Source organism: Zhengella mangrovi (genome assembly GCF_002727065.1).
Classification (GTDB): Bacteria; Pseudomonadota; Alphaproteobacteria; order Rhizobiales; family Rhizobiaceae; genus Zhengella; species Zhengella mangrovi.
Genome location: NZ_PDVP01000006.1, coordinates 56,789 through 114,459 on the forward strand (window position 1 = coordinate 56,789; position 57,671 = coordinate 114,459).

At 63.0% G+C, this 57,671-nt stretch carries 53 protein-coding genes and 1 pseudogene (1 of these 54 cut by a window edge); 25 read left to right on the plus strand and 29 right to left on the minus strand.

Going from position 1 to position 57,671, the window contains the following annotated elements; all coding sequences use genetic code 11:
* From CSC94_RS11785 to CSC94_RS11800, 4 genes are all read left to right on the plus strand, one after another.
* On the plus strand, positions 1-592 hold the 3' portion of the coding sequence (locus CSC94_RS11785; RefSeq protein WP_099306545.1) for an FAD-dependent oxidoreductase. 1,115 nt of this gene lie to the left of the window's left edge; only the last 592 of its 1,707 coding nucleotides appear in the window; its start codon lies off the left edge, out of view; it ends in the stop codon at positions 590-592.
* Between the two features lie 22 nt (positions 593-614).
* Positions 615-1,256, plus strand: a complete 642-nt coding sequence (gene maiA / locus CSC94_RS11790; protein ID WP_099306546.1) for a maleylacetoacetate isomerase — start codon at positions 615-617, stop codon at positions 1,254-1,256.
* A gap of 15 nt (positions 1,257-1,271) precedes the next feature.
* Entirely contained in the window at positions 1,272-1,916 is a 645-nt protein-coding gene (locus tag CSC94_RS11795) for an EthD domain-containing protein (protein ID WP_099306547.1), read from the plus strand.
* A gap of 200 nt (positions 1,917-2,116) precedes the next feature.
* Positions 2,117-3,163 (plus strand): NADH:flavin oxidoreductase/NADH oxidase, encoded by a 1,047-nt coding sequence (locus CSC94_RS11800; protein ID WP_099306548.1) that lies wholly within the window; start codon positions 2,117-2,119, stop codon positions 3,161-3,163.
* 132 nt (positions 3,164-3,295) lie between these two features.
* On the opposite strand, the gene CSC94_RS11805 is transcribed toward CSC94_RS11800, so the two are convergent.
* The 6 genes from CSC94_RS11805 to CSC94_RS11830 all read right to left on the minus strand — a co-directional run bounded on the left by CSC94_RS11805 (position 3,296) and on the right by CSC94_RS11830 (position 8,714).
* Positions 3,296-4,069, minus strand: coding sequence for an SDR family NAD(P)-dependent oxidoreductase (locus tag CSC94_RS11805; RefSeq protein WP_099306549.1), 774 nt, complete (start codon positions 4,067-4,069; stop codon positions 3,296-3,298).
* Between the two features lie 197 nt (positions 4,070-4,266).
* Positions 4,267-5,379 (minus strand): C4-dicarboxylate TRAP transporter substrate-binding protein, encoded by a 1,113-nt coding sequence (locus CSC94_RS11810; RefSeq protein ID WP_165784410.1) that lies wholly within the window; start codon positions 5,377-5,379, stop codon positions 4,267-4,269.
* Between the two features lie 42 nt (positions 5,380-5,421).
* Positions 5,422-6,732: a TRAP transporter large permease gene (locus CSC94_RS11815; RefSeq protein WP_099306551.1), complete on the minus strand. Its 1,311-nt coding sequence runs from the start codon at positions 6,730-6,732 to the stop codon at positions 5,422-5,424.
* 2 nt (positions 6,733-6,734) lie between these two features.
* The gene (locus CSC94_RS11820; RefSeq protein ID WP_165784411.1) at positions 6,735-7,256 is read right to left on the minus strand and encodes a TRAP transporter small permease subunit; all 522 of its coding nucleotides are present in this window, start codon (positions 7,254-7,256) and stop codon (positions 6,735-6,737) included.
* A gap of 223 nt (positions 7,257-7,479) precedes the next feature.
* The gene (locus CSC94_RS11825) at positions 7,480-8,349 is read right to left on the minus strand and encodes an arginase family protein (protein WP_099306553.1); all 870 of its coding nucleotides are present in this window, start codon (positions 8,347-8,349) and stop codon (positions 7,480-7,482) included.
* Between the two features lie 23 nt (positions 8,350-8,372).
* Positions 8,373-8,714: an EthD domain-containing protein gene (locus CSC94_RS11830; RefSeq protein ID WP_099306554.1), complete on the minus strand. Its 342-nt coding sequence runs from the start codon at positions 8,712-8,714 to the stop codon at positions 8,373-8,375.
* A gap of 338 nt (positions 8,715-9,052) precedes the next feature.
* Here CSC94_RS11830 and CSC94_RS11835 point away from each other — a divergent pair, with 338 nt between their 5' ends.
* Entirely contained in the window at positions 9,053-9,982 is a 930-nt protein-coding gene (locus CSC94_RS11835) for an AraC-like ligand-binding domain-containing protein (RefSeq protein ID WP_099306555.1), read from the plus strand.
* A 60-nt stretch (positions 9,983-10,042) separates the two neighbouring features.
* On the opposite strand, the gene CSC94_RS11840 is transcribed toward CSC94_RS11835, so the two are convergent.
* The 8 genes from CSC94_RS11840 to CSC94_RS11875 all read right to left on the minus strand — a co-directional run bounded on the left by CSC94_RS11840 (position 10,043) and on the right by CSC94_RS11875 (position 19,208).
* Positions 10,043-10,810, minus strand: coding sequence for an SDR family NAD(P)-dependent oxidoreductase (locus CSC94_RS11840; protein WP_099306556.1), 768 nt, complete (start codon positions 10,808-10,810; stop codon positions 10,043-10,045).
* Positions 10,811-10,838: 28 nt separating this feature from the next.
* Positions 10,839-11,264 carry a nuclear transport factor 2 family protein gene (locus tag CSC94_RS11845; protein WP_099306557.1) on the minus strand — a complete coding sequence of 142 codons (426 nt, stop codon included), beginning with the start codon at positions 11,262-11,264 and terminating at the stop codon, positions 10,839-10,841.
* 36 nt (positions 11,265-11,300) lie between these two features.
* A complete protein-coding gene (locus tag CSC94_RS11850; RefSeq protein ID WP_099306558.1) occupies positions 11,301-12,410 on the minus strand; it encodes an alkene reductase in 1,110 nt (369 codons plus the stop codon).
* 27 nt (positions 12,411-12,437) lie between these two features.
* The gene (locus CSC94_RS11855) at positions 12,438-13,424 is read right to left on the minus strand and encodes an ABC transporter permease (protein ID WP_245408335.1); all 987 of its coding nucleotides are present in this window, start codon (positions 13,422-13,424) and stop codon (positions 12,438-12,440) included.
* 15 nt (positions 13,425-13,439) lie between these two features.
* Positions 13,440-15,950: an ATP-binding cassette domain-containing protein gene (locus CSC94_RS11860; RefSeq protein ID WP_205853298.1), complete on the minus strand. Its 2,511-nt coding sequence runs from the start codon at positions 15,948-15,950 to the stop codon at positions 13,440-13,442.
* Between the two features lie 13 nt (positions 15,951-15,963).
* The gene (locus CSC94_RS11865) at positions 15,964-17,136 is read right to left on the minus strand and encodes a substrate-binding domain-containing protein (RefSeq protein ID WP_165784412.1); all 1,173 of its coding nucleotides are present in this window, start codon (positions 17,134-17,136) and stop codon (positions 15,964-15,966) included.
* 244 nt (positions 17,137-17,380) lie between these two features.
* The gene (locus CSC94_RS11870; protein WP_099306561.1) at positions 17,381-17,572 is read right to left on the minus strand and encodes a DUF2783 domain-containing protein; all 192 of its coding nucleotides are present in this window, start codon (positions 17,570-17,572) and stop codon (positions 17,381-17,383) included.
* A gap of 13 nt (positions 17,573-17,585) precedes the next feature.
* Complete coding sequence (locus tag CSC94_RS11875; RefSeq protein WP_099306562.1) at positions 17,586-19,208, minus strand: FAD-dependent oxidoreductase; 1,623 nt, start codon at positions 19,206-19,208, stop codon at positions 17,586-17,588.
* A 212-nt stretch (positions 19,209-19,420) separates the two neighbouring features.
* Here CSC94_RS11875 and CSC94_RS11880 point away from each other — a divergent pair, with 212 nt between their 5' ends.
* From CSC94_RS11880 to acmB, 6 genes are all read left to right on the plus strand, one after another.
* Positions 19,421-19,894: a MarR family winged helix-turn-helix transcriptional regulator gene (locus CSC94_RS11880; RefSeq protein WP_099306563.1), complete on the plus strand. Its 474-nt coding sequence runs from the start codon at positions 19,421-19,423 to the stop codon at positions 19,892-19,894.
* Positions 19,895-20,553: 659 nt separating this feature from the next.
* On the plus strand, positions 20,554-21,690 hold the full coding sequence (locus CSC94_RS11885; RefSeq protein ID WP_133122879.1) for a hypothetical protein: 1,137 nt from the start codon (positions 20,554-20,556) through the stop codon (positions 21,688-21,690).
* A gap of 527 nt (positions 21,691-22,217) precedes the next feature.
* On the plus strand, positions 22,218-23,141 hold the full coding sequence (locus CSC94_RS11890) for a hypothetical protein (protein WP_245408336.1): 924 nt from the start codon (positions 22,218-22,220) through the stop codon (positions 23,139-23,141).
* Between the two features lie 97 nt (positions 23,142-23,238).
* Positions 23,239-23,826: a transcriptional regulator gene (locus CSC94_RS11895; protein WP_099306565.1), complete on the plus strand. Its 588-nt coding sequence runs from the start codon at positions 23,239-23,241 to the stop codon at positions 23,824-23,826.
* 614 nt (positions 23,827-24,440) lie between these two features.
* On the plus strand, positions 24,441-25,451 hold the full coding sequence (locus CSC94_RS11900; RefSeq protein WP_099306566.1) for an AraC family transcriptional regulator: 1,011 nt from the start codon (positions 24,441-24,443) through the stop codon (positions 25,449-25,451).
* Positions 25,452-25,551: 100 nt separating this feature from the next.
* Complete coding sequence (acmB, locus tag CSC94_RS11905; protein ID WP_099306567.1) at positions 25,552-26,748, plus strand: methyl acetate hydrolase AcmB; 1,197 nt, start codon at positions 25,552-25,554, stop codon at positions 26,746-26,748.
* Positions 26,749-26,957: 209 nt separating this feature from the next.
* On the opposite strand, the gene CSC94_RS11910 is transcribed toward acmB, so the two are convergent.
* From CSC94_RS11910 to CSC94_RS11935, 5 genes are all read right to left on the minus strand, one after another.
* Complete coding sequence (locus CSC94_RS11910) at positions 26,958-27,323, minus strand: cupin domain-containing protein (RefSeq protein WP_205853299.1); 366 nt, start codon at positions 27,321-27,323, stop codon at positions 26,958-26,960.
* A gap of 852 nt (positions 27,324-28,175) precedes the next feature.
* Complete coding sequence (locus tag CSC94_RS11920; RefSeq protein WP_099306569.1) at positions 28,176-29,402, minus strand: cytochrome P450; 1,227 nt, start codon at positions 29,400-29,402, stop codon at positions 28,176-28,178.
* Between the two features lie 22 nt (positions 29,403-29,424).
* Entirely contained in the window at positions 29,425-29,754 is a 330-nt protein-coding gene (locus CSC94_RS11925; protein WP_099306570.1) for a 2Fe-2S iron-sulfur cluster-binding protein, read from the minus strand.
* On the minus strand, positions 29,754-31,118 hold the full coding sequence (locus CSC94_RS11930; RefSeq protein ID WP_099306571.1) for a metal-dependent hydrolase family protein: 1,365 nt from the start codon (positions 31,116-31,118) through the stop codon (positions 29,754-29,756). The genes CSC94_RS11925 and CSC94_RS11930 overlap by 1 nt, the downstream gene beginning before the upstream one ends.
* A gap of 9 nt (positions 31,119-31,127) precedes the next feature.
* Positions 31,128-32,126, minus strand: coding sequence for an amidohydrolase family protein (locus tag CSC94_RS11935; RefSeq protein ID WP_205853300.1), 999 nt, complete (start codon positions 32,124-32,126; stop codon positions 31,128-31,130).
* Between the two features lie 136 nt (positions 32,127-32,262).
* Between CSC94_RS11935 and CSC94_RS11940 the strand changes: the two genes are divergently transcribed.
* The 12 genes from CSC94_RS11940 to CSC94_RS11995 all read left to right on the plus strand — a co-directional run bounded on the left by CSC94_RS11940 (position 32,263) and on the right by CSC94_RS11995 (position 42,062).
* Positions 32,263-32,742, plus strand: a complete 480-nt coding sequence (locus CSC94_RS11940) for a MarR family winged helix-turn-helix transcriptional regulator (protein ID WP_099306572.1) — start codon at positions 32,263-32,265, stop codon at positions 32,740-32,742.
* 227 nt (positions 32,743-32,969) lie between these two features.
* The gene (locus CSC94_RS11945; RefSeq protein WP_099306573.1) at positions 32,970-34,193 is read left to right on the plus strand and encodes a cytochrome P450; all 1,224 of its coding nucleotides are present in this window, start codon (positions 32,970-32,972) and stop codon (positions 34,191-34,193) included.
* Complete coding sequence (locus tag CSC94_RS11950) at positions 34,190-34,939, plus strand: SDR family NAD(P)-dependent oxidoreductase (protein ID WP_099306698.1); 750 nt, start codon at positions 34,190-34,192, stop codon at positions 34,937-34,939. The genes CSC94_RS11945 and CSC94_RS11950 overlap by 4 nt, the downstream gene beginning before the upstream one ends.
* Entirely contained in the window at positions 34,936-35,589 is a 654-nt protein-coding gene (locus CSC94_RS11955; RefSeq protein ID WP_099306574.1) for a ThuA domain-containing protein, read from the plus strand. The genes CSC94_RS11950 and CSC94_RS11955 overlap by 4 nt, the downstream gene beginning before the upstream one ends.
* A 1-nt stretch (position 35,590) precedes the next feature.
* Positions 35,591-36,355: an SDR family NAD(P)-dependent oxidoreductase gene (locus CSC94_RS11960; RefSeq protein ID WP_099306575.1), complete on the plus strand. Its 765-nt coding sequence runs from the start codon at positions 35,591-35,593 to the stop codon at positions 36,353-36,355.
* A 13-nt stretch (positions 36,356-36,368) separates the two neighbouring features.
* Positions 36,369-36,695, plus strand: a complete 327-nt coding sequence (locus tag CSC94_RS11965) for an NIPSNAP family protein (RefSeq protein WP_099306576.1) — start codon at positions 36,369-36,371, stop codon at positions 36,693-36,695.
* Between the two features lie 157 nt (positions 36,696-36,852).
* Complete coding sequence (locus CSC94_RS11970; RefSeq protein ID WP_099306577.1) at positions 36,853-37,743, plus strand: branched-chain amino acid ABC transporter permease; 891 nt, start codon at positions 36,853-36,855, stop codon at positions 37,741-37,743.
* Positions 37,740-38,603, plus strand: a complete 864-nt coding sequence (locus CSC94_RS11975) for a branched-chain amino acid ABC transporter permease (RefSeq protein WP_099306578.1) — start codon at positions 37,740-37,742, stop codon at positions 38,601-38,603. The genes CSC94_RS11970 and CSC94_RS11975 overlap by 4 nt, the downstream gene beginning before the upstream one ends.
* Positions 38,600-39,355, plus strand: coding sequence for an ABC transporter ATP-binding protein (locus CSC94_RS11980; protein ID WP_099306579.1), 756 nt, complete (start codon positions 38,600-38,602; stop codon positions 39,353-39,355). The genes CSC94_RS11975 and CSC94_RS11980 overlap by 4 nt, the downstream gene beginning before the upstream one ends.
* A 5-nt stretch (positions 39,356-39,360) precedes the next feature.
* Positions 39,361-40,065, plus strand: coding sequence for an ABC transporter ATP-binding protein (locus CSC94_RS11985; RefSeq protein WP_099306580.1), 705 nt, complete (start codon positions 39,361-39,363; stop codon positions 40,063-40,065).
* A 35-nt stretch (positions 40,066-40,100) separates the two neighbouring features.
* Positions 40,101-41,213 carry an ABC transporter substrate-binding protein gene (locus CSC94_RS11990; protein ID WP_165784414.1) on the plus strand — a complete coding sequence of 371 codons (1,113 nt, stop codon included), beginning with the start codon at positions 40,101-40,103 and terminating at the stop codon, positions 41,211-41,213.
* Positions 41,214-41,282: 69 nt separating this feature from the next.
* The gene (locus tag CSC94_RS11995; RefSeq protein ID WP_099306582.1) at positions 41,283-42,062 is read left to right on the plus strand and encodes an SDR family oxidoreductase; all 780 of its coding nucleotides are present in this window, start codon (positions 41,283-41,285) and stop codon (positions 42,060-42,062) included.
* A gap of 33 nt (positions 42,063-42,095) precedes the next feature.
* Here CSC94_RS11995 and CSC94_RS12000 read toward each other — a convergent pair whose 3' ends face one another.
* A complete protein-coding gene (locus tag CSC94_RS12000; RefSeq protein WP_099306583.1) occupies positions 42,096-42,803 on the minus strand; it encodes a helix-turn-helix transcriptional regulator in 708 nt (235 codons plus the stop codon).
* Between the two features lie 79 nt (positions 42,804-42,882).
* Between CSC94_RS12000 and CSC94_RS12005 the strand changes: the two genes are divergently transcribed.
* Together CSC94_RS12005 and CSC94_RS12010 are read left to right on the plus strand one after the other, a co-directional pair.
* Positions 42,883-44,487: an FAD-dependent monooxygenase gene (locus CSC94_RS12005; RefSeq protein WP_099306584.1), complete on the plus strand. Its 1,605-nt coding sequence runs from the start codon at positions 42,883-42,885 to the stop codon at positions 44,485-44,487.
* Complete coding sequence (locus tag CSC94_RS12010; protein ID WP_099306585.1) at positions 44,484-44,663, plus strand: DUF2783 domain-containing protein; 180 nt, start codon at positions 44,484-44,486, stop codon at positions 44,661-44,663. The genes CSC94_RS12005 and CSC94_RS12010 overlap by 4 nt, the downstream gene beginning before the upstream one ends.
* A 111-nt stretch (positions 44,664-44,774) precedes the next feature.
* On the opposite strand, the pseudogene cobA reads toward CSC94_RS12010, so the two are convergent.
* The 9 genes and pseudogenes from cobA to CSC94_RS12055 form a co-directional block, all read right to left on the minus strand.
* A pseudogene (cobA, locus tag CSC94_RS12015) lies at positions 44,775-45,560 on the minus strand (uroporphyrinogen-III C-methyltransferase); the annotation flags it as partial.
* The gene (locus CSC94_RS12020) at positions 45,556-48,213 is read right to left on the minus strand and encodes a nitrate reductase (RefSeq protein WP_099306587.1); all 2,658 of its coding nucleotides are present in this window, start codon (positions 48,211-48,213) and stop codon (positions 45,556-45,558) included. The pseudogene cobA and the gene CSC94_RS12020, both read right to left, overlap by 5 nt.
* 1 nt (position 48,214) lies before the next feature.
* Positions 48,215-48,538, minus strand: a complete 324-nt coding sequence (gene nirD, locus CSC94_RS12025; RefSeq protein WP_165784419.1) for a nitrite reductase small subunit NirD — start codon at positions 48,536-48,538, stop codon at positions 48,215-48,217.
* Positions 48,539-48,543: 5 nt separating this feature from the next.
* Positions 48,544-50,994 (minus strand): nitrite reductase large subunit NirB, encoded by a 2,451-nt coding sequence (nirB, locus tag CSC94_RS12030; RefSeq protein WP_099306589.1) that lies wholly within the window; start codon positions 50,992-50,994, stop codon positions 48,544-48,546.
* A gap of 4 nt (positions 50,995-50,998) precedes the next feature.
* Positions 50,999-52,759, minus strand: coding sequence for an ABC transporter ATP-binding protein (locus tag CSC94_RS12035; RefSeq protein ID WP_099306590.1), 1,761 nt, complete (start codon positions 52,757-52,759; stop codon positions 50,999-51,001).
* A 15-nt stretch (positions 52,760-52,774) separates the two neighbouring features.
* The gene (locus CSC94_RS12040; RefSeq protein WP_099306591.1) at positions 52,775-53,848 is read right to left on the minus strand and encodes an ABC transporter permease; all 1,074 of its coding nucleotides are present in this window, start codon (positions 53,846-53,848) and stop codon (positions 52,775-52,777) included.
* A gap of 72 nt (positions 53,849-53,920) precedes the next feature.
* Positions 53,921-55,288 (minus strand): CmpA/NrtA family ABC transporter substrate-binding protein, encoded by a 1,368-nt coding sequence (locus CSC94_RS12045; protein WP_099306592.1) that lies wholly within the window; start codon positions 55,286-55,288, stop codon positions 53,921-53,923.
* Between the two features lie 371 nt (positions 55,289-55,659).
* Positions 55,660-56,844: a CmpA/NrtA family ABC transporter substrate-binding protein gene (locus tag CSC94_RS12050; RefSeq protein ID WP_099306593.1), complete on the minus strand. Its 1,185-nt coding sequence runs from the start codon at positions 56,842-56,844 to the stop codon at positions 55,660-55,662.
* Positions 56,841-57,446: an ANTAR domain-containing response regulator gene (locus tag CSC94_RS12055; RefSeq protein ID WP_099306594.1), complete on the minus strand. Its 606-nt coding sequence runs from the start codon at positions 57,444-57,446 to the stop codon at positions 56,841-56,843. Before CSC94_RS12055 ends, CSC94_RS12050 begins: the two co-directional genes overlap by 4 nt.
* Positions 57,447-57,671 lie beyond the last annotated feature (225 nt).

Genomic DNA, 57,671 nt, shown 5'->3' on the forward strand with positions numbered 1-57,671 from the left:
CGGAGAAGCGTTGATCAACGCCCACTCCGGCGATGGGCCTGCGGAATCCTGGCTGATCGTCGATCACGCTACGCTCCGTCGCTACGGCCTCGGGCACGTCAAGCCCTACCCGATTCCGCTCACGCCGGCCTTGCGGTCCGGTTACCTCATCCGAGGCCGAACCATCAGAGAATTGGCCACGAATGCCGGCATAGACCCGGACGGCCTGGACAAGACGGTGGCTGATTTCAACCGCCATGCTCGCGACACCGGGGACGATCCGGAGTTCGGCCGTGGATCGACGCCATACGATCGCTACATGGGCGATCCCGACAATAAGCCGAACCCCTGTGTAAAACCAATCGAAACGGGTCCGTTCTACGCGATCCGCGTCGTGTTGGGCGACCTTGGCAGCTTTGCCGGACTGAAAACCGATGCAATGGCGCGGGTTCTCGATAGCAATAACGAGCCCATTGCAGGGCTCTACGCGGTCGGGAACGATGCCGCCAGCATTTTCGGCGGAGCCTATTCGGGCGCGGGCATCACCCTCGGGCCAGCGATGACATTCGGGTTCATCGCCGGCCGACACTTGGCCGAAAACACGAAACCATAACCAAAATCGAGGAGATACCCGATTGATTCTTCATGATTTCTTTCGCTCTTCCGCAGCCTACCGAGTTCGTCTGGCGGTCAACATCAAGGGCATTTCTGTGAGACAGCAGCCTCTGGACATGTATCGTGACGGCGGCGAGCACAAGATGCCAGGGTACACGGCGAAGAACCCGCTCAAGCTCGTACCGACGCTGGAACTGGACGACGGCCGTGCCTTGCCGGAATCCCTTGCAATCATCGAATACCTGGACGCGACACAAGGCGGGGCACGATTGATCCCGGACGATCCGTGGGAAGCCGCCCGCGTTCGTGCGGCAAGCTATGCAATCGCCTGCGACATTCACCCCCTCAACAATCTGCGCGTGCTCCAATACCTGGAACACGAGCTCGGCCAAGGCAAAGCGGCCATTCAATCCTGGTACGAGCACTGGGTTCGCGAAGGCGGGCTACTCGGTTTTCAGGACATGATTGGCAAGGATGGTCCCTATTGTTTTGGCGACCAGCTCAGCATGGCCGATTGTTGCCTGATCCCGCAGCTCTTCAACGCAAGGCGGCTCAATGTGCCCCTTGACGGGCTCGACCGCCTGGTCGCGATCGAAACGGCGTGTAACGACTTGCCAGCCTTCAAGGATGCACAACCGTCTGTTCAGCCCGGCGCCTTCTGAGGAAAGCAAGAAGCCGTGATCAAGCGAATTACCCTGCTCCGCCGCAAGGAAGACATTAGCGATGCGGCTTTCCGAAAGCACTGGGCGGAACCGCATGCCGAAATCGCCAAGGGCTTCGAAGGCATGGAGGGGTACAATCAGAACCGCGTGGATGCAATTTTCTGGCAAACGGGCGAGATCCCCTTCCATGTCGACGGAATTGTCGAACTGTGGTTCGCGTCGCAGGAAACAGTTGACCGGAATGCCGTTTCGGAAACCACAAAGGCGCTGATTGCAGACGAACCGCGGTTTCTTGCCGGATTGACCGGTCTGACGGTTGGCGAAGCCGAAATGAACCGTCCGATGGATCCCACCGGCAAGCTCATGGTCCTTGCCTGCACCAGGGACGTCGAGGGGTTGCGCAATGCGATCGAGGCCGCGTTGTCGGGCGCCGATCACGGCCTGCACCGGCACTGTGTGATCGAGCCGCTGGCGCCGGGGTTTACCAGGGAATTGCTCTGGTCCGAACCCACGCCGCCCAACATGGCGGTCACGGTCCGGATAGCAGCCGATGGCGCCAACGACATTGCCGTCAGCCGCGGATCGGGTCTTCACGACGCCTTTGCAAGCCATTCCGATGCCGCAACCGCATACGTGATCGATGAGCTTCGTATTGTGTGACCATAGGCGGATCAGGCCCGATTCCTGCGGGGTTCGAGACAAGAGACGGGGCTATGCCCCATCCATGTATGACTCGCGCCGCCAAACTTTGGTCTGCGCTCGCCAAACCAGCCTGACGCGCTTGTCGGGGCCGGGAAAAGACAGAAAACTGTCGGAAACAATGCAGGCGATCCTGCAACAAACCATATCAGGAGGTTCAGATGGCAAGCACGGTGTTCTCACCATTTTCCCTGCGAGGAATGACCGTGAAGAACCGCATTGTCATGTCGCCAATGCTCATGTACCGCGGTCAGGACGATGGCAAGATCAACGAGTACATCTATGCGCACTATGCCGCCCGGGCTCTCGGCGGCGCGGGTATGATCGGTACCGAAGTCATTGCGGTCGAGCCGCGGGGTCGCATTAGCCGGAACGATCTCGGCCTCTGGAGCGACGAGCAGGTCGACGGGCTGAAACGCATCACCGACTTTGCCCATAGCTGCAACGCCAGAGCTTTTGCCCAGTTGGCACATGCCGGTCGCAAGTCGCACATCACCGAAACCGCCATCGGTGCATCGGCCATTGCCTATGACAACACTCTCGGCACGCCGGCGGAGGCGACTGCCGAGGATATTGCGAGCGTAATCGAAAACTACAAGAGCGCCGCGCAGCGCGCTGTCGCAGCCGGCTTCGACGCCATCGAAATCCATGCGGCGAATGGCTATCTGCTGCACAATTTCCTGGCCCCGGTCTCGAATACGCGCTCGGATCAATATGGTGGACCGCTTCAAAACCGGATGCGCCTGCCGCTTGAAGTGGTTGACGCTGTGCGGTCGGTCATCCCCCAGGACATGCCCCTACTCTATCGCATCGTTGCACAGGATTTCGGAACGAATGGCGTGACCCTTGAGGACGCGGTTGCCCTCGCACGGGAATTGAAGGACCACGGCGTTGACCTGATCGACACCCAGACCGGTAATATCCTGCCGGGTTACGAAGGTCCGATATATCCGGGCTACCAGGCGGTTTATGGAACCAGGATCAAGGAAGCGTCGGGATTGCCGGTCGGCGCAACAGGATCGATTGCCTCGGTCGATCTGGCGGAGTTCCTGATTTCCAGTGGTCAGGCAGATCTCATCATGATGGGCCGCGCCCTGTTGCGCGACCCGTTCTGGCCGATCCGGGCTGCCAAGGACGCCGGCGTGGAAGTGGAATTCCCGATCCCCACCTATGCCCGTGCAACGGGACCATTCGAACGCGGGTTCTGATAGACGCGAAACGGCCCGGGTTTTCCGGGCCGTTTTGGTTCGGCTGCCTTGCTCGTACCGGCGAAGCGAACGACCGTTCCGGCGGGACGACGACGCTTGCAGGAGCAATCCGACCGCTACACTCGTCTTCGATCAAACGGCGCTGAAGCCGCCATCGACCGGCAGCATGACCCCGGTGACATAGGTCGACTGCGAAGAGACCAGAAACAGGACTGGCCCGACCAGTTCCTCCGGCTCGCCAAACCGCCTGAACGGGATGTGGTCGAAGTATTTCTCGACGGACTCCGGATTAGCCCTTGTCGGCTTGGTCATCGGCGTCTTGATGACACCGGGCGCGATCCCGTTGACCCGGATGCCGACCGGCGCCAGTTCGGCCGCCAGCGTCTTCGTCAGGAGCAGCGCAGCGCCCTTGGACATGCCATAGCCAACGCCGCCCGTGGTGGCGACGAAACTGGCGATCGAGCCGATATTCACCACCCGGCCACGCGTTCTGGTCAATTGCGGAAGAAAGGCCTTGACCATATTGGCGGAACCGAGCGCATTGACGGCCAGTTGCCTTTCAATCGAGGATATGAATCCTTCTTCCTGCGCAGGAACACGTTTGACGATCCCGGCATTGTTGATGAGGATCGAAACATCCCCAAAAGCCTCCGCCGCGGCACCGGCCAGTGCCTCGCAATCAGCCAGGCTGGAGACATCAGCCCTGACTCCGGTGACCTCCGCGCCGTCCTTGCGCATGGTATCCACCGTCTGCTGCAAGACTTCCGGGTTAAGATCGGCAAGAACGACTTTCGCCCCGCTTGCCGCAAGGCCGCCCGCGATCGCCGCGCCATTTCCCATCGCCGCACCCGTGACCACGGCAATATCGCCGGTCAGCAGACCGTGAAATCTTTTCGGATCGAACATGGCAGACCCGGATTGATCTTCTTGCTCCATTTCCCGCCCCTTCCCGCTGCTTGAATGGAAAACGGTCCCTCATGCTTGCAGACGTTGTCGCAAACCGGGAACGTCGATCGGAACAGTCATGCGATTATTCCCGGCAGCTACAGATCGCTGCCAAGGAAGAAGAGCGCGCTAAACAATGCCAGCGCGCTCTCCGTGGATCATTTCATGCCATAGGTGGCAGGATCGATCTTGCCCAGAAGTTCCTTGGAGACAACTGCAATCACGGCTTCGTTGTCAGAACGATCGACACCGTTCAGAAGGCCGGTCCATTTCGCCTGGAGGTTGTTGTACTCATCCAGGAGCGCCTGGGCATCTGCCACGCCATCGCTGCTGCCCACGACATTTGCAATGAACTCCTTCTTGTAGTCGGCAAGGAGGTTAGCCAGATCCTCGTCCGGCTCCGTCACCGCAATTCCGCGTTCCTTGGCATCGGCGAAAGACGCCGTCACCTGCTTGGTCCATTCGTCATGGGTTGCGACGAGCGCACGCACCATTTCGTCCAGCATCAGCTTGCGGTTCTCTTCGCTGATCTTCGCCCAGCTATCCTTCCGGAACACCCACAGCGCGCCAGTCGAGCCCCCCATCTTGACGGTCGTGATATTCTTTACGACCTCGTTGAACGACGCGGAAACAAGGTTTGTCGGATCAGCCATGACGCAATCGATGTTGCCACGCTGCATGCCGCTGTAGACATCACCGATGGGGACGGACACCGCGGTGCCGCCGAGTTTCTCGGCCAGACCGGTGAAGGATGCACCGGCCGTCCGGAACCGCTTGCCTTTCGCCTCCTCGAGGTTCTTCACCTCGGTATTGCACATGAAGAGGTAAAGCGGGGTTACATAGGCACCGCCGAAGACGACGTTGTAGTTGTCGTATTCGGCAATCATGGTCGGGTTGGTGTAGCCGAGTTCGGTATAGGCGAGCGCAGCGGCGAGCGAATCCGTCGACGTGAAGTTCGCGCTGTTGATGAAGGTCTCAACAGGCAGTTCGGCCGGAGTATAGGCCGGATAGAGGAAGCCGATATCGGCAACGCCATCGCGAACGCCGGTCATCGTCGTCTTCGCAGGCAAAAGAGATCCGCTGTAGTACACCTCGACATTCACCTCGCCGTTGGTCTTCTCCCGAACACGGTCGAAGAAGTTCTTATAGGCGTGGATCGACTGGGCATACGTTGGCGGAAGCCACTGGCTGGCCGTGAAGTCCGTAGCATGGGCCACTCCGGACGCCGCCACGGCAAAGATGGTCGATGCAAGCAGTGCTTTCAGGTTCATGTTCGAGGTCTCCTCCTTGTTGAACATATTGGCGTGCGGTCTCTAATGGCTGGCTCCCGGCAGCCAGAGAGACAGAAATGGAAAGGCGATGATCAGGGCGAGCGTTACGAAATCGGCCAAGAGAAAGCCGAAAGTTCCGCGGAAGATCTGGCCAAGCGAAACCTCATCCCCCATCGCGCTTTTCACGACGAAGATGTTCAGGCCCATCGGCGGCGTCACCATTCCCATCTCGAGCAGCTTGACCGTGATGACGGCAAACCAGACCAGGTCGACGCCATAGCTTTTCAGGATCGGGGTGAGCACCGGCAGCGTGAGAAGCATGATTGACACCGGCTCCAGGAAGCATCCCATGATCAGGTAGAGCACCGTGATCGCCAGCATCAGGCCGAGCTCGGTATGAATGTAGGTGCCAACGAGTTCGGAGAAGACATTGGCCATGCCGGTCAGCCCGAGAAGCCGCTGAAAGAGCGCCGCGCCCACGACGATGATGAATATGGAAGCCGTACCTTTCGCCGTGCGCTGCAGGGCCTCGTCGAAGGCGGCCATCGTGAACGATCTGCGGATGATCGCCAGAATAATGGTGAGGGCGGCTCCAATGGCGCCGGCTTCCGTCGGGGTGAAGAGCCCGGCAAAGATGCCGCCGATGACGCAGACTATGATGAGCGGCAGGGGCCAAACGTCCCGAAACGCCTCCCGGCGCTCTTCCCGCGATATTGTTTCAACGACGCGCGGGGCCATCTCGGGGCTGATTTTCACCCGGATCGTGATGTAGATGATGAAGACGACCGCTGACAGGATCCCGGGAACGACACCGGCGAGGAACAGGCTGTTGATCGACTCCGACATCGTGATCCCGTAGACGATCATCAGGACCGACGGTGGAATGAGCGCGCCAAGCGTGCCGGCCGCGGCCACCGAGCCCGTAGCCAGTCCAGGATGATACTTCGCCTTCAGCATTTCCGGTACGGCAGTGCGCGAGAAGGCAGCAGCAGTCGCCACGCTCGAACCGCTGGCCGATGCGAATAGCGCGGCGGAGATCACCGTCGCGGACGCCAGGCCACCGGGCAACCATCCAAGCGTGATGCGCGCTGACCGGAAAAGATTTTTCGTCAGTTCCGACGATGCCGCCACGTAGCCCATCAGCAGGAACATCGGGATGGCAGAGAGATTCCAGTCTCCCACCATTTCAAATGGAACGGCCTTCAGCACACCGATGCCGGCATTCACACTGATGGCTGCCGATATCCCGCCAAAGGCCACGATGCCCATGGCAATGCCGACCGGGACGCGGATGGCCACCAGCAACAGAACAACGCCAATGCTCGCCGCGCCAATGAATTCACGGTCGCTCATGGTCAGACAGCTCCGGTCGAGTCATGGGGAGAAGGTGTCGTCCCGGAGAGCATCACGCGGAACGCTTCAACAAGCTTGGCGGCGGCGGCAACAGAGCCAAGGAAAAGGCCTAGTGGCATGAAGACGCGAGCCGGCCAGACCGGCACATCCCAGGTCCCGGTCACGAACTCTTTGATCTCGAAGGCTTCGACGGCGACCTTGAAATAGATCCAGCCAAGCAGCGCATAGAAACCGATAGCCAAGAGGTTCGCTGTAATATCGAACAGATCTTTTACGAGGTTCGGAACATTGTCGCGCAGAACATCTACGGCAATGTTCTCCTCCAGGAGCTGAAGCAGGGCCAGGGGCAGAAAGATGATCGCCACCATCAGGTAGGACGCGACGATCGTGTCGATGCCCGGAATGGCGACATTCGCGACAGCCCGCGACAGAACGTCGGCAACGACAAGCAAGAGCATCAGAATGATGCCAATCGTCGAAAGACGCACCATTGCCTTGCTCATCAGATCAATGGCTCTGAACATCCAAGATACCTCCATCGGACACAGGCCTGGCGGATTGTCCGGTTCGATATCGTTCAGCCGGCCTGTTCGCTTGACGCGAATTCCGGGGTCTTTGCCCCGCATTCTTCTGTTCACGCACTACCAAGATGAAGCAGAATGCAGCGCGGTTCTGTCCTCTCGCCAAATGACAAACGGCCCTGCCCCGGCCGCCTGTCGGCCCAGTCAGAGGCCGCCGTCGGCACGGTCAATCGCCCAGGATTGGCATTTCGCGCATGGCATCGCGCAGGCGGAGCATGTCCCAAGGGAGATGTTCGGCGATTGCCAGCCCCACGACATCGCAGGCACCAGCGACGTCCTGGAGCAGGCGCATAACCTGCTCGAGAGCCATCCTGCCTTGGGGAATGCCGTTCCAGGTGCCCGCAGGCACGGCCGGGTTGTTGAAAAGCAATGGCGTAAACCGTGCAGGATCCAGAACATCGAGATCAAAGTGAATGGCGAGATGCTTGATACCCTGAGCTTCGATCCAGTCGAGGATCGGCCGGCTGGATTGCGCCAGTTCGCTCGCAGGGACATTGCGCAGGCCTAAACGAGCGATGATTTCGCCTTCCGGCTCGGACCACTCCTGAAGACCTGCGTAGATCACTTTCCTCGGATCGAGCTTCAGCGGCACCTGCGCATCGAGATCCGGATCACCGACGCCCAGCAGCGCACCAAGGACGTGGGCATGTGAATGGGCAAAATGGCGAGGTCCGATGACGTCAGGATGGCAGTCGATCCAGAGGACGCCAAGATCTCCCCCGTAGCGCTCGTTCAGATAGGCGATCGGTACGAGATCGATCAGGCAGTCGCCTCCAAGCGCCGCAATCCGGTCAGGCGCGTGCTTGTCAATCAACGCCCTCGCGGCCTTTGCTTGCCGCACAACGGCGGAGCGCCCGACGATGCCATTCTCGTTCTCCAGAATGGCGCCATCCGCCGGATTGTCGACCGGCACGGTTTCTTCCGGGCCGGTGGCTCTCGGCGCCAGAAAGGACAGTAGCTCGGAGCCGAAGAAATAGGCCGGCTCATTGCCGCCCTGCCATTGCGGCATGTTTAATCGAAGGGTCTTTCTTTGCATCTGCGGCACTCCCGGCATTCGGATCAGGGAAAGACCTTGCGATGGGTAAGCGGCAGCATCACCATCGTGTCGAAGTCGATGAAATTCATGGAATCGACCTTCAAGGCCTCAATCGGCCATGCATCCGCCGCCTGCTGGGCCGTCTCGAAGGTGTAGATGGAGATCGCGTCGTATGCGGGTCCACTGTCTGGGACATACTCGTCACCAAGGCCCGGTTCGCGGATCGGGTAGTGATCGTAGGCGACGAGGCCCTTCTCCTTGAGAATATCGACCATCAAGGGACCATGCACGTCGCGGTAATAGGCGCGAAACTCATCAATGGACATTCCCGGGACACGCCGGAAGACATAGGCAACGGTATGCATGACAATCCTCCTGTTTTCCAAAGGCTAGTCCGGGCAAGACTTGACAGCTTGATCGCCTCGGCCAACGGCATTGCAGGCTTGGCCAATTTCATCACGGCGCCGGCCCCGGATGGTTGCGGAGCAACGGTGGGTGCTCAAACGCGCGGAGGCCGGATGCGGGCAATCAGCGGCGCGGTTTTAGCCGCAAAGCCGCCGCTCCTCGGCAAGAGCTGGTCAATTCCGCTTTATCAAAAGCGATATTGGGGACATAATATAAGTGTGGCGGCCGTTCGGGAGACGGCACCGCCAAGCTTTGTCGGAAGCAAAGCGTGGCGACGCCATTGGGAGGAAGAAAAAATATGAGTGCTCTATCGACGACGAGCGTCAAGCCGTCCGATGTCATTCCGTTCTGGACGGATGTCGTTTGCAAAACATACGTGCGGGTCGGCTGTGAGATTGATAACAATAGCCGATTCCGCGCAGGTGTCAGGACCGTCGATTTCGGCCGTACCCGGCTGAGCCGCGTGGCATCGACGCCGATCCGCTACGAGCGAACGACAGAGAACATCGCCGATTGCGGCAATGACGACTACCTCATCAAGTTGCTGACGGCGGGCCAAGCCCGAATCGAACAGCATGGACGATCCACGTTGATCGGACCTGGCGACCTCTGCCTTTTCGATACTGCGCGGCCATACAAGCTAGTCTTTCCCGACACATATCAGGCTGTCATGCTGAAGATCCCGCGCGCCGAACTGGATGCGCGACTGCCGGTCGCCGAGGATGTAGCGGCCATGCGCGTAGCGGCCGATGGACGGTACACGCGCCTGGCGGCAACCATGCTCTCGTCGTCGACCGATCTGATGGGCGATGAATCCACCTCCTCACCGCGCCTTGGCGCGAACCTGATTGACCTGATTGCCCTGGCATTTGACGCCTGTTTCAACGACCTGCAACCGAATGATAGCCGTTACAGCAAGATCGTTGTCCGGGCACAGGACATGATCATGCAAAACCTGTTCAATCCGGACTTCGATATTGCGAGCGTCCCGAAAGGAATCGGCGTCTCGTCCCGCACGTTGAACCGCGCGTTTGCACAACAGAATATCGCACCGGCGAAATGGATGTGGGGCAAGCGCCTGGAGGCGAGCCGCAGCCTTCTCGAGACGGGGCGGGCAGATTCCGTGTCCGATGCGGCCATGCGATGCGGCTTCAACGATTTCTCGCATTTCAGCCGTGCCTTCAAGGCCCGCTTCGGGGTTAATGCGAGTACCGTCTTCGGACGGTAATAAAAAAAGGCGCGGTTTTCCCGCGCCTTTTCGAGACTTGTATCCGGTGAGCGGTTCGCCTCAGCGGGCGACAAAACCGCCGTCGATTGACAGGATGGTACCGGTGACAAACGCCGACTTGCCCGAAAGCAGCCAGGCGATGCCTTCAGCCATGTCCTCGGGTTGACCCCAGCGGTTCATTGGATGGGCCGCAGCAGCATCGGCGTATTCCTGTGTGCCGCGCTTGATCATCAGGCCCTGGTCGGTGACCATCGGGGTCTCGGTGAAGCCCGGAGCGATCGCGTTGACACGAATGCCCTGTTCTGCGACTTCGAGCGCAGCAGCCTTGGTGGCGCCGGCAACGCCATGCTTGGCTGCCGAATAGGCGACGAAATTCGCTCCGGCCGTAAGGCCCCAGATGGAACAGGTGTTGACGATCGTGCCGCTACCAGCCGGGATCATCACCTTGAACTCGGCCTGCATACATGCGATCACGGCCATCAGGTCAATGGCAATGATCTGGCGCGCGGCGGCGAGATCATAATCGACAAGCGGCCCGATTGGCCCCGTAATGCCGGCGTTGTTGACTGCCATATCGAGGCCGCCGAACGCAGATACGGTCGCCTTGACTGCCGCTTCGATGTCGGAGTCGTTGGTCACATCGCACAGGATCGTTTCGGCACTGCCGCCAGCGCCCTCGATTTCCTTTTTGACCGAGGCCAGCTTCTCGGCATTCATGTCCGCCAGCATCACCCTGGCGCCACCCTGGGCAAGACGGAGCGCGGTCGCCCGGCCGATGCCGGAGGCAGCCCCCGTTACAAGGGCGGACTTGTTCGCAAATTCACTCATGGTTCAACTCTCTTCCTGTTTTTTCAGTTCAGAACGGGGCATCCAGAACGCCGTCCATGCGGCTCATGCGCCAGACACCATCGGTGTCCTTGACCACGTCAACGTCATACCAACCGCCCGAAACAGAACGGGAGACGCCGTTTTCAGCGGCAAGCAGGTTCAGGAAACAGCGGAACTTGGCGGTGGTTTCGGTCTGTTCGGAGAAGATGAAGTTGGACATGCAATGGCGGCGCTGGTCCGTCTGAGACTTGCGGATGCCCTCCAGTACCGAAACGATCTCGGCCCGGCCGTTCATCGGCCCCCAGGCGATATCGGTGCCCGTGACCTTGCCGCCGCTGGTGGCATTTTCGGTGAACGAATCCGCCAACAGGGCGAAATCCGCTTCGTCATAGCCGAAAGCGTATTTCGCTGTGACTTCCATGATGAGCTGACGGTCGGCTGCGTTATGTGACATTTTTGGTCTCCTCCATTTCAAGTCGTTCGCGCGCGTTCAAGCGGGCTGCAGTTGGTCAATCGTCGGAAAATCCGTGTAGTCGGCCTCGCCACGGGCATACCATCCGCCGCCGGGTGCCTCCGCGATCGGAGCCCCCTTGGCGATCCGCGCGACAAGGTCGGGGTTGGCAAAGAAACCACGGCCAAAGGAAATTGCCTGCACCCGCCCGGTGGCCAAAAGCTCGGCGCCCTGATCGATGGCAATCCCGCCATTGGCGATGATCGGGCCGGAGTAGTTGGGCCGCAGCACGTCGAGGATCTTGTCGAGGTCCGGGAAACCGAACCAGCCGTTCATGTCCGCGAAATGCACATAGGCGGCGCCAAGGCGTTCCATCTCGGCGGCAAGGTGGCCATAGATCGCCTCCGGATCCGACGGCCGCGAATTGTTGTAGGCGGCATAGGGCGAGAAGCGAATGCCGATCCTGCTCGCGGGCAGGTGTTCAGCGATGGCCTCGAATATCTCGACGATAAAGCGGGCTCGGTTCTCGACGCTGCCGCCGTATTGATCGTCGCGGACATTCAGGCGGTCACAGAGGAACTGATTGGGCAGGTAGCCGTTCGCGGCGTGGATCTCGACACCGTCGAAGCCAGCCTCGATGGCATTCTTTGCCGCCGTAGCATAGTCAGCGATGGTCTGCCGGATGTCGTCCAGCGTCATTGCGCGCGACGGCGTCGGCGCGATCTTGACGTAGGAACCATTCTCCAGTTTGGCGTAGGGGTCGATCATGCCGGGATCGTCGTTCACGCCGCTGGGCGAAAGCGGTTCCTTGCCTCCCATGATGTAGGTCGCACCCACGCGCCCGCAGTGCCAAAGCTGGCAGAAGATCAGCCCGCCTTCATCATGCACCGCTTCGGTTACAGGCTTCCAGGCCTCGACCTGTTCACGCGAATAGAGGCCGGGCGCCCGCTCGAAGCCGACGGCATTCTTGTTGACATAGGTGCCTTCACTGATGATCAGCCCGGCCGTGGCACGCTGGCGATAGTATTTTGCCATGATGTCGACCGGCACACCGTCTTCCGTCGCCCGGGCCCTGGTCAGAGGCGGCATGATGATACGGTTGGGCAACTCGAGATCGCCGATCTTGAGCGGATCGAAATAGGTTGTCATGATTTCCTCCCTGAAACGTATTTTGTCTCACCGTGCCGATTTCATACGGAACATCGAGAAATCCGCGGTGCGCAGGCCTACCGCCAGCACGATGGCAAGTGCCTGGACGAAAAGCTGAACAGCGTTCGACGCGCCCATCGACAGCACCATCTGACCAAGCTGCGTCATGAAGAGCGCGGCGATACCGCTGGCAACGACGCTGCCGCGCCCACCGGTAAATGGCGTGCCGCCCACAACGACTGCGGCAATGCCGGGAAGCAGGTAGTCGGCGCCTGCCGTGTGGGATGCATTGCCGATGTATCCGGCAAAAAGCATGCCCGCGACGGAAAAGCTGAGGCCTGCGGCTACGTAGGCGCCGACCTGGTAACGCTCCGCGTCTATTCCCGCAGAAGCCGCGGTTTCAGGATTGACGCCCACGGCGACGAAGCGGCGTCCATGTATTGTCCGCCGGGTGATTGTAGCAACGACAACGATGAAGAGCACGGCCAGCAACAGGCTGTAGGGCAACCCGGCGACGCGCTGGGTTGCGAATTCCTTGAGTGCCTGCGGAGCCGCAATTGGCGTCCCGTGCGAGATCTGTCGCACCAGCCCTGTCAGGACCGCTCCCATGGCGAGCGTGGTGACGATCGGCGTGATCGAAAGCCGTGTCACGAGCAGGCCGTTGCAAAGGCCGGCCAGCATCCCGCCTGCCAGGCCACCAAGCACGGCGAGGTAGAGTGGCCAGCCCCATGCTGAAAGCATCGACACCAACATGCCTCCGAGCGCGATCGACCCGGCAGCGGACATGTCGAGGCCCCTCTGCTGAATGACGAGCGTGTGGCCAACGGCCACGATCCCCAGCATCCCTGCAAAGGGAAGCATTGAGAGCAGCGCGCCCTTCGAAACAGACCCTGGTGCAACGACCCAGCTGATCAGGAACAGGAGGACCGTACCGATCCAGATCCATCCATATTCGCCGATGCGTTCTGTCAAGCTCGGCATCTTTTCACGGGTCCTGGATGTCAAATCGCTCATTTCATCCCCTCCGGATCAGTGGCTCGCGGCCATGCGGCGGCTGTGGGAATAGATTGCGACACCCAGGAGGATCATGATGCCCTGGAGGTAGAAGGTCCAAGCATCACTGAGCCGCAGGAATGTCGCCACAACATTGACCTGGTTCAGCATCAGCGCCCCGAACAGGGCACCGAGGAAGGTGCCGCGGCCGCCCGCCAGGCTGGCCCCGCCAATCACGACCGCCGCAATGCTGGCCAGCGTGTAGTTGATGCCGCTCTTTGGATCGCCAATGCCCACCTGGATCATTAGCGGGAAGGCCGCCAGCCCCGCGAAGAAGGAGCAGAGCAGGTAAGCGGCAAGACGGGTCCGGAAAGGTGAAATGCCGGCAACCCGGGCGGATTCGCGCCGCGAACCGAAGCCACGCAAGGCAATGCCTGCCCCGGTTCTCAGCAATCCGAATTCCAGAAACAGCGCGAGCGCGACCGCCACGAAGATCAGGACCGGAACGAAGCCGATTTTGGCCCCGACGACATTGTAGACACCGGGTCCGATCAGTCCGTCGGGCTGCGGCCGCAGCGTAAGCGAAACGGCCTGAACGGCAATGAAGGTTGCCAGCGTGGCGACCATCGCATGCATGCCGAGCTTTTCGGTCAAGAGGAAGTTCAGGAACCCGACACCAAGCGCGGCGGCAAGAACCATCACGATCCCGAGCAGCGCCATCGCCGGGCCTGCATCCTGCAGGAAGAAGAAAGATCCGACGACAACGCCCAACCCCATGACAGGGCCGACGGACAGATCGATCTCACCTATAAGAAGCACGAATTGCTGCCCGTAGGCGACCAGGGCGAGCGTTCCGACCAGAGCCAGCATGCCTGAGAAATTGCGTGCTGACAGATAGAAGGGACTGATCGAACTGGCATAGGCACCGACCGCCAGGATCGCCAGCCCGACGAGAACGATTGGCGCCCAATGGCCCGCCGCCCATTTCCAGAACCAGCCAATGCTCTTCTCGTAGCGATGACGTTCCGTGGTCGACGTAAGGACGGCCTCAGTGATGTTGTTTTCGACAACATCGTCGCCTTTCAACTCGCGCACGATCTGGCCACGCGAGAACACCATCACGCGGTCACACAGACCTGCGATCTCCGCTGCATCGGATGAAACGACGATGATTGTTGTTCCATTATTTGCGATTTCGCGAAGGATCCGGTAGATCTCGGCGCGAGCGCCGATGTCGACGCCTTGCGTCGGCTCGTCAATCAGCATGACCGCCGGTTCCGCGCCAACCACCGACGAGAGGATCAGCTTCTGCTGATTTCCGCCAGAAAGCGAACGGATCGGCGTCTCTATGCTGGGAGTTTTGACATTGTATCCGGCGACCGCGTCGCGGACCCGGCTGCGTTCCCGCTGCTCGCTGACAAGGCCGGAGACCGTATCCGTCTCGGTGGAACGGATCGAGAAGTTCTCTCGGACCGACAAGTCGGCAAGAATGCCTTCGTGGTGACGGTCACCGGGGAGGAAACCGATGCCGGCCTTTCGCGCCTGGCCCGGGGAGGCAACGGAAACAGCCTTTCCGTTGACCTCGACATTGCCAGAACCGGCGTTTCGGCCAGCTAGAGCCCGGAGGAATTCACGCTGCCCGTTGGCATCGATCCCCGCAAGACCAAGTATCTCGCCGTGGCGGACGGCCATGGAAACATCACGGAAACCGTCGCCAGAGAAGTTGCGGACCATGAGGACGGGCTTCGCATCAACGAGATTCCCGCCTTTTTCGGGGAATGGATGCTCGATCGCCGAACCGACGATCAGCTCGATGATCCGCCCCTCATCGAGCGTATCCATCGGATATGTGCCCTGCCCCTGACCATCCCGAAGGACCGTCACCCGTTCCGCGATCTCGCGGACTTCGCGGATTCGGTGAGAGATATAGACGACGGAAGCGCCGCCGGCCGTCAGTTCCCGGATTCTGGCAAAGAGCCGGCGAACGTCTTCTGCGCCCAGATGCTCGGTTGGCTCATCGAGGACGAGGATTCGCGGCTGCGCTGCCAGGGCCTTGGCGATCTCTGTGATGAACCGCTGCTCGGGATTGAGAGAAGACACCACGTCCTCCGGACCGAAAGACAGATCCGGGTTCCAGCGGTCCAGCGCCTGCCTTGCAAATGCTGCCATGCCGGAGACCTGGGGCCGCAGTTTGTGGGGCATTCCGAGAAAAATGTTCTCAGCCACCGTCAGGTCCGGCATCAAAGCCGGCTCCTGGTGGACAATGGCCAAGCCCAGTTCGCGCGCACCGTCAGGATCCCCCTTTATCGGCTTACCGCTAATAAAGACCTGTCCATCTGTCGGAGCCAACGCCCCCGACGCGATGGCCATGAGTGTGGATTTGCCGGCGCCATTCTCGCCGATGAGGCCATGAACCTCACCGCCGAGAACCGTGAAGGAAACGGCGTCCAAGGCTCGAACGCCTGGGAAATCCCTCGTAACCGAGTTGAGCTGGAGCATGGCTTTGCCCGCCATCCCGGCCGAGATGGATGAGAAGTGTTCGGTCATGGACGCCTGCGCCTTACTGCTTGAAGACGTCTTGCATCTGTTCGGGGCTGAGGAGGCCCGAAAGATCGGCGTCCAGCGGCGCAGCCGGATCGCACTTGGGGTCAACGCCTGCCGCGCTGTCGGCGAACACTGTCGCCACCATGCCCAGCGGATCGGAATCTTCCGTTCCCTGGTAGATCGCCATGCCCCGCCGCACCGCATGCCTCACCTGCGTCGTGGTGCCGTCAATCGTATAGTAGGGCCAAGCATTGCCGGCCTTCTTGGCATCCATGTACATGCAGTTGAGTTCGTTGTTCGACGCGAGGCTGACAACGGCCGGAACCTTGAGACCAGCCTGCTCGAATGCACGGATGACCGCGATGGTGACCGGGCCGAAGTCGGACATGATGGCGTCGATCTTGGGGTACTGGGCGATAACGCCGGCAGTCGCCTTCTGTGCATCGGCCGGGTTCCAGTTGGTCGCCACGTGCGTATCCTGGAGCAACTTGATGCCCGGACGCGACGCCGCTGCCTTCTTGATGCCATTCATGAAGTTGGCCGAGAACCCGTTGCCGGCGGGACCGGAGAAGTAGAGGACGTTCGCCTCGCCGACGTTCTTCTCTACCCAGCCAACCCACTTTTCAGAAGCGGCGTCGAAATCCTGGATGACGTTGGCCGAGTAATCGACGCCCGGGTTCCCGCCGAGATTGACGTTGTAGGGCACCGTGACCACGCCAGCCTGGGTCGCCGAGCGAATGGCGGGGATCATCGCCGGGCCGAAGTCCGGGAAAATCACCATCACGTTCACACCCTGGGCGGTCAGGCTGTTGATGTCCGAGTTCGTCTTTGCCGGATCGCCCGCACCGTCAGCGTAGAGGACTTCGGTGACGTTCTTGCAGGGCGAGAGTTCGTCCTTCATTTCAGCCAGAGCGGTCTTGCGCCAGGTATCGCCACCGAAGCCGTCGACCAGAGCAACGATGGTGGGCTTGTCGCCGCAGATCCCGGCCATGTCGGCACCGGTTCCCATCGGAATCGATCCTTCCTGCGCCGAGGCCGCGGACGCCATCATCAGCGTCGCGAGCGATACACCACCAAGCGCATTCAAAGTCTTGCGAATTACTTTCATGCTTTTCCTCCCAGAAAGACACGCGTTGATCGGCCAGGGCCACATGGTCCGCGCCACTGCCTCGAACAGGCGGCGGAGCATGAACCTTCTGTGATCCTGCATCCCGGGAAAGATGACACTCGCGATTGATTGCCACTTGCACGTCCTTGCCAGACATTTGACCGTCCCGGACAATTTTAAGCGCCCAGATCGTGCTTCGTGCGGTTTGGAGGTGGGACCGCAAAAAGAAATGCGCGGCGGAAGGCAACCTCCCGCAGCGCATCGGTCAATGACGCAGGCAATGACAACCGCACGTCCAGTCAGACTGCGGCTCGGCGAAACCCTTCTAGCCGTCGGCTGCCAGTTTCAAGGCCGCATCCAGGACTTCCGGATCGCCGATATGGTTGCAGAGGATGAGGACCAGGCGCGCATTCAGGGCGTCGCTCTGCTCTTTTGTCCTGCCCTCGTGGACCGCCAGCAACTTAGCGTAAAAGTCGTCCGGCCCGTCGATGTTCGGGTCTGTATTGAGAGTGCTCATCGGGTGCTCCTCCTCAAGCGCGTCCGGTTGCGATGTTCACGGCCTGTCTGATTGCCGCCTCGTCGAAACGCTCCCACCGTGCCGCCACGTGCTGATCGGGGCGCATGAGATAGACGGCGGAACCCGCGTCGCCCAGGTATCGATGGGCCAGTTCCGGATTGCCAGCCGCCGATAGCGCGACACGGGTGACCGAAATGCCATCGACATCGAGACTTTCCGGCGCATCGGCATCAATCGTCATCAGCTGGAACTCGCCGCCAAGGATTTCCAGCAGCCACTTGCCGTCCACTGGTGCATCGACCATCGAGGCTCCGACACGCGTCCGTTCAGGGCCGCCGACGACGGCATCTGGTCCGTTCAGCGACAATCCGTCATAGACGCAGGGAACGGAGAGCCGGCCGGAATTGACCAGCGGCCGGGCAAACTTCGCCTTGCCGGCCAGTGACAGCACCGCGTCCCGGAAGATCTTGCTGATTTCGGACTTGGGTGTGATGAAGTCGGTCGACCGCGTCGAGTTCAGGATGTTCTCGTCGGCACCGTGAACCCGCTCCTCGGTATAGGTGTCCAACAGGCTTTCCGGCGCCTTTCCATTGATGACCAGTCCGAGCTTCCAGCCAAGATTGTCGACGTCCTGCATCCCCGAATTCGCGCCGCGCGCACCGAAGGGGCTCACCTGGTGCGCGGCATCGCCGGCAAAGAAGATCCGGCCATGGCGGAATCGCTCCATTCGCTTGCACTGGAATGTGTAGATCGATGACCAGACCATGTCATAGGCGACATCGGGACCCAGGAAGGCATCGAGCCTGCGCCGGATGTTCTCTTCCTTGAGTTCTTCCTTGCGATCAACGTCCCAGCCGATCTGGAAGTCGACCCGCCAGACATCATCGGGCTGCTTGTGCAAGAGCGTCGACGCCCCTTGGCCATGGGTCGGCTCGAACCAGAACCAGCGTTCGGTCGGGAACTTCATGTCGCCCCTCATCTTGATGTCGGCGATGAGGAAGCTGTCCTGGAAGACCTTGCCGGTGAATTCCTCGCCCAGCATGGCTCGGACGGGCGAACTTGCGCCGTCACATGCAACAAGCCAGTCCGCCTCCACCTTGTACGGACCGTCCGGGGTCATCACGTCGAGGACGACATGGTCGCCCTTGTCGTCAACCGCATCGACACGGTTCTTGCCGCGCAATTCGATGGGTGCACCGGCGGCCTGCAGGGCACGCAGGCGTTCGATCATGTATTGCTCGAAATAGGGCTGCTGAAGATTGATAAACGCCGGATACTTGTGCCCCTCCTCCGGCAGGAGGTTGAACTCGAAGACCTTGTCGTCCTTGTGGAAGACCTTGCCAAGGTTCCAGACGACCCCCTTGTCGAGCATGGGCTCGCCACATCCGTAGCGGTCGGCGATTTCCAGGCATCGCTTTGCAAAGCAGATGGCGCGGCTGCCCATTCCGATGCCCTCATGGTCATCCAGAACCAGCACCGGAATTCCCTGCTCGCCAAGATCGAGCGCGGTCGCGATGCCGATTGGCCCGCCGCCGACGACCACCACCTTGTGGCGAACCGCCTCCGCCTTGTCCTGGTCGGGCGACTTTTCGTACGGATAGACCTTTTGCGCCAAGGTATATCTGTCCTGGAACATATCCTTCTCCTCCTCACGGCTGCCGGAGCCAAATCCGTCAAAACTGCAACAGTGTCACCCTGCCCCGCCTCTTGGCACAGCCGGTGTTTCAACGAGGACCGGTGATCCTGCCAAAAACACTTCGTTGCGTTTGCAATGACCTGTTTATTGTTGCATCTGTAACGAATGTCAATATCATTTCGTTTGCAACGAACGAAACCGGGACAACGGGAATGAAAAGTTTCGATCTGGCCGACTACCTGCCCTACCGGCTCGCGGCCCTTTCAGAGCGGATCAGCCGCCGCCTGGCCCTGGAATACGGCCAGTCGCATGGTCTCTCGATGGCCGAATGGCGCGTCCTGGTCCACCTTTCCCGCCACAGCGAAGTTTCGGTGGGCGAGATCTGCACCTACGTGAACCTGGAAAAGCCCCGCGTCAGCCGGGCGGTCGCAAGGCTCGAGAGCGCGGGCCTCGTCAACAAGTACAATGCAAAGGACGATCACCGGCTGGTGGCGATCTCGCTGACCGACAAAGGCACTGACGCTCTCAAGGAGATCATCGCGGCAGCATTGGCATATGAAAAGCGACTGACCGCCGCCCTAACGCCGAAAGACATGGAAAGACTGCTCGAAATCGCAGAGAAACTGCACGGCGTTCTGGACAAGGATCCCCTCTCCATGCCGCGCCCGGAGATCGACCGGAACTGATGTCAGGCAATAGCGGGCCTATGTTGTCGATTGCTTTTCGATGAAAAGTAGATCAGGCATTTTGCAACGCAGGCCATATTCAGACGCGATCAAGGCTGTGGTTGCTTGTTGAGCTAGGTCGGGTGAGTAACCAGGATCGAGTCCGAACATCCCGCTCGATGTTTAGACTCGATGGTCCACCAGTGGCAAAGCCTATGCTTGCCGAGAACCGAGAGAGATGAACGCGGCGACAATCATCTGGAACTGTTAGCTGTTAGAAAATCAAGAGAACGCAATTCAGTTACGACGTCCGCGGCCTCAATTTTCTTAGATAATTGCTCAATGGTTCGGATGGCGTCAATTTAATGGACGGCCGGAATATAGTCATCCGCTGTCAAGCGGAGCCAGTTTTCAAATCAGGTGTGCTCGCATTCTTTCTGGCATCTGCTTTGCGCCGCCAACTTGGATATACAGGAGGCAACGGCCCGTACCTAAGAGCGGACGTCGCTTGCAAAGAGGCCCTGTCGCCCATGCGCAATAAGCGCACTACAGACTTCGTCATTTCAACCATCTTGCTGCTGTGTCGAACAGAGGAATTCTTTAAAAAGGGGCGCAGATCGGGGCGCGGTCGGCGTGAAGTCGTATGTTCATGGGCAAAAGCTAGGTTGGATTGAATTCGAATGGGCGCAGAGCGAAAACAACTTTCAACTGAAGTAAGACGGGCAATATGGGAGGTGTGGGAAAAGAAGTCAGCTTATACCGGCGAGCCCGTGACGTGGACTCAGTTACACGTCGATCACGTTATTCCGATTACTAAGCCGGAGCTACTGGAAGCGCTTAAGGCCAAGAGGCTAGTCCCAGCCGATTTTGATATCAACGGCTTCGAGAACCTGTTGCCATCCATTAGCTTTCAAAATCAGGGCAAATCCGCCAAGCAGATGGGAGAACCCGCATTAGTCTACTATCTCGAGCTGGCCCGGCAGAAAAAGTCAGAAATTGTGAAGCGCCTAGCTGCACGACTCAAGTCGAATGATGAGATCAAGTCCTATCTCGCCCTGAAGGCAGCATCCGAGAAAAATGATGTCTCTCCGGAGGAAATGGTCAGTGTCTTCGCTCACCAGTTCGACGGCACTGTGACTTTGCGTATCACGCCGGAGATCGAAGGGACACAGTCCGCCACTGCCAATTCGTCTGTAGCCGCGACACTTATGGATAAGCCGTTTGCCCTGGGCCGCGGCACCGTTAGCGAAGTCATCTTACATTCCTCGAACGGCGATTCAGTCACCTGCAGGACAAGCAACGAGTTTATTCGTGCTCAAGAGTTGGGCTACTTCGCGCAAACGCAGACTGAGATGAAGATAGCCAGCATGGCCAATGAAACGACCGAAGCGTTGCGGGCCATCCGCGACTCGTCGTTCGCCGAGGAGTCCGCATTGCGTGAGCCAATCGTGAAGCTGAAGCATTTTGATCGCTGGTCGGCGGAATGGGTGACAGAAGGACTTTTCGAGCCAGAAGACGTGGAGGGAGCTATGGGCCTGCTAACCGTCGCAGATGTGGTGAACGCCGGCATCTGCGAAGTCGAAAGTCTTGGAGACCACGAAGTTAGATTCATCGTTCACAATGGCCTAGACGTGATGATGCGGGAATCTATGAGGGCCGATCTCGATGGCGATAGATGGGAAGAAATACTAGTGTTTCACTATCTATCGGCGGCTCGAGCAGGTGGTTCTTTCGGCCACGGACAAGCAGTCATGGCAAAGATCGAGGATGACGGGTTACTTCACATGAAGGTGTACCCACCATCCAAGACAACATAACCCGGGCTGAACAAAGTTCCGCTTTGGGCCAAATTCAGGCTGCAACGTTAGACCCGCTATGTCAGCTTTGAGTGTTGATTTTCGTGTAGGCGACTGTCTCCTCCCGGCCCCGAAGCGGCCCTTTGGAAATGCGCCCCCAAATCAGTCATTTGGGTCGACCGGGCAATATCGCGAAAGCTGTCGGCGGCGGAGATCGCTGTCACGTCTGTGATGGGGTGGGAAGGGGACTGGCAGCTTTTGGCTAGCCGGCTTATGGAAGCAGACATGCACTCAAAGCGGACTGTAGCCTTGCGCCCCGTTGCAGGCATTCAGTAATGCGCTTGATTGGCCCGCAAAACGATCGTCACTCGCTGGACGGGTGCTAAATGCTTCTAATTTGTGCTTTTCGTTAATTGTTGATGCTAGCTGCTTGGACTAGTTCTAGGTGCCGGCAGACAGTCACCCAGATTACCGACCGATCAATCAGGCTTGAACTGGCACGATAAAACTAGGCATGCTTGCATGCCAAACATACGGGAGACGTAGGATTGTCTGACAAAAAGTCGCGAGATCTGCTCTCGGACAAACGCTTTGACGTGGAACACGCACTCAATATGCATGCGGCAAGCTTCTTTTACATGCCTGCAGCCGGCATCTACGATCGCGAAAGGCTGGAACCTCACGCCGAGCTCATCGCCAAGTGCCATATTTACTTGATCGGCTTTGTGCCCCGTGTGAATTTTGTCAACGCAGCGCAGAAGGATAGAGATCTCGTCTTGACATACGAAATACTGGGGAAATCCTACGATCTAGTCTGGGAGCTTCCGCCAGAGGCGATGCTGCATCACGAGAACGGTCTCTGGTATGTGGGGGACGGCACAGGCCGGCGGTTCTTTCCTAACGAGGGAGCCTGCCTTCAGCGCCTCAACCATCAGTACGGGGTCATTAAGTTCCTGGTAAAATACATTGGCCAAGCCTACGGCCAAGACGGGTCCCGCAGTGCCTTAGACCGCCTTATCAAGCACGAGACGTTGCAGAAAATATCGCTCTTGGGAGCGCCAGAAGGCTACCGATTGGAACTCATTCTGCTCCAGGTCGAACCGGACAATCAGATCATCACGATCTTCAACCCTTTCGCTGAGAATAAGAAGGATGGCAGCGCCCGCATCGATCAGGGTCTGGAGAAGCTGTTCAACACCAGTGAGGAGGAGCGGGTGGCGCTTTATGAAGCGGCCATGATCCGGTACTTTTCGCCGGAATTTAATATGGAATACAAAAACAGCTTCCCCTCGACGACCCTGAAGATCTTACAGGATTGCTACGACAAGGATTTTTCAGCTGTCAGTGCCGAGCTCGTTCTCGATGACCTTCCAGTCACACTGTATTCTGAAGCTGTAACGCCTACTGACATGCATTTTGCCTTTCACGATCTACACACCGACGAAGCCCGAAAAGTTTTCTTCGCCATGTAGCTGTGAATTGACGGTGCACCCATTCTAGCCGGCAGCATCGACATAGATCTCCCGGCACCTCAACGAACGACCCGACTCCTGCTATAAGTTAAAAAAAATGCTGCTTTCGACCGCCGAAGATCTCGCCCTTTTCGTAGATGAACTCAAACGGGAGTCCGATCGGGGCCTTGCCCTTGTTGGAGTCGCTCTCATAGACGACAAGCTTGGGGACACCCTCAAAGCCTTTTTCCGCGAAGGGGCGCCGAACGGCCGCCTGGTTGACGATCCCAATGCGCCTCTCAGCACATTCTCGTCACGCGCGGACGCCTGCTACGCCCTTGGCCTCATTGATCACTTTGAGTTTGCTGAAATTGGCCTGCTACGCAAAGTGCGTAACGAGTTCGCCCATGCAAAGCACGGCCTCTCGTTCCAATCACCGAGGGTTCAGGGCCTTTGCTCAAGCCTGAAGGCAGACCTGCCGCAGGATGCAGGCTACCCCCTTACCGAACCGCGATTCCGATACACCAATTCCGTGGTGGCGATGGCGCTGCGGCTTTACCACCGGCCGGATTGGGTCGCCTTGGAGCGGCGCACCTCAAAGGGCTACTTCCCGCAAGGGGAGACAACTTGGCGATCTTTTGCCCAGAATCCTCCACCCAATGGGCGGCCTTTCTTGGCCATCGGCAAAGCAAAACCTGAGCGATAGCGGCGGAATTTAGCCCGACTGAAGCGTCTTTATCGATGTCCACCCTCCCCACCCCCGATCATGTATGAAGTCAGTCCCTTACAAACGTCTGCTTTCGGGAAGCCGCCCCAGACTTTGGAATGTCTGACATGGGGTCGGACGCGGCCATGTGGGTCGCTCATACTCTATGGCAGCTATTTCCTCCGGGCCTCCAGAGCCGGACAGTCCGCTCACGGCCCCCGAAGCGTCCTCTCGGGAATGCGCGCGCCAACCTGTTCCTTCAAGCTCATTGCATCGAGTTCGAAAGCGGCCCTAAGCGGAGAGCGTTAGGGCGCCGAGAACGGGCAAAGACCTGACTATTGATGGGCCGTACCGCCCCATAGCCTACGTATGACCGCAAGATCGATATTGGAAGATCGGGTGCAAAGTCGACCCTCCGGCATGGGCTGGCCATCGTCGCGAAGTTGCCTGCAGGGTTCCTCGCATCTTAGTTTATCAAATGCGATCGCTCCTGCAGCGACCGATCAACGGTCCTCTGAGTTCCGTCTCAGGCCTTGTATTATTGATCAATTGTCCCGGAAATCAGCCAGACCTAGACTGGCAAATAGAGGCAAACGTCGTGGGAGGAGGATGTCATGCTCGACAATGCGCTGCTGGTACGCCCCGACGGCGAAGCCATCGATCACGGACATGCCAGCCGTTCGCGCGACTGGGACGAGGTCCAGGACTTCTGCCGCAAGGTCTACATGCCTTACCGAGTCCGCCCGATCGAACAGTTCTCACTGCCGGATGCGACCCTAATCTCGTCAAGGGTCGGGCGAGTGATGTTGACCCGCTTTTCCTACGGCGTGCCCATCCACCTTGATGAATTCGACCCCGGGGCGGGAAATGTTCTCGTTCTCAACACGCTGCGGGGATCGTTGCGCCATAAGCAGGGCGAGACCACCGATACGGAGACAGCCGCTGGAGACAGTTTTGTTGTCGATTGCTCGCGCACCGACTACTGGCTCGACGGCGACCGGGATCACATGCAACTGAACCTGACCATTCCGCACGACGTCCTGGCGGAAACGGCGGAGCGCTGGTTCGGCTTCGTTCCGGACGATGCCTTGTGGACACGGCGGATCCGGTTTGGCGGCGCGTCATCCCGTTGGATGGTGCTGCTCGACTATGTAACCCGAACGTTGACCGCAGACCTGCCGCTGCCTCCGCAGGGGGCGATCGGGCGTCATTTGGAAGAGATGATCTGCCTCGACCTGCTGCGCGAATGGTCGGCCGGCGCAGGTTTCCGGCTTGACCATGGCGGGCGTGCGGCCGCGCCCTATTACGTCCGCCAGGCCGAGGCCATTCTGGAGGCCGAAGCACGGAAAGGGCCGACCATCGCCGATGTTGCCAGCCGGGTCGGCGTTTCCGGACGCACGCTGAACGAGGGCTTCCGGCGTTTCAGGGGGCGCAGCCCGCGAGACTTTCTTGCCGCACGTCGGCTGGACGGATTCCGGGAGGACCTCCTCATTTCGCCACCTGATATCAACATCGCCCAAATCGCTGCAGCCTGGGGCTATGTTAGTTTCGGCCCCCTGGCGGTGCGTTACCGAGCCCGCTTCGGCGAAAAACCCTCGGACACGCGCAAGCGCTCGCTACATTGAACAAGGCCTGACATTCAGCGACATTTGCTTCCGCTGGCTGACAGACGGAGTTTTGCATCGCCAGTAGCCTTCCTGGATCGTTCACATCTGGGAGGAGACGATGACCACACTGAAATCCGAATGCGACGCCGTCTTGGATAACGTCACCCGTAGCACCCCCCGCGTACCGGGTGTTGTCGCGATGGTCACGGACAGGGCCGGGGACATCTACGCCGGTTCAGCGGGCGAACGCCGTCTCGGCGGCTCGCCGATGGACGCCGATACCGTTTTCGCCATCTTTTCGACCACCAAGGCAATCACCGGTACAACCGCGCTGCAATGCCTGGAGGATGGTTTGCTGGATCTTGACGCCCCGGCGAAGGAATACGCGCCGGCCATTGGCAACCTGAAAGTGATCGACGGCTTCGACGCAGCCGGCCAGCCGCGGCTCCGAGCGCCGAAATCCGATGTCACGACGCGCCAGTTGCTGCTTCATGTCGGAGGGTTCGGATATGATTTCTTCAACAGCACATATTGCCGACTTGCCGAAGAGCACGGTCAGCCTTCTGTCGTTTCAGGCACCCGGGCAGCGATCGAGACGCCACTGCTTTTCGATCCCGGCGAGCGGTGGGAGTATGGCACCAATATCGACTGGGTCGGTCAAGTCGTCGAGGGCATCCGCGGCAAGCGGCTGGGCGACGTCATGAAAGAGCGCGTCTTCGATCCGCTCGGCATGGTCGAGACTGCCTTCACCCGAACCACGGACATGAAAGCGCGCACTGCCACGATCCATGCCCGTGGCGCGGACGGCAGCCTGACCCCCATGGATGAGTTCGCGCTTCCCGACAATCCGGAAGTCGATATGGGGGGGCATGGTCTCTACGGCACCGTTCGGGACTACATGAAATTTATCCGGATGTGGCTGAATGACGGGTCCGGCCCAAGTGGCCGTGTGCTGAAGCCGGAGACCGTCGCCATGGCCGTGAAGGGTGGGCTGATCAAGCCGAAACAGCAGGTGACCATGCTTCCGGGCATCATTCCGGCTCTTTCGAATGACGCGGAATTCTTCCCCGGCGTGGAAAAGGACTGGTCGCTCACATTCATGGTCAATGACGCCGAAGCGCCAACAGGACGGCCGGCCGGAGCGATCGGGTGGGCGGGCCTCGCCAATTCCTTCTACTGGATCGACCGGCAGACTGGCATCGGCGGCTACTGGGCAACGCAGATCCTGCCGTTTGGTGACCCCGTCTCGTTCCCTGGCTACTTGGATTTCGAGTCAGCGGTCTACAGGGCGCAGTCGAGATCCCGCGCGGCGTGATACCCTGGACTGCCGGAGCAGCCCGGCATCGGCAGTCCGCTTGTTTCACCGGGATCCCAATTTCCTGCGAAGATGTGGCATCGGTCCAGCGTGCCGCCATGCATGCCACGGGACAGGCCCGTGGGGGCAATTTCAAATCGCCCAAACCCATGATGGAAGCGACCGAAGGAGCGGCGTGGCGAAAGTCGGCGGCGCGCTGAACCTGCCGTTCACATGGCATCGAGATAGGTGACGGAAAATGGCTTGTTTGTGAAAAGCAAGACAGTGACAGCCTGCTCGGCCGTGGCGCCATGCTCTCCTTCGCACCCCTCGGGATACCACACCATGTCGCCAGGTCCGAAGAGGCCGGCCTGGGTGTGCAACTCGCCTTCTATCACCAGAAGCCCATGAGCGCAGGGATGCGAATGTCGGGGCGTGATGGTACCCGCCGGATAACGGACATAGATCGCCTCCATTCCGGTCTCCGGGTCTTTCAGAACACGCGCGGTTTCATACATCCGCCCGGTGACCGGGTTTTCGCGGCGAACAAATGAAATTTCATTCAGTCGAAAAGTCTGCATGTCTGAACCGGTCATGTTCCCTCACAGAGTTAGATCGGCTGGAATTTATCGACGAGTACAAGTTTCTCGGCCATCCGAGGATTGCAGGCCACAGCCCGACTCTCTGCGAAACAGGTCTTGTCAGCTCAAGACGGCTTGACCTTGCTTCGGCGAGATCGCTGCGTAACGGCGCGGTCGCCCTACACTATAGGCGCGCCCCCTGATGGAACGATGTAGTGCATAAATCTTGATTTGTGCACTCACCGGAAACGAAACCGGGCCGCACATGTGGTCTGTGTCAATATGCGTATTGACAGGGAAGTACCGGTAAGCGGTCAGTCAACTTTCGGCCCCATTTCAACCAATCGTTTCGAGTGCCACGAATATTGGCTCTCCGAACCTAGCTACCATCTGAACGCTTTAGATTGCACTGAATTGTGTTGGAAGTCTCATGTTCGAAGGCTGCCGGGAAACTGCCGGGAAACTACACGTATCTGCCGGGATACAGACGAACGAGACACACGAAAATGAAATTTAAATGATTGAGTTTTATATATTTTTATTTATTCCTACCTCGTTTACACCGAGGATGTCGGGAGTTCGAGTCTCTCACCGCCCACCATTCCAGACGATTGATTTCGCCAGGTTGTGAAAACCCGGAAGACTTATGCCCAGCGGTGTTTGCGGACGCCAAACCGGGGGCCACTTTCGCTGGAATTGCTTATCCCCTCGCAATTCCGGACGCCAAACCGGGGGCCACTTTCGCTGGAATTGCTTTTTCCCCGCCGCAATTCCGGACGCGAAACCGGGGGCCACTTTCGCTGGAATTGCTTTTTCCCCGCCGCAATTCCGGACGCGAAACCGGGGGCCACTTTCGCTGGAATTGCTTCAGGCACCGACCGCGAGGTCCGGGTTGAGGCGGAACGGCAGGGTCCGGAAATGCCTGCGGGTCGTGCTCTCGTCGATCTCCACGCTGCGCTCGGGGTCCCGGTCGATGCCGTGCTCCAGCAAGGCCTTGAGCACCATGAAGATGGTGCCGAACTCGGTTTCCTCGTCGCTCTTGTTCGCATCGGTGATCTGGACGCCGACGGCCAGCATCTTGCCGAGGCAGGAATGGGCGCCGGCGCCGAAGGAGAGGCCATGGAGCGGCACACGCCTTTCGGTCTCGCGCAACGGGTTGAAGGATTCGGCATCGGCGCCGAACAGGTCCGGGTTGCGGTTCGCCTTCGTCAGGTCCACCGTCACGTAGTCGTCGGCCGCCGCGTCCTGACCGTCCGGCAGGTGCATCGGGCAGAGGGCCCGCCGCTTGGTGATCGGGCTCGCCGGATGAAGCCGGACCGATTCCCAGATGAATTTCTGCATCAGGACCGGGTCCTCGACGAGGCGCCTGCGGTCCTCCGGATGCCTGTCCAGCCAGTCCAGCACCTCGTTGACCGTGTTCATGAGAACGTTGGCCGTGGTGAAGGCGCCGGCCAGGATGAAGAAGGCGGCGTCCTTGACCCGCTCGTCGTAGGACAGTTCGCTGTCATCGGGGTAGCGCCGCACCTGCGCGGTGATCGCATCGTTGGGCAGGTCCTTCTCGTCGAGCTCGCCGGCCTCGAAGCGCGCCACCAGCGCCCGGCGCCGCGCCAGCGAGGGCTCGAAGAACTCGATGCGGAAGGTCTCCAGCGCTTCCTCCAGTTCGGCCATCAGCCGGTGCCGGTCGGCCGGGTTGGTCAGCTGCCCCATGGTCGGAGCATGGCCGAGCTTGCCGATGAGGGCCAGCAGGCGGTCGGTGTCGGCCTCGGTGTGAGCGCGGTCGATGCCGGCGCTGTCGGCCACCAGGTTGACGAGCACCCGGTAGGCAAAGGCGGTCATGTCGCCCTTGCCGCTTTCGATGACCGGCTGCATGGTCTCGGCCAGGGCCGCGGGAAAGACGTGGTTCTGGTAGTGGCGGAAGAAGGAGCGGTTGAACACGCCCATGAACAGCCGCTTCTTCTCCACGTGCTCCTTGCCGTGCAGGCAGACCACGGTGCGCGGCAGGAAAAGCGTGTCGGCGTCGTAGAGCGCCTGGTGCAGATCGGGGATGCGCAAGGTGGCTTCGCCGTCGCGATAGGTCGTGATGAAATGTTCCATGGCGTTGGTCCTCCGCAGGCGATCACTCTTCCGGTGCAAGCTCGACCTCGAGCCCGTCGATGGCCGGCACGACCTCGACCTGGCAGGCCAGGCGCGATGCGTCGGGGTCGAAATGGACGAGCATGTCCAGCATGGCCAGTTCGAAGTCCTGGCGGGGCGGAAGCCGGTCACGCCATGCTTCCGCAACCCTGACATGGCACGTGCCGCAGGTGGCGCTGCCACCGCATGCGCCTTCGACCGGCAGGCCGGCATCATCGCGCAGGGCGAACATCAGCGGTCCGCCGACCGGGATCCGGTGTTCCCTGCGCTCCCCCTTGCGGTCCGTGACCGTGACCGTGATCGCCTCGCCCATCAGTGCAGTTCCTCCACGATGAGCGGTTCCGGTTCCCGCTCCGACCCGAACGCCACGGCGCGGGTCAGGCGCGAGCCCATCGAGGCCAGCCGCCAGCCGGGAATGGCCTTGCGCCTGGGTGGCGGCGAGAGGTCCTTTTCCACGCCCGCGATCATCACGGTCCTGATGTTGTCGGGATCGCCGAGGCTCGGAATGTTCTCCTCGACCCGGCCCTTCACGCAGATGATGTCGGCCTGGTAGCCGGGCGCGATCACGCCGGTGAGGCCGTCCATCTTCAGCGCGAAGGCGCCCTTCTGGGTGGCACACTGGATGGCCTCCAGCGGCGACAGGCCGAAATAGGTCATGAAGACTTCCATCTCGCGGTAGTGCCAGTCGCCATAGGGCACCATGGAGAAGCCGGCTTCCGAGCCGGTCAGCAGGGGCACGCCGGCCTTGTGGGCGGCGGTCATCGTCTCCACCGAATCGGTCAGTTCCCGCTCGAAGATCTTCATCAGGTCCGCCGACGTGCCAAGCTTGTGGCCGAAGTCCACCATGTTGGCCTGGAAGGTGAGCGCAGGCGCGATCGGGATCTTGCGGTCGACGATCTCGGCGAGCGCCTTGTCGTCCATCGCCGTGCCATGAAAGATCAGGTCGAAGCCGGCGATGGCCGCCTTGCGCGTCGCCTCGGCGCCGCGGCAATGCCCCATGACCGGCGTTTCGAGCGCATGGGCCGTGTCGCAGATGAGTTTCAGCTCGTCCAGGGTCCAGACGCACATCTCGCCCTTGTGGGCCTGCCGGGGAATGATCCCGGTCACGTGGACCTTGATCCAGTCGGCGCCGACCTTCACCTGGCGCCTCACCTCGCGGACGATCTCGTCCTTCGAGTTGACGGCCATGTAATAGCCGGTGGTGCCCTCGTCGTTGATGAGGCGGCCGGCGGTGCCGCCGACGCCGGTGATCAGCGCATAGGACCCGCAGGACATGCGCGGCCCCTCGACTATGTTCGCCTCGATGGCGTCGCGCAGGTCGATCATGTTCTCGAAGGTCGAGTCCGGATCCAGCATGCCGGTGACGCCGGCGCGCAGCAGCTTGCGCGCATTGTAGCTGGCGACCAGCGCCGACAGCGCGTTGCGGCGCTGGTGGAAGATCTCTGCGTTGGAGCCGGCATTGTCGAAGGCGAGATGGCAATGGGCATCGATCAGGCCCGGCATGACCGTCTGGCCGGTGGCGTCGATGCGCCTGAGGTCAGGAATGGCCGCCGCTTCCCGGTCGGCCGCATCCCCCACCGCCGCGATGGTGCCGCCGCGAACGAGCACGGAACCCGCAAATGCCGCCCGCCCCGTTCCGTCGATGATGCGGCCGTTCTCGATGATGCAATCCGTCATGGCAAATCCTCATGTCCTGACCCGCAGCAGCCTGCGGGCATTGTCGGCCAGTTTCGGCGGCGGCCGGTGGGAGGCCAGGTCATCCGGCGCGTCCCATCCGGCGAAATTGGTGCCGAACACCAGCCGGTCGTCGCCCACCAGCCCGGTCAGCAGGGCGAGCGAGTTCGCGTTGTTGAGATGGTTGTCGAGCCAGAGCCGCGCGAGGCGGGCCTCGAAGGCGCCGTCCTGGCGGAGGTGGGCCGGCGACCAGGGCCGCTTGCGTGCCGCCATCGCCATGCGGCCGAACAGGTAGCCGGTCGACCCGCCGCCGTGGCTCAGGCAGATATCGAGTCCGGGGTGCCGGTCGAGTACTCCGCCGTAGATGAGGCGGGCGACGGCCAGCGTCTCCTGCGCCGCGAAGCCGACGACGACGTCGAGATCGAAATCCTTCAGGTTGGGGTCACCCGCCGGACCGTCGATGCCGGCCGGCGAGGGATGCAGGAACAGCGGGACGTCGAGCCGGACATGGGCATCGTAGAGCGGGTCCATCACCGGATCGTCGAGCCGGTGCGGCATGTCCGTGCCGAAATAGCCGCCCAGCAGCCCCAGCGAGCCAACGGCGCGCTGCAGTTCCTCCACCGCGGCGGCCGGATCCTGGACCGGGAGCGCGGCGAAGCCGGCCAGTCGGTCCGGGTGCCGGGCAACGAGGGCAGCCAGCGCGTCATTGTGCGCCTGGCAGAATCGGATCGCCAGCGGTGCCTCGACGAAATGGAGGAAGGTCAGCGGATTGGGCGACAGGACCTGGAAATCGATTCCCGCAGCGTCCATCCGGCCCAGGCGCAGGCCCACGTCCATGAAGGGGCTGCCCTGGTAACGCACGCCATCGAGGCGGTAGGAGCCGACCCGGAACCACGGCCTGTCGCTGTCCTGTTCGCCCAGCTCCGGGCCCAGCGCGCCGGCGGTCCCCATGGTTTCTGCCAGAACGGCATGTGCATGCACGTCGATGACGGCAGCGGTTTCGATGCCCAAGGCGGTCCTCCCAAAAACCGGTGATAATATTTTGCATTGAATATGATCGTTTTCGATATATCATGTCAATGTTCTGGACAGGAAGTTTTTTCCGGTAGTATGGAACGCGAGGGACCTGAAGCACTGTGGGGACGATTTGACCAGCAGCGGGAAGACACCGCCGTTCCCGGAGCGGCGCAGACTCGAGGATCGCGTTTCGTTCCTGACGCACAGGATCAACGCCCGCCTGGTGCAGATCTGCAACCCGGTCATCGCCCCCTATAACCTCGACCTCTATTCGTCCCGCATCATCGTGGCGCTGGCGGAGATGGAGGCGATGAAGGTCGGCGAACTGGTCGATCTGATGGCCCTTCCCCAGTCGACCATGTCGCACCAGCTCAAGCGCCTGGAGAAGGATGGCTACGTCCTGCGCACCCGGTCCGACACGGACAACCGGACCGTGGTCATCACGCTCACGGAGAAGGGCAAGAGCGTTGCCGAGACCTGCAACCGCCTGAGCGATCTCGTGCTGTCCTACGTGTCCAGCGAGTTGAGCCGCGAAGAGATCGAAACGCTGAGCGCCCTGCTGCAGCGGGTCTTTTCCAGCCTGCCGTCCGAAATCAGCGACCGTCTCTGACCCCTGCCCTGCGCTTCGCAAGCCCTGTGCCGACAGGAACAATCGTGACATAATATATTGTTGTAAATAGTTTCGATTTCGATATGATTGCTTTCGACAAATAATGCGGTTCCAGGCGATCCGGGTCTCGGCTTCGCTTCCGGAATTGCCAAAAAACAACGGGATAGAGCATCGGAGCGGTTCGTCTGAAGGCGAAGACGCTCGGGACCGCGGGAGGGAGGCCTGGCGTGTCGCAGCCGAAAATCATCACGCAATCGGACCAGATCCTTGCCGGCCTGCGGCATCCGAACCTGAGGCAGGCGCTCTATGACGAGGGCGCGGTCATCATGGACGGCACCCTGCTGACGCTGCACGGCGAGGCGCATCGCAAGCGCCGCCTGCTGGAGTTCCGGGTCTTTCGGCGCGATTTCTTCCACTGGTACGAGAAGACGGTCTTTCCCGCGACGCTCGACGCCACGATCGCGGCGGACATGGCGCTCGGGCGCACCGATCTCGTCGACCTGGGCTACCGGGTGACGATGAACCTGACCGCCGACTTCGCCGGGGTGGACCGTCCGGAACAGTCGGCGGCGGAGACCGCGCACCTTCTGCACCTGGTCGAGACCTTTTCGGCCGGCGCGACCATGGTCCATTCCACGCGGCCGAAAGACGAGGTCCGCGCCGAGGTGAAGGCGGCGATCGCCGACTTCGTTCCGCGCTTCCTGGAGCCTTCGGTGGCGCGACGCAAGGATCTCCTGGCGCAGGCGGAAGCGGGCAGGATCAGCGAGGAAGACCTGCCGCGCGACGTTCTGACCGTCATCCTGCAGAAGGGTGACCCGGCGGAATTCACGCCCGACCTGCTCACCCGCGAAATCGCCTTCTATCTCCAGGCCGGCGCCCATTCGACGGCCAATTCGACCATCCACGCGTTCCACGACATCCAGACCTGGGCCGGCGGCGACCATTCGCGGTGGGAGCGGTTGCAGGCCGATCCGCTGTTTTTCCAGCGTTGCGTTCACGAGAGCCTGCGGCTGCATCCGGCCAGCCCCGTCGCCTGGCGCCGGGCCACCTGCCCGATGTCGCTCGACGGTGCCGGCGACCTCGAAGACGGGGAGATGGTCGAGTTCCGCCTTGCCGAGGCCAACCGCAACCCGGACATCTTCGGACCGGATGCCGACCGGTTCAATCCGCTGCGCAGCGTGAAGGCGCCACACCAGATCTTCGGCCACACGTTCGGAACCGGAACCCATACCTGCCTCGGCCGCGACCTCGACGGCGGCGTGGTGGCCAAGGACGACACCGACCCGGCCACCCACCAGTTCGGCACGATCACCCTGTTCCTGCGCCACCTGTTCCGGTCCGGCGCGCGCCCCGATCCGGACGACGCACCGCGCATGGCCGAGCACACGGCCCGCCCGAACTGGGGCTACTACCCGATCGTTTTCGACACCAGCAAGGAGTGGACGGCGTGAGATCAGCCATCGTGACAGGCGGCAGCGGCGATATCGGCCTGGCTTGCGCGCGGCAACTGGCGCAGGACGGCTACAAGGTTGCCATCCTCGACCTGAACGAGAAGGCGGTCAACGACGCCGCCAGCCAGCACGGCTTCCATCCGCTGATTGCCGATGTCTGCGACGAGGCCGCGGTCGAGGCCGCGCTCGACCGGTTCGGCGAAACGCCGGACGTTCTCGTCAACAATGCCGGCATCGGCCGGTTCGCCCCGCTGGCCGAGATCGACCTGGCGGACTTCCGCAAAGTGGTCGAGGTCAACCTGATCGGCGCCTTCATCGTCGCGCGCGCGTCGGCTCGGCGCATGCTGAAGCGCGGGTCCGGTTCCATCGTCAACATCACCTCGATCAACGCGATCACGACCGGACCGGGTTCCGGCGGCTACCCTGCCGCCAAGGCCGGGCTGCACAAGCTGACCGAGATGATGGCACTGGAATGGGGACCGTCGGGCCTGCGGGTCAACGCCATCGCGCCCGGCTTCATCGACGCCGGCATTTCAACCCCTTTCTACGCCGATCCGGAGGTGCGCGCGCTGCGCGCCGGCGCCGTTCCCTCCAAGCGCCTCGGCCTGGCGGAAGACATTGCCAATGCCGTTTCCTTCCTCGCCAGCGACAAGGCCTCCTACATCAACGGGCATCATCTCGTCGTCGATGGCGGCGTCTCGGTCAGCCTCCTGACGCAACTGCCACGGGCGAAGCGGCCGGCATGAAGAACCTGATCCTGTCGGGAGGAATCTTCCACCCGTTCGACGAGACGTCCGCCAGCATTGCCCGCCATCTCGAAGCGGAGGGCATCTCCTCGCGCATCGCCGGCGTCGCCGAGGGATTCCGGCTGCTTGGCGATGAGGCGTTCGACCTCGTCACCGTCAACGCGCTGTCCTGGTCGATGACCCAGGCCGACAAGTATGAACCCTTCCGCGCGGCTTTCGCCTTCGATCCGCCGCCGGACGCCCGGGAAGCCATGACCCGCCACCTGGAGCGCGGCGGCGGGTTGCTCGGCCTCCACACCGCAGCGATCTGTTTCGACACCTGGCCGGAGTGGCCGGCGATGCTGGGGGCCGGCTGGGTCTGGGGGCAGTCGCACCACCCGGCGCCGGGCTATGTCGACGTCGACACGGGGACGCGGCAGTTCCGGATCTGGGACGAGCTCTATTGCGCCATGGTGCTCGCGCCGGAAACCGCGGTTCTCGCGACGGCCACCAGCGCCGACGTCGAAACAGCGCAACCGGTGATGACCGCCAGCGGCCGCCGGGTCTACCTGTCGCTTGGCCACGACCTCACCGCGACGGAAAACGCCGGGTACCGCGATCTTCTGCTGCGGGGCGCCCGCATCGCGACGGGCCGGGAACAGGAGCGATAGAATGCAGGATGTCTCGAGCATGTCCTTCCTCGTGACCGGGGGCGGAACCGGACTTGGCGCCGGCATCGCCCGCCACCTGGCCGGCCAGGGGGCGAAGGTGACGATCTCCGGCCGCCGGGCCGGGAAACTGGAAGCCGTCGCCGGCGAAATCGGGCCCGGCTGTGCCATCGTCCAGGGCGACGTGGCCGACGCCGACGACCGGCGCCGCATGGTCGAGGCCGCCGTGGCGCACGGCGGTGGGCTGCAGGGACTGGTCAACACCGCCGGCAACATTCTGCGCGGGCCGATCACCGACCTCGCCGCCGAGGACATCGCGCGGCTCATGAACACGAATGTCGTGGCGGGCATGGCGCTGACGGGACTCGCCGTTCCGCACCTCGAACGCGACGGCGGCGCGGTGCTCTTCATCGGCTCTGTCCACACCCGGCGCGCCTATCCCGGCGCCTCACCCTATGCCGCATCCAAGGGCGCAGTGGAGGTGCTGAGCCGCGTCCTTGCAGCCGAGCTCGGGCCGCGCGGCATCCGCGTCAACTGCCTGATCCCCGGCGCCGTTCCGACCGAGATCAACGTCCGCGCCGGCATCGCCAAGGATTTCGGGGAGAACCTCGCCCGGCTGAAATCGATGGAGGACGATCACCCGCTGGGCCGCATCGGCACCCCGGAGGAGATTGCCGAAGCCGCGCATTATCTCCTCTGCGCCCAGTGGACGACCGGCACGTCGGTGGTCGTGGATGGCGGGCTGGCGCTCGGCGTCAGCTACAAGTGAAGGAGGCAGCGCGTTGATCGTCGAACAGAGAACCTACACCTTCCATCCCGGGGCTGTCCCGGTGTTCATGAAGACATACGAGGAAAGCGGTGCCCGCGCCCTTCAGCAGCGGATCCTCGGCAACCTCATCGGCTATTTCGTCACCGAGACCGGCCCGCTGAACCAGACCGTCCACCTGTGGGGCTATGCCTCGCTGGACGACCGGGCCGAACGCCGCGCCGCGCTGATGCGCGAACCGGTCTGGCGGTCTTTCCTCGCCGATATCCTGCCGCTGCTGCAGTCGCAGGAAAGCAAGGTCCTGCTGCCGACGGCCTTCTCGCCACTGGGCGGCGAGAATTGACACGGGAAGTCAATTACGCCAATTTCGATTATATCTATTTCGATCTACATGGACGCGGGAACAGGAAAGTCCGGGGATCAAGGGAGGGAAAATTGATCATGACCTGTCCGGTCAACGCCGGTGCGGACGCTTCGAGCACTCTGGTCGCGGCCTGCTGATGCTGGCGCAACAGCTTCTCAACGGCGTGGTTGTCAGCGGCGTCTACGCGCTGTTCGCGCTGGGTTTCACGCTCGTCTTCGGCATCCAGCGCATTCTCAACCTGGCGCATGGCGCGATCTTCATGACCGGCGCGATGGTGGCCTATTACACGGTTGCCGGCGGAGGCCCGCTGTGGCTCGGCTTCATCCTGGCGATCGTTGCCTCTGGCCTGCTCTCGGTGCTGGTGGAGCTTGTCTGCTTCCGGCGGTTGCGCAAGACCGGCGACGAGGAGTTCGGCGGCATCATCTCCTCCATCGGCGCCGGGCTGGTGATCATGTCGATCGCCCAGCAGGTATCGATGACGCAGGTGCTGCGCTTTCCCTTCGAGACCTTCCCCGTCGTGATCTTCAAGTTCTGGGGCCTCAGGGTCTCGATGCTGCAATTGTTCATGGCCTCGGCGGCCATCATCCTCGTCATCATCCTCGGCTACTTCATCTACCGGACGTCGTTCGGGCGGCGGGTCCGCGCCGTCACCAACAACGAGCATGCGGCCATGCTGATGGGGATCAACCCCAACCGGATCTATTCCCAGACCTATTTCCTGGCCGGTGCGCTGGCCGGGGCCGCGGGGGTGCTCGTCGGCCTGGCTTTCAACTCGATCAATTTCGTGATGGGCGAGCCGTACCTGATGGCCGGCTTCGTCGTCATCATCCTCGGCGGGCTCGGCTCTATCCCCGGCGCGCTGCTGGCCAGCCTCGTGTTCGGGATGGGGCAGACGCTGACCATCGCCTACCTGCCCTCGGGCCTGACCGACACGGTCATCTTCGCGGTGCTGTTCCTGCTGCTGCTGTTCCGCCCGCACGGGCTGATGGGCAAGGAGGAAGCCGGCAACCTGAGGGGCCGCCGATGAGCCAGTTGATCGCGGGCTATCTTCCCCTCTTCGACCTCTACCTGCTGCACCTCGGCCTGGCGTTCAGCCAGTATATCGTGCTGCGGGCGGGCGTGTTCTCGCTGGCGAGCGCCGCGCTTGCCGGCATCGGCGCCTACACGGCGGGCATCTTCGCGGTGAAGCTTGGCGCCCATCCGCTCCTCGGGCTGACCGCCGGCACCCTGACGGGGATGCTGGCAGCGCTCTTCCTGTCCATTCCCCTCGCCCGCCTGCGCGGCGTCTACCAGGCCATCGCCACCGTCGCCTTCATCCAGATCGTCGTGTCGCTCAACATCTACTCGGAGGGTCTGACCGGGGGGGCGATGGGCCTCAACGGCATTCCGAAGTCGGTGGGAACCGGGTCATTGCTGATCGCCGCAGCCGCGGTCACCTACCTGGTCTGGGCGATCGAGCGCAACCGGCTGGGGCGCGCCTTCAACGCCATCCGGCAGGACGAGGCGGTGGCGGCGTCGCTCGGCATTTCCATCACCTGGCACCAGTCGCTCGCCTTCGCCATCTCCGGCGCGCTGGCCGGTCTGTTCGGCGGCCTGCAGGCCTACCATTCCTATGCTCTCGACCCCAACCAGTTCGGCTTCCACCTGCTCATCACCATCCTGTCCTACGTCATCCTTGGCGGCCGGAACTCGGTCCTGGGCCCGCTGATCGGGACGGCCATCCTCATCATCCTGCCGGAACTGGCCCGCCCGCTCGCCGCCAACCGCATGGTGATCTACGGCGCCATGCTGATCGTGGTCATCAACTACCTGCCCAAGGGCATTGCCGATACCGTGATCCAGCAGGTGCGCGACCGCCGCCTGCGCCTGTCCGGGGGCGCGTCATGAGCGTCCTGAAGCTGGACAATGTCTCGAAGCATTTCGGCGGCGTGATCGCGGCCGAAAAGGTCGATATCGAGGTTCCGGCGGGCCAGATCACCGGCCTCATCGGCCCCAACGGCGCGGGCAAGACCACCATCGTCAACATGATCACGGGGATGCTCCCGGTGACCGGCGGCACCATCAGCGTGGCCGGCAACGACATCACCCGCGCCGCTGCCCACGAGATCTGCCGGGCCGGGCTGGCGCGGACCTTCCAGAACATCCGCCTGCTGCCGGAAGCCAGCGTGATCGACAACATCATGGTCGGGTTTCACCGGCACGAGCATTCCTCGACCCTGGCTGCCCTGCTCGGCCTGGGGTCGGCGAACCGGGAAACACGGGACATGCGGGACCGCGCCATGGCGCTCCTCGACAGGTTCGGCATGGCGGGCCTTGCCGCCTACCCCGCCGGCGGCCTCTCCTACGGCCACCAGCGCAAGGTGGAGATGATGCGCGCCCTGGCCTCCGATCCGCAGTTCATCCTGCTCGACGAACCGATCGCCGGCATGAACGACGTGGAAAGCGACGCCCTGGCCGAGATCTTCCAGGGCTTCGCCGGAAGCGGCAAGGGCGTGCTGCTGATCGAGCACAACGTCCGTTTCGTGTCGCGCCTTTGCAACCGGGTCTACGTGCTCGACGGCGGCCGGCTGATCTGCGAGGGCACGCCGGAGCAGGTTCTCAACGATCCGGCGGTCATTACCGCCTACCTGGGAGGCTAGCCCGCATGTTCACCGTGGAGAACATCCAGGTCAGCTACAGCGGCATCCGCGCGCTCCGCGGCGTCTCCATCGAGGTCGCGGACGGCGAGACGGTCGCGCTCATCGGGCCGAACGGCGCGGGCAAATCCAGCCTGCTCAATACCGTTTCCGGCCTTGTCCGCCCGACGGCGGGCTCGGTCCGCTTCCAGGGCAGGGACCTGACGGGCAGCGCGCCCTGGACGGTGACACAAGCCGGCATCCTGCAGGTGCCCGAGGGCCGCCATGTCTTCTCGGAGATGTCGGTGCTGGAAAACCTGCTGATCGGCGAAACCGCCATGCACGGGCGCACGCCGACCCATGGCCTCGACGACATTTTCGCGCTGTTTCCCATCCTCGCGGAACGGCGCGAACAGCTCGCCGGGTCGCTCTCCGGCGGGCAGCAGCAGATGCTGGCCATCGCCCGCGGCCTGATGGGCGCACCAAGGCTGCTGCTGCTCGACGAACCCAGCCTCGGCCTGGCCCCGGTGATCATCGCCCAGGTTTTTTCGGCCCTGGCGGAACTGAAGAAACAGGGCCTGACCATCCTGCTGGTCGAGCAGAACGCGCACCTGGCGCTGTCGGCCTCGGACCGCACCTACGTCATCGAACAGGGCGTCCTCGTGAAATCCGGGAGAAGCGCCGACCTGCAGAACGATCCCGACATCACCGCATCCTATCTCGGCCAGGGTTGAGGCTGGCCGCAACACCGCGAAAGGGAGGAATGACCATGAGAAAACTGAAACTATCGTGCCTTGCCGCCACGGCGATCGCCCTGGCGACGCCCGTCCTGGCCGATGACGTCAAGGTCGGCGTCGTCGTCTCCACCACCCAGACCTACGCCTTCGTCGGCGTGCCTCTGGTCAACGGCATGAAGCTTGCCGCCGACGAGATCAGCGCCGGCAACGGCTGGGGCGGCAACAAGGTCGACATCGTCTACCAGGACAACCGCTCCGACAAGCAGGAGGCCATCGCGCTGATCACGCGGATGGCGGAATCGGAAAACGCCGACATCATCATCGGACCGATCGCGACCTCCGAGGCGATGGCGACCGGCCCGGTGGCCAACAGCCTGAAGATCCCGATGTTCACCACGGCGACGTCGCCCGCCGTGCTGGAGGCCGGCCCCTACATCTTCAAGTCGACCGAAACCGCCGATGCCTACCTGGCGCCGGTCGCCGAACAGGTCATTTCCATGGGACCGAAGTCCTGCTTCGTCGTGACCATCCGCGACAATGAAGGCTATGTGCGGCAACGAGACGTGTTCCGCGCCAGCCTGGAGAAGGCGGGCGTCAACATCGTCGGCGACGAGGGCATCCTGGCCGCCGACACCGACTTCACGGCCCTGTCGACCAAGATCGTTTCGGCAGAGCCGGACTGCCTGTTCGTGACCGCACCGCCGGAACAGGCCGCCAACATCATCATCCAGGCCAAGCAGGCCGGCCTCGAGCCCGACACCATCCTGGCGGGCGATTCCGGCGCCGGATCGCAGAAATTCATCGATGCCGGCGGTTCGGCCATCGAGGGAACGATCTTCCCGGCAAGCTTCGTGGCCGATTCGTCTGAAAGCGCGGCCGCCTTCGCGGCCAATTACCAGAAGGCCTACGGCAACGCGCCGGACCTCTGGGCGGCGACCGGCTACACGATGATGCAGACGGTGGCCAATGCCATCCGCAATGCCGGCAGCGACGTGACCCGCGACAGCCTGCGCGATGCCATGGCCGCGACCAAGGACATGCCGATCGTCATGGGCCAGGGCAAGCTCACCTTCGACGAGAACCGCATCCCGCACATGGGCGGCATAGCGATGATGATCAAGGACGGCGGCTGGGCCAAGCCCTGACCGGCGGACAACACGGCGCGCGCGGGGTCAGACATCCTCGCGCGCGACGCCTTCCAGGAGATTTCTGCCATGGATCTGGGCATCGGCGGACGGCACGCCATCGTGTGCGCCTCGAGCAAGGGACTGGGCCGCGCCTGCGCCACCGAACTGGCGCGCAACGGCGTCCTGGTGACGATCAACGGCACCAGCCGCGAACGGCTCGAGCAGGCGGCAAGCGACATCGAGCGGGAGACGGGCGCAAGCGTGACGCCTGTCGTCGGTGACGTCTCCACCCCCGAAGGCCGGGCCGCCCTCCTGGCGGCCTGCCCGGAGCCCGACATCCTCGTGAACAACAATGCCGGCCCGCCGCTGAAGGATTTCCGCGAGGTGGACCCGGACGCCATGCGCCGCGGGCTTGAGCAGAACATGATCGCGCCGATCGAGATGATCAAGCTGGTCATCGACGGCATGCAGGCGCGCAGGTTCGGCCGGATCGTCAACATCACCTCGGCCTCGGTGAAGATGCCGATCCTCGGTCTCGACCTGTCCAGCGGTGCCCGCGCCGGACTGACCGGGTTCCTCGCCGGCGTCGCGCGATCCGTCGTCAAGGACAACGTCACCATCAACTTCCTGCTGCCGGGCATGTTCGCCACCGACCGGCTGATGGACAGCCACGTGGTCTCCGCGCAGATGAAAGGCACGACGACGGAGGCCTACCGTGCGGCCATCCTCGCCACGCTGCCGGCGGGGCGGTTCGGCGAACCGTCGGAGTTCGGCCAGGCCTGCGCCTACCTGTGCAGCGCCGGTGCCGGCTACGTGACCGGGCAGAACCTCCTCATCGACGGCGGCTGGCACCCGTCCGCGTTCTGACCCGGCGGCCATCGCGTCCCGGCGATCGCACCGTCACCGTCCGCAGAGCGCGAACAGGGAGCCGCGCGAGGAGATGCCGAGTTTCTGGTAGGCGCGCTGGCGGTAGGTCACGACGCTCGTCGCGGCGATCCCCAGATCGGCGGCAATCGCCTCGGCTTTCCGGCCGGACAGGATGCCGAGGCACACGTCGCGTTCGCGCTCCGACAGGACGGCCAGCGGCAACGGGTAACCCGGCTCGGTACGGGCCTCGAAATGCGCCAGGGCCAGGCGGCCGATGATCGTCTCCAGCGGCCGCGGTGCCGCGATCCCGTCGCTTTCCGCATGGTAGAGGTTGACTGCCAGCCTGAGAGAGGGGCCGGCAGCGACCACGGCCGTCTTGCCGGCCAGCCCCGGCCGGTCATAGAACCGCGCGCGATAGTCGGCGGACATGTTCCCGGCGATGTCGCGGCTGTCGATACAGCGCAGGGACCCCGGCGCCATCCCGAGCGCGATGTCATGGACTGGATCCTGGCGGAACCAGCCACGCAGGTATTCCGCCCCGAGGCTGCGGCCCAGCGCCTGGGCGCGAAAATTGCGCGACAGAAGGCAGGCGGCCGCATCGGCGGCATAGCTGAAGACCATGACCTGCGCCGCCCCGGTCCTGCCGACGAGATCGACGAAGGCATCCGTCCAGCCGGCTTCGCCCTGGCTGGCAAGGCAGGCGTCGATGGCTTCCAGCAGCGTCCCGGTTGCGGTTTCCAAGCAGTGTCCTCCCAAAAACAGGACAGAATTCACAGGGCAGAGCCGTTATACGATGATCAGAGCACGGAGGAAGACTGTCATGCGTCCCGCAGGTCGAGGCGAGCTGGACTCGCTCTATTTCACCTATCCCCATTTCGCGCCACCGCATCGCCCGGCAGATGAACCCGAGCGGCCGGTCGCCATCGTCGGAGCGGGTCCCGTCGGCATGGTCGCCGCCCTGACGCTCGCCCATCACGGCGTGCGCAGCATCCTCCTGGACAACAAGGCCACGTTCAACGACGGCAGCCGGGCCATCTGCATTTCCCGGTCGAGTTTCCATATTCTCGACCACCTCGGCGTGGTTGCGCCATTTCTCGAGAAATCACTCGGCTGGACGCTGGGGCGCAGCTTCTACCGCGGGCAGCAGATCCTCGAGTTCGCCATGCCCGACAGCGGCGACGAGAAATTCCGCCCGATGTACAATCTCGAGCAGCAATATATCGAAGCCTTCCTGTGGGACGCCGTCTCCCGGTCCGGCCTGATCGAGACGCGCTGGCAGAGCGAGGTCACCGGTCTTGCCGAGGGTGACGGCCAGGTACGGCTTTCCGTTGCCGACCCGAACGGCACCTACACCCTGCCCGCGCAATGGGTGATCGCCACCGACGGCGCCCGGAGCACCATCCGCGGGCTGTGCGGGCTGCGGCTCAAGGGCGAGAATTACGAAGGGCGCTACGTGATTGCCGACGTGCAGATGGATCACGACTACCCGACGATCCGGCGTGCACTGTTCGACCCGGTGTCGCGGCCCGGCGGCACCGTCCTCATCCATCGCCAGCCCGACAACATCTGGCGTATCGACTACCAGTTGCGGGAGGATGAAAGCGCCGAGGAAGCGACGCGGGAAGAAAACGTGCGCGCAGCCGTTGCCAGCGTGCTGGCCGAAATCGGCCACCAGGGCGACTGGGATCTCGAATGGTGGAGCATCTATTCGGCCAACACGCTGCTGCTCGACGACTATCGCCAGGGACGGATCTTCTTTGCCGGCGACAGCGCCCATATCGTGCCGATTTTCGGCGTGCGCGGCCTGAACAACGGCATCGCCGACGGGCACAACATCGGCTGGAAACTCGCTTCCGTCATCCAGGGCATGGCCGGCGAGGCGCTTCTCGACAGCTATACGCCGGAGCGGCGGGGAGCGACCCTCGACGTCTTCGCCAATGCGAGCAAGAGCACCCGCTTCATGACGCCTCCCAGCAAGGGATGGCGGGTGATGCGCGATGCCGCGCTCTCGCTTGCGCTGACCCGCCCGAGCGCCGGCATGCTCGCCAATCCGCGGCAGATGACACCCTATACCTATGCGCAAAGCCCGGCGACGGCCGGCGACGACCCGGCATTCCCGGCCGGACCGGTGCCCGGCGCCATGATGCCGGACGCGGCGCTGGACGGCGGCTTCCTGTCCGACCGCCTCGGCGAAGCGTGGACGCTGATCCTGTTCGGCACGAACGACATGCCGGCCCTGCCCGGCATCACGCAGGTGGCGCTTCCCGCCGACGGACCGGCAGCAGACCGGTATGGCGCGGTGGATGGCACCGCCTACCTCGTGCGGCCCGACCTTCACATCGCCGCGCGCTGGCGGCATGCCCGCCCGGAAGCCGTGCGCAAGACCCTGACCGACATCCTCGCGCTGCAGGAGGAAGCCGCATGAGACGCGAACAGATCGAGACCATTTACGAGGCCCTCGCCGAGGCCATCGACGCCGTTGGAGCGGGACAGAGCGAGGTCTATCTCGCCAAGGTCGCGCTGGCCCTCGCGGAGACGCTCGACGATCCGGACCGGGCGCTCGCCGTGATTGCCGAGTGCAGGACCGGCCTTGCCGGGTGAAAGGCACAGGCCGGTCTCACTTGCGGCCAGGGCGCGGCGTCCTCGGGACCGGTCGGATCGGATGGCTGCTGGCGCGGGGTGCCTTTGATCGCGGTGACGGCCGGCGGCGCATCACGCCATGCCGGCGACCCGTGCAACGGGGCCTGACGGCCCTTCCCGACATGCGGCCGCGGCCTGTGCTGCAAAGACCTGCCCGATGCCGATCATGACCGGCCCTTCCAGACCCAGGGTCGTGGCACCGAGGGCAAGGTCCGCCAGGCGCCCGAACCAGCGGGCCTCCCCGGGGCGGCTGACCGAGGCGGCCATGACCACGGGCGTTTCACCGGAAAGCCCTGCCGCGACAAGACGCCGGGAAATCGCCGCCGCCATGCGGCCCCCCATGTAGAAGATCGTCGTCGTCGCCGGATCGGCGAGGCACTGCCAGTCGACCGTATCGGGCAGTTCGCCCTTGCGGCTGTGGCCGGTCACGAAACGGACCGACTGGGCGCAATCGCGATGGGTCAGGGAAATGCCGAGCGACGAGGCCATGGCCAGTGCCGAGGTTATGCCCGGCACGACGGTGACCGGGATGCCCTCGGCGTTGAGCCGCTCGATCTCCTCGCCGGCCCGCCCGAAGATCATCGGGTCGCCGCCCTTGAGGCGGACCACGTGGCGGCCCGACCTGGCGAGGCGCACCATCATGTCGTTGATGTCGTCCTGCCGGCAGCTTTCGCGCCCGCCGCGCTTGCCGACGAGCATCCGGTGCGCCGTCTCGCGCGCCAGTGCCAGGATCTCGTCCGACACCAGGTCGTCGAACAGGATCACGTCGGCGGACTGCAGTGCCTTGAGCGCCTTGACCGTCAGCAGGTCCGGATCGCCCGGTCCCGCACCGACCAGCGTCACCCGTCCAAGGTCACTCGGCTGCGGCAATCGTGTGGGCATGTATGATCTCCATGATTTCGGCCCGGCAGGAACCGCAACTGGTTCCCGCTGCCGTCCGTTTCCCGACGTCCTCGGCATCGCGGCAGCCGGCGCGCACGGCATCGGCGATCTGGTTGGCGCCGATCCCCATGCAGGAACAGACGATTGCGCCCTTGTCCGGCATGTCTGCCGGAGGCCGCCCGGCAAGAACGCGCCAGCGTTCCTGCGGCGTGCCGAACTCGGCCAGCAACTGCTGCACGGCGAAGCTGCGCGACAGCGCCGCAGGCGTGCGCGCCATGTACATGGCCGCGCTCATCCGGCTGCCGGAAAAGGTCGCCGCCCGCAGGATGCCCTGCGACTGATCGAGCGCGGTCAGGGTATCGTCGCCGGCCGGCAGCGCGAGGTGGCCGTGCAGGAACCGGACCAGGTTTCCCGGGTCCTCGTTGACGGCGAACTCCAGCCGCCAGCCCGCGTCGGCCGGCGCCATGGCCCAGTAGTCGAGCCGGTCGACACGTGGCCTTTCCCGGCTGACGAGAAAGCCATGCCAGGAGAACGCGGCCTTGCGGACCGTGACCATGGACCCTTTCGAGGCCGGCTGGCCGGAGACGGGGTCGGTGTTGGCGGCGACGAGCGCGTCGACCCTGGCCGCCGATGCCGTCGTCCCGTTCCAGTGCATGGGCACGAACACATTGCCCGGCTTCTGGCCGGTCGAGACCATGGCACGGACCACGATGGCGGCATCGCCCGCGGAGAGCCGCACCAGGTCGGCCGGCCCGATCCCGAGACGCGCGGCATCCGCCGGATGGATCTCGCAATAGGGTTCGGCGATATGGGCGCTCAGGCGGGGTGAGCGGCCGGTGCGTGTCATCGTGTGCCACTGGTCGCGGATGCGGCCCGTGTTCAACCGCATCACGCCGGGACCGGCGATGGTTCCCGCCGGCTGCGAAACGGGGATGAAGCGTGCCTTGCGGTCCGGCGTGAAGAACCCGCCGTCGGCGAAGAACCGCGTGGTCCGGGCCGGATCGAACGCCTTTGCCTGCGGCCATTGGAACGGCGGCAGGGCGTCGTAATCCGCGCCCGGCAGTCCGGCCAGGGCGCCGATGTCCAGATCGCGCCGGCCAGCATTGCCGCGACCGGTCAGGGCCGCGTGTTCGCCGAAGATCGAGGCCGCGTCCGGCCAGTCGAAGGCCCGGCCCCACCCCATCCGCTGCCCGACCTGCGCCATTTGCCACCAGTCTGCACGGGCTTCGCCGGGCGCCGGAAGAAAGGCGCGCTGGCGCGAGATCCGGCGTTCGGAATTGGTCACCGTCCCGTCCTTCTCGCCCCAGGCCAGCGACGGCAGTTTCACATGGGCGAGGCGCGTCGTATCGGTTTGCGCGACGACATCCGACACGACAACGAAGGGGCAAGCGGCCAGCGCTTCGGCGACCCGGTCGGCCTGAGGCATCGAGACAACCGGGTTGGTGCCCATGATCCAGATCGCCCGGATGCGCCCGTCGGCCACCGCCTGGAACATCTCCACGGCCTTCAGGCCCGGCCTGACGGCCATCCGCGGCGCCTGCCAGAAATCCTGCACCAGCGTGCGATGATCGGCATTCTCAATGTCCAGGTGGGCGGCCAGCATGTTGGCCAGGCCGCCGACCTCGCGGCCCCCCATGGCATTGGGCTGGCCGGTGAGCGAGAACGGCCCCATGCCGCGCCGGCCGATGCGCGCCGTGGCCAGGTGGCAGTTGATGATCGCGTTGACCTTGTCGGTCCCCGCCACCGACTGGTTGACGCCCTGGCTATAGCAGGTCACGACCTTTTCGCTCCCGCACCAGAGGCGGTAGAATTCCTGCACCTCGCGCCCGGACAGGCCGGTGGTCCGGGCCACGGCTTCGGTGGTCCAGCGCGCGGCTTCCACCTGCGCCTCTCCCAGACCCGCCGTATGGGCCTCCACCCAGTCGCGCGCCACGTGGCCGTTGGCGACGATCCAGTTCAGGAGGCCGTTGAACAATGCCACATCGCTGTCCGGCTCGATGGCCAGGTGGCTGTCGGCGAGGTCGGCCGTCCTGGTGCGGCGCGGGTCGACCAGGACCACCCGCATCTCCGGACGGCGCTGCCGTGCCGCTGCGATCCGCTGGTAGAGCACCGGATGGCACCAGAGCAGGTTCGATCCTGCCAGCACGACCACGTCGGCCTCCTCGAGGTCCTCGTAGGTTCCCGGCACGGTGTCGGAACCGAAGGCGCGGCGGTGGCCGGCCACGGAAGAGGCCATGCAGAGGCGCGAGTTGGTGTCGATGTTGGCCGATCCGATGAAGCCCTTCATCAGCTTGTTGGCGACGTAGTAATCCTCGGTCAGGATCTGCCCGGAGACATAAAACGCGACGCTGTCGGGTCCGTGCCGGGCAACGGTCTGCGAGAAGCGGGCGGCCACGTGGTCCAGCCCCTCGTCCCAGGAGGCGCGGGCCCCGCCGATCTCGGGGTGCAGGAGACGGCCGCCCAGCCCCAGCGTCTCGCCGAGCGCGCTCCCCTTGGAGCAGAGCCGGCCGAAGTTCGCCGGATGATCCGGATCGCCCTTTACGGTCACCGAACCATCGGCCTCCGTCGTGGTCAATATCCCGCACCCGACACCGCAATAGGGACAGGCCGTGCGCACGCTGCCCTGCATGTCAGCCTCCGGCACCGAGATCCAGGAGCACGGTCCCGGCGTCCAGCATCACCGGGAAGGATTGCGTCGCTCCCTCGTCGGCGCCCTGCGCCTTTCCGCTTTCGAGCGAGATCACCCAGTTGTGCAGCGGGCAGGTGACGCAGCCATCGTGCACGATCCCCTGGCTGAGCGGTCCTCCGCGATGCGGACACCGGTCCTCCAGTGCGAAAAGCCGGTCATCGGCGGTACGGAAAACGGCGATGGTCATGTCGCCGTTCTTCACGCAGCGCGCACCCTGGCGCGGAATGTCGTCGATGGATCCGACGACGACCCAGTTGCGTGTCATGGCATTCATTCCGCAGCCTCCATCGAAAGGGTCGCCATTGGCCTGAACTCGTGCTTGTCCCTGCCCGAGACGCGCTCGCTCCAGGGATCCACCTGGGCGAATTTCTGGGACAGGACGAAGCGGTCGAAGCAGGCCCTGCGGCGGTCCGTGTCCTCGACGACCTGGCGCCGCACCTCGTCATGGCCGATGCGGGCCGCCCACTTGTAGATGCGCTCCAGGTAGCGCGCCTGCTCGCGGTACATCTGCGTCAGGGCGACGATGATCTCGAGCGCCTCGTCCTCGGTCCTGACCTGGCAGAGGACGTCGGTGCCCTTGATCTCCAGGCCCGCCGCACCGGCGAAATGGATCTCGAAGCCGGCATCGGTGCAGATCACCCCGATGTCCTTGCAGGTTGCCTCGGCGCAGTTGCGCGGACAGCCGGAGACGGCGAGCTTCACCTTGGCGGGCGTCCACGACCCCCACATGAACTTTTCCAGGCGGATGCCGAAGCCGGTGGAATCCTGCGTGCCGAAACGGCACCAGTCGGAGCCGACGCAGGTCTTCACCGTGCGCAGGCCCTTGGCATAGGCATGGCCCGAGACGAAACCGGCCTTGCCGAGATCTTCCCAGACCGCCGGCAGGTCTTCCTTCTTCACGCCGAGCATGTCGATGCGCTGGCCGCCGGTGCATTTCACGGTCGGAATGGCGAACTTGTCGACGACGTCGGCGATGGCGCGCAGTTCCTTCGACGAGGTCACGCCGCCCCACATGCGCGGGACGACCGAATAGGTGCCGTCCTTCTGGATGTTGGCGTGGACGCGCTCGTTGATGAACCGGGACTGGTAGTCGTCGGAATAGTCCTCGGGCCAGTCGCAGACCAGGTAGTAGTTGAGCGCCGGGCGGCACTTGGCACAGCCGCCGGAGGTCTTCCATTCCAACGCCTGCATGACCGCGGGAATGGTCTTCAGGCCACCGGCCCTGATCAGCCGGCGCACGTCATCGTGGCCAAGATCGGTGCAGCCGCAGACCGGCGTCACGGCGGCCGGGTTGTAGCTGTCGCCGAGCGTCAGCGCCATCACCTTCTCGACAAGGCCGGTACAGGTGCCGCAGGAGGCCGATGCCTTGGTGTGCGCCCTGACCTCGTCCAGCGAGGTCAGCCCCCGGGCGGTGATGGTCTCGACGATCCTGCCCTTGCAGACGCCGTTGCAGCCGCAGATCTCCGCCTCAGGCGGCAAGGCTGCAACGGCCGCCATAGGGTCCAGCGGGGATCCCCCCTGGTAGGCCTGGCCGAAGACGAGCGTCTCGCGCATTTCCGCGATGTCGGTGCCATTGCGGATCATGTCGAAGAACCACGGACCGTCGGCCGTGTCACCGTAGAGCACGGCGCCGATCAGGCGGTTGTCCTTCAGGACAAGGCGCTTGTAGATGCCCGCCATGGCATCGCGCAGGACGATTTCCTCGCGGCCCTCGCCTTCCGCGAAATCGCCGGCCGAATAGAGGTTGACCCCGGTCACCTTGAGCTTGGTCGCCAGTTCCTTCGGCACGAAGCGGGATTCCCCGCCGAGGAGATTGTCGGCCAGCACGGCCGCCTGGTCGTAGAGCGGCGCCACCAGACCGAACAGCTGTCCGTCGAGGTCGACGCATTCGCCGAGCGCGTGGATGGACGGATCGTTCAGGGTGGTCAGCGCGGACGTCACCGAGATGCCGCGCGCGACCTCGATGCCCGCATCGACGGCCAGCCGGGTTTCCGGGCGGATGCCGACCGCCATGACGACGAGGCTCGCCTCGAAGCCGGTGTTGTCTTCCAGGAGCACGCCTTCCACGGCATCGGAGCCGAGGATGGCGGCTGTCGATGCCTTGCAGTGAACCTTGATGCCGCGGCCCTCCAGGTCCCGCTTGAGGAGATATCCCGCCGCTTCGTCAAGCTGGCGTTCCATCAGGTGCCCGGCGAGATGGATCACGGTCACGTCCATGCCGCGTTCCTTGAGACCGGCTGCCGCTTCCAGGCCGAGCAGGCCGCCGCCGATCACCACCGCCTTGCCGCCGGCCTCGGCCGCGGCGATCATGGCGTTGGTGTCGTCGAGGTCGCGATAGGTCACGACACCGGGCAGGTCCCTTCCCTCGACGGGAATGATGAAGGGCGCCGAGCCGGTGGCGATGACGAGATCGTCATAGGGCACGCTGCCCTTCTCGCCGTGCACGGTCTTCGCCTCGCGATCGATCCTCACCACGTGTTCGCCGAAGCGGGTCGTGATGGCATTGTGGGCATAGAACGCATCGTCATGGGTCACGATATCCGCCCAGGACTTCTCGCCCGACAGCACCGGCGAGAGCATGATGCGATTGTAGTTGCCGCGCGGTTCGGCATTGAACAGCGTGATGTCGAAGGCCTGCGGATCGCGTTCCAGGAGGTGTTCGACCAGACGGCCCGACGCCATGCCGGCGCCGATGATCACGAGCTTACGTTTCTGGGTCATGTCTTTACTCCGCGGCCGCCAAAGGGGCCGATCCCTTCTGTCGCGCGATCCGGTGCGCGCGTTTTTCGGAAATGGACTTGAGCTGGGCTTCGGTCGGGTTGGCGCCGCCCTCGTAGGCCTCCAGGAATTCCAGCAGTTCCTCGCGGTAGGCGTAGTAGTCCGGATGATCGAGCAGGCCCTTGCGCGAGCGCGGCCGCGGCAGGTCGACCTCCATGATGTTGCCGATGCGGGCCCGCGGACCGTTCGACATCATCACCACGCGGTCGGCCAGAAGGATGGCCTCGTCGACATCATGGGTGACGCAGACCGCGGTCACCTCCGTACGCGCCCAGACATCCATCAGCACATCCTGCAGCTCCCAGCGGGTCAGGCTGTCGAGCATGCCGAACGGTTCGTCGAGGAGCAGGAGCTTCGGCGACAGGGCAAAGGCGCGGGCAATGCCGACGCGCTGCCTCATGCCGTTGGAGAGGTCGAGTGCCGGGCGGTGCATGGCATCGGCCAGGCCGACCCGCTGCAGGTAGTACTCGATCACGTCGCGCCGCTCTGCATCCGATGCCCCGGGATAGACCCGGTCCACGCCAAGCTCGACATTCTCGTAGGCTGTCAGCCACGGCATCAGCGATGGCGCCTGGAAGACCACCGCACGATCCGGCCCGGCCCTGGTGACATGGCGGCCGTCGAGGATGACCGCGCCCTCGGTGATGGCGTTCAGCCCCGCGGCCATGGACAGGACGGTCGACTTGCCGCAACCCGAGTGACCGATGAGGGTGACGAACTCGCCCTTGCGCATCTTCAGTTCGAAACCGTCGACAACGGTCAGCGGGCCCTTCGGCGTCGGGTAGACCTTGGTCAGTTGCGAGAACTCCAGGAAGCGCGCGTCCCGCGACGAGGCGGAGGCCTGCAGCCAGGCGTCGGGAACCTTGTCCCTGCCGGCCGGATCGATCGGCACCACGTTGGGCAGGTCGATCGCCCGTTCCTCTTCCAAGCCGCGGCTCGTCCCCAGTTCCATCATGTAGCCGGTGATCTCGCCGCGCAGCCGGATGAAGGCCTCGTCGGAGTTCATGTCGGCGCGGTCACGGGGATGGGCGAAGGGAACCCGGAACTCGCGGCCGAGCGTTGCCCGGGGACCGGGTGTCAACGGGATGATGCGGTCCGCCAGGAGGATGGCCTCGTCGACATCGTTGGTGACGAGGATGATGGTCTTCTTCTCTTCCTGGCAGATGCTGGCGAACTCGTCCTGGAGCTTGGCACGTGTCAGCGCATCGAGCGCCGACAGCGGTTCGTCGAGCAGGAGGACATCCGGCTGCATGGCGAGCGCCCGGGCGACGGCGACACGCTGGCGCATGCCGCCCGACAGCTCGGCCGGCTTGCGGTCCCGGGCATGGGCGAGGCCGACCATGGTGACATAGCGATCGACGATCGCGGCCCGCTGATGCCTGGGCATTGCCGCGTGAACGCTGTCCACGGCGAGCGCCACGTTGCCGGCGACGGTCAGCCAGGGCATCAGCGAGTAGGACTGGAACACGACACCGCGTTCCGGGCCCGGGCCGCTGATTTCCTTGCCGCGGAAGATCACGCCGCCTTCATCGGGGGCGATCAGCCCGGCCAGCGCGGAGATCAGGGTGGTCTTGCCGGATCCCGAGTATCCGACGATGGCGATGAATTCGCCCTCGTCGACCTTGAGATTGACGTTGTCGAGAACGTCGGTGCGGCTTGTGCCCTCACCGTAGGATTTCGACATTGCGGAGATTTCGAGGATGGTCATCGCAGCAGCCCTCCCCTAGCGCTGTGCCGAAAATGTGAAGGCGCGCTGCAGGGCGTACATCACCCGGTCGAGCAGGAAGCCGATGATGCCGATGGTGATCACCGCGACCATGATGCGCGCCAGCGACTGCGAGGAGCCGTTCTGGAACTCGTCCCAGACGAACTTGCCGAGGCCGGGATTCTGGGCGAGCATTTCGGCGGCGATCAGCACCATCCAGCCCACGCCCAGCGACAGCCGCAGACCGGTGAAGATGAGCGGCAGCGCCGAGGGGAGCACCACCTTGGTGATGGTCTTGCCGGTCGGAAGCTGCAGCACGCGGCCGACGTTCATCAGGTCCTTGTCGACGCTGGCGACTCCCAGTGCCGTGTTGATCAGCGTCGGCCAGAGCGAGCACAGCGTGACGGTGACGGCGGAGATCAGCAGCGACTTGGGCAGCCAGTCGACCGGATCGGCATAGGCCGCCGACACGATCATCGTGACGATGGGCAGCCAGGCGAGCGGCGAGACCGGCTTGAAGATCTGGATCAGCGGGTTGATGGCGCCATTGACGCTGCGCGACAGGCCCGACGCGATGCCGAGCGGCACGGCGATCAGCGTGGCGATGACAAAGCCGAGGCCGACGGTGACAAGCGAGGTGCCGATCTGGTCGAGATAGGTCGGCTTGCCGGTGTAGGTGCGCCATTTCACGCGGTCTTGCTTGCCGGCGGCGGTGAGCCTGGCGTTGCGCTCCTCCTGCCGCTCGTAGAACTCTGCGGCCTTGCGGCGCTCGTCCTTGTGGTCTTCCCAGAGGTTGACGGCCTGCGACCAGACCTGGGCGGGGCCGGGCACGGCGCCAAGCGACGTCTGCACCTGCGGCGCCAGCACGCCCCAGGCCAGAAGGAAAACGGCGATGCCGACGAGCGGGATGACGAGGACCCGCTTGAGTTCGCCGAACTGCTCGCGCGGGCTGTCGCCGGCGGCCATTTTCAGGAGCGGGACGAGCCAGGAGAAGCCGAGCGCGTCCAGCCATCCGCTGGCCCTGTTGATCGCCGGCAGCAGGCGTTCCCGGCGCCGGGCCGGTGCGGTTGCGATGTCGGTTGCATGTGCCATGGTGGGGGTCTTTCGGAATGTCTGGAGAAATGCGGGAGCGGTCCGCGGCGAACCGCTCCGCGTTCGTGCCGGTCAGCCGCCGACGATCTCGTCGCCCTTCAGGCCGATCGTGAGCGAGTTGAGATAGGCGTTCGGCTGGCGGCCGTCATAGGGAATGCCGTCGATGATATCGGCAGCCGGGGTCGGCTCGCGGTAGCCATCGGTCGCCCAGGGGAAGTCGGCCTCATCGACCAGACCCTCGTCGACCAGCATGCGTGCCGCCTTGAGGTAGATGTCCGGGCGATAAACCGAACGGGCAACCTCGTCATACCAGGAATCCGGCCTGGATTCGGCGATCTGGCCCCAGCGGCGCATCTGGGTGAGGTACCAGACGGCGTCGGAATAGAAGGGATAGGTCGCGTTGTAGCGGTAGAAGACGTTGAAGTCCGGTACCGAGCGCTTGTCGCCCTTCTCGTATTCGAACGTCCCGGTCATGGAATTGGCGATCACCTCGGCGTCGGCGCCGACATACTCGGAACGCGACAGGATCTCGACGGCTTCCTTGCGGTTCGCATTGTCGTTCTCGTCGAGCCACTTGGCGGCGCGGATGAGCGCCTTGGTGATGGCCAGCGTGGTCTGCGGATACTGGTCGGTGAACTCCTTGGTCAGGCCGAAGACCTTTTCCGGGTTGTTTTTCCAGATCTCGAAATCGGTGATCACCGGCACGCCGATCCCCTTGAACACGGCGGCCTGGTTCCAAGGCTCTCCGACGCAATAGCCGGAGATCGTGCCCGCCTCGAGGGTCGCGGGCATCTGCGGCGGCGGCGTGACCGACAGAAGGGCATCGGCCTGGAGCTGGCCGGAAACATCGCTCGGCGAATAGAAGCCGGGGTTGATGCCGCCCGCTGCCAGCCAGTAGCGCAGCTCGTAATTGTGCGTGGAGACCGGGAAGACCATGCCCATGTTGAAGGTCTTGCCCTCGGCCTTGAACTTGTCGATGACCGGCTTCAGGGCCGAGGCCGAGACCGGGTGCTGAGGCCTGCCGTCGGCGCCAACGGGGATGTTCGCCTTCATCAGGTCCCAGACCTCGTTCGACACGGTGATGCCGTTGCCGTTCAGGTCCATGGAAAAGGGCGTGACGATGTGGGCCTTGGTGCCGTAGCCGATGGTGGCTGCCAGCGGCTGGCCCGCGAGCATGTGGGCCCCGTCGAGTTCGCCGGTGATCACCCGGTCGAGCAGCACCTTCCAGTTTGCCTGGGCTTCCAGGGTGACGAACAGGCCCTCGTCCTCGAAATAGCCCTTCTCGTAAGCAACGGCGAGCGGCGCCATGTCGGTGAGCTTGATGAAGCCGAATTTCAGTTCATCCTTTTCGACGTCGAGCATTTCCGCGCTTGCCGAAGCAAGCGGAACAGCCAGGAAAATGGCAGCGGCTGAACCGAGGAGGTAACGGCGGTTGATCATGGTCCCAGTCTTTCTGTCCGGTTCTGCGGGTTGCGCCTGGCGGCGCGCGGCCCGCGTTGAATAAAAAAAGCCGCCGTTCAGGCCCTTGGTGCTCCGTACATCCGGGAGTTCACCTTGGGCCTGATCGGCGGCTTTGCCTTGTGTGCGCCCGTCATTGGACGCGAAAATCAAATCCGGGAGGATCTGGAAATATCAAAGCAGGAACCGTGCCAGTTCCTGATAAAATCTATCAATTATCTGTTTTTCTTAGATTTTTGCCGGATTTGCAGAAACTTGCCAGTGCGGTGGTGGGCGGGAAAACGCTAAAAAATTGCCCAAGGTTCGCGCATGAAATGTGCACTGCACAATTTCAAGGCAGGCGATCCGGCCTGTCAGGCGGGCACCGATTGCGCAGCGATGTAGTCGTCGAGACGGTCAGGATCGAAGGTGCGGCGATCGAAGAAACCGTCGGGTCCCAGCGTCAGGGCGCCACCGCTGGCGCCGACCTGGCCGGGGCCGGAGAGCGCCCCTTCCACCTTGGCATTGGCAGACGGCACGACGCCGCCGGCTGCCAGGATGGCAGCGCGGTAGAGGTCCGGCCGGTAGGTCTGGCGCGCCATGCGGGCATGGTCGGCACTGTGGGCCACCTGCCCCCACCGCACCATCTGAGAATAGAACCACAGCGCATGGCTCTGCCATGGAAAGGTCGCGGCACGCTCGAAAGAGACAAACCGGGCGGGGCCGGCCAGCGACTGGCGCAGGAGGCCGACATCCAGGCCAAGCCCCTCCGGCGCGGCAAGCATTTCGGCCAGGGCCTCGCCGTTGGCAGGATCGCCGCACCAGCGCGCGGCTCGGTACAGCGCGGTCAGCAATCCCGCGACGGCATCCGGGTTCTCTCCTGCCCACCGGCTCGACATGCCGAGGACCTTCTCCGGACTGTTGGCCCAGATTGCCTGCTTGGTCGTCAGGATGCGCCCCACGCCGCGCATCTCGGCCTCGGTGTTCCATGGCTCTCCGACGCAATAGCCATCGAGGTCACCCTGCGCCAGGGCATCCGGCATGAAGGACGGCGGCAGGATCACGATCTCGACGTCGCGGTCCGGCGCGATGCCGCAGGCGGCCAGCCAGTAGCGCAATTCGAGGTTATGCGAGGAATGCGGATGCACGACGCCGAAACGCAGGAGCGGTTTTCCCGAAGCGGCGCGGCGGCCGATCTCGGCGTGAAGCAAGGCACCGGCCCGCGCGGCATCATCGGGATTGCCCGGCGCGCCAAGGGCCTCGTGCAGCGCGAGGGAGACGGTGATGGCATTGCCGCCCAGCCCCAGCGCCATCGGCGCGATCAGGGCCGTGGAAAACGGCGTCAGGCCGAGATTGGCGGCGATCGGCATGGGCGCGAGCATGTGGGCCACGTCGACGTGGCCCACGGCCATCCGGTCGCGCACATTGGCCCAGGAGGTTTCCCGCATGAGCTGCAGATCGATGCCCTGCTCTGCCGCCATGCCGAGATCGCGGGCAGCGATCAGCAGAGAGGCATCCAGCAGGGGGATGAAAGCGGCGCGGATCGCAAACATCGTCATTCGTCCTCGCCTTGCCCGCCAAGCAGGCTTGCCGACAGCAACAGGCTTTCGGCCACCTCGACGATCTTGCGGTTCTGGTTCATGGCCGTCTTCCTGAGAAGCGAATAGGCGGCGCCCTCATCGAGACCCCGCGATTTCATGATGAGGCGCTTGGCCCGGTCCACGGTATCGCGGTCGGCCAGGGCATCCTTGGCGCTCTGCAGTTCCCGCTCGAGGCGGGAAAACGCGTTGAAGCGGCTGATGGCCATTTCCATGATCGAGCGTACGCGGTCCTGCCGGAAGCCGTCGACGACATAGGCCGAGACGCCGGCCTCGATCGCCGCTTCCATGGACTGGCGATCCGACTTGTCCACGAACATGGCGATCGGCTTCTTCACCGCCCTGGCGACCTGGAGCATGTCTTCCAGCATGTCGCGGTTCGGATGGCCGAGATCCATGATGATGACCTCGGGTTCCAGTACGGCGATGCGGGCCGCGAGGCCCCGCATCTCGGTCAGCACATGCACATCATGATAGCCCTCCTTGCGCAGACCTTCCTCGATGATGGCGGCGCGGGCGGGATTGGTATCGATGACGGCAATGGTGGACCGGGCGGCGTTCATGCCTTCATTTTGCGCATGCTAACATTTTGTGCAATGCACATTCTGCGCTATCCGCCAGCAAACGCGCCCGGCCGGGAGCGTTTGCGCTTCCCGCTGGAGCGTTCCCAAGCTCCGTGCTGTCGTTTCTGCGCAATTCCGGACGCGAAACCGGTGTCCACTTTCGCTGGAATTGCTTTGCCCTTACCGCAATTCCGGACGCGAAACCGGGGGCCACTTTCGCTGGAA

Bases quoted from the DNA above. Each gene is read 5' to 3' on its own strand.
- CSC94_RS11800 (WP_099306548.1), top strand. From the start codon at position 2,117: ATGGCAAGCACGGTGTTCTCACCATTTTCCCTGCGAGGAATGACCGTG.
- CSC94_RS11805 (WP_099306549.1), bottom strand. From the start codon at position 4,069: ATGTTCGATCCGAAAAGATTTCACGGTCTGCTGACCGGCGATATTGCC.
- CSC94_RS11810 (WP_165784410.1), bottom strand. From the start codon at position 5,379: ATGAACCTGAAAGCACTGCTTGCATCGACCATCTTTGCCGTGGCGGCG.
- CSC94_RS11815 (WP_099306551.1), bottom strand. From the start codon at position 6,732: ATGAGCGACCGTGAATTCATTGGCGCGGCGAGCATTGGCGTTGTTCTG.
- CSC94_RS11820 (WP_165784411.1), bottom strand. From the start codon at position 7,256: ATGTTCAGAGCCATTGATCTGATGAGCAAGGCAATGGTGCGTCTTTCG.
- CSC94_RS11825 (WP_099306553.1), bottom strand. From the start codon at position 8,349: ATGCAAAGAAAGACCCTTCGATTAAACATGCCGCAATGGCAGGGCGGC.
- CSC94_RS11830 (WP_099306554.1), bottom strand. From the start codon at position 8,714: ATGCATACCGTTGCCTATGTCTTCCGGCGTGTCCCGGGAATGTCCATT.
- CSC94_RS11835 (WP_099306555.1), top strand. From the start codon at position 9,053: ATGAGTGCTCTATCGACGACGAGCGTCAAGCCGTCCGATGTCATTCCG.
- CSC94_RS11840 (WP_099306556.1), bottom strand. From the start codon at position 10,810: ATGAGTGAATTTGCGAACAAGTCCGCCCTTGTAACGGGGGCTGCCTCC.
- CSC94_RS11845 (WP_099306557.1), bottom strand. From the start codon at position 11,264: ATGTCACATAACGCAGCCGACCGTCAGCTCATCATGGAAGTCACAGCG.
- CSC94_RS11850 (WP_099306558.1), bottom strand. From the start codon at position 12,410: ATGACAACCTATTTCGATCCGCTCAAGATCGGCGATCTCGAGTTGCCC.
- CSC94_RS11855 (WP_245408335.1), bottom strand. From the start codon at position 13,424: ATGAGCGATTTGACATCCAGGACCCGTGAAAAGATGCCGAGCTTGACA.
- CSC94_RS11860 (WP_205853298.1), bottom strand. From the start codon at position 15,950: ATGACCGAACACTTCTCATCCATCTCGGCCGGGATGGCGGGCAAAGCC.
- CSC94_RS11865 (WP_165784412.1), bottom strand. From the start codon at position 17,136: ATGCTCCGCCGCCTGTTCGAGGCAGTGGCGCGGACCATGTGGCCCTGG.
- CSC94_RS11870 (WP_099306561.1), bottom strand. From the start codon at position 17,572: ATGAGCACTCTCAATACAGACCCGAACATCGACGGGCCGGACGACTTT.
- CSC94_RS11875 (WP_099306562.1), bottom strand. From the start codon at position 19,208: ATGTTCCAGGACAGATATACCTTGGCGCAAAAGGTCTATCCGTACGAA.
- CSC94_RS11880 (WP_099306563.1), top strand. From the start codon at position 19,421: ATGAAAAGTTTCGATCTGGCCGACTACCTGCCCTACCGGCTCGCGGCC.
- CSC94_RS11885 (WP_133122879.1), top strand. From the start codon at position 20,554: ATGGGCGCAGAGCGAAAACAACTTTCAACTGAAGTAAGACGGGCAATA.
- CSC94_RS11895 (WP_099306565.1), top strand. From the start codon at position 23,239: ATGCTGCTTTCGACCGCCGAAGATCTCGCCCTTTTCGTAGATGAACTC.
- CSC94_RS11900 (WP_099306566.1), top strand. From the start codon at position 24,441: ATGCTCGACAATGCGCTGCTGGTACGCCCCGACGGCGAAGCCATCGAT.
- acmB (WP_099306567.1), top strand. From the start codon at position 25,552: ATGACCACACTGAAATCCGAATGCGACGCCGTCTTGGATAACGTCACC.
- CSC94_RS11910 (WP_205853299.1), bottom strand. From the start codon at position 27,323: ATGACCGGTTCAGACATGCAGACTTTTCGACTGAATGAAATTTCATTT.
- CSC94_RS11920 (WP_099306569.1), bottom strand. From the start codon at position 29,402: ATGGAACATTTCATCACGACCTATCGCGACGGCGAAGCCACCTTGCGC.
- CSC94_RS11925 (WP_099306570.1), bottom strand. From the start codon at position 29,754: ATGGGCGAGGCGATCACGGTCACGGTCACGGACCGCAAGGGGGAGCGC.
- CSC94_RS11930 (WP_099306571.1), bottom strand. From the start codon at position 31,118: ATGACGGATTGCATCATCGAGAACGGCCGCATCATCGACGGAACGGGG.
- CSC94_RS11955 (WP_099306574.1), top strand. From the start codon at position 34,936: ATGAAGAACCTGATCCTGTCGGGAGGAATCTTCCACCCGTTCGACGAG.
- CSC94_RS11960 (WP_099306575.1), top strand. From the start codon at position 35,591: ATGCAGGATGTCTCGAGCATGTCCTTCCTCGTGACCGGGGGCGGAACC.
- CSC94_RS11970 (WP_099306577.1), top strand. From the start codon at position 36,853: ATGCTGGCGCAACAGCTTCTCAACGGCGTGGTTGTCAGCGGCGTCTAC.
- CSC94_RS11975 (WP_099306578.1), top strand. From the start codon at position 37,740: ATGAGCCAGTTGATCGCGGGCTATCTTCCCCTCTTCGACCTCTACCTG.
- CSC94_RS11980 (WP_099306579.1), top strand. From the start codon at position 38,600: ATGAGCGTCCTGAAGCTGGACAATGTCTCGAAGCATTTCGGCGGCGTG.
- CSC94_RS11985 (WP_099306580.1), top strand. From the start codon at position 39,361: ATGTTCACCGTGGAGAACATCCAGGTCAGCTACAGCGGCATCCGCGCG.
- CSC94_RS11990 (WP_165784414.1), top strand. From the start codon at position 40,101: ATGAGAAAACTGAAACTATCGTGCCTTGCCGCCACGGCGATCGCCCTG.
- CSC94_RS11995 (WP_099306582.1), top strand. From the start codon at position 41,283: ATGGATCTGGGCATCGGCGGACGGCACGCCATCGTGTGCGCCTCGAGC.
- CSC94_RS12005 (WP_099306584.1), top strand. From the start codon at position 42,883: ATGCGTCCCGCAGGTCGAGGCGAGCTGGACTCGCTCTATTTCACCTAT.
- CSC94_RS12010 (WP_099306585.1), top strand. From the start codon at position 44,484: ATGAGACGCGAACAGATCGAGACCATTTACGAGGCCCTCGCCGAGGCC.
- CSC94_RS12020 (WP_099306587.1), bottom strand. From the start codon at position 48,213: ATGCAGGGCAGCGTGCGCACGGCCTGTCCCTATTGCGGTGTCGGGTGC.
- nirD (WP_165784419.1), bottom strand. From the start codon at position 48,538: ATGACACGCAACTGGGTCGTCGTCGGATCCATCGACGACATTCCGCGC.
- nirB (WP_099306589.1), bottom strand. From the start codon at position 50,994: ATGACCCAGAAACGTAAGCTCGTGATCATCGGCGCCGGCATGGCGTCG.
- CSC94_RS12035 (WP_099306590.1), bottom strand. From the start codon at position 52,759: ATGACCATCCTCGAAATCTCCGCAATGTCGAAATCCTACGGTGAGGGC.
- CSC94_RS12040 (WP_099306591.1), bottom strand. From the start codon at position 53,848: ATGGCACATGCAACCGACATCGCAACCGCACCGGCCCGGCGCCGGGAA.
- CSC94_RS12045 (WP_099306592.1), bottom strand. From the start codon at position 55,288: ATGATCAACCGCCGTTACCTCCTCGGTTCAGCCGCTGCCATTTTCCTG.
- CSC94_RS12050 (WP_099306593.1), bottom strand. From the start codon at position 56,844: ATGACGATGTTTGCGATCCGCGCCGCTTTCATCCCCCTGCTGGATGCC.
- CSC94_RS12055 (WP_099306594.1), bottom strand. From the start codon at position 57,446: ATGAACGCCGCCCGGTCCACCATTGCCGTCATCGATACCAATCCCGCC.